The sequence below is a fragment of the Mycobacterium sp. D16R24 genome, assembly GCF_002013385.1.
In the GTDB taxonomy this organism is placed as follows: domain Bacteria; phylum Actinomycetota; class Actinomycetes; order Mycobacteriales; family Mycobacteriaceae; genus Mycobacterium.
This window is the reverse complement of record NZ_MAEV01000006.1, coordinates 115,344-166,918: the sequence shown is the minus strand read 5'-3', so window position 1 is coordinate 166,918 and position 51,575 is coordinate 115,344. Positions and strand designations below refer to the sequence as shown.

Genomic DNA, 51,575 nt, shown 5'->3' with positions numbered 1-51,575 from the left:
GTTTTGGCCGCATCGGAGTCGGTACTGAGCACTGTTACCAGCGCCTTGGCCTTGGGCATCATTGCGTTGTCGATATCGTTCTGGCTGTCGAGCGGGCCGTTGAAACCTGGGGTGGTCCCGAATACGTCGGGATCGCCTCCGCCAATCGTGGCGGTGTAGGGGGCCAGGCCGTGAGCCATACCCTGAGCTAGTCCGGGGCTGATTTCGCCCAGTGTGTGGGTACCTCCGGAGATGCTGTTGGATAGTTTGCTCAGTTCACCGCCGTGGTCAGCGACGTAGCTGGCGTAAGCGCGGGCAGTCTCACCTGACATTCGTGCATCTTCCAGGCTCACCCCCGGCCCGGCGTGCGCCGAGTCGCCGGTCCAACTCACCAGGCTGCCTGCGGCAAGACCCAAATCGGGGAATTGGTGGTGGGTCAAATCTTTGAGGAACTGGTCGTTTCGGTGACTATCGGTTGCGGTGATGATGTCGTGCGCTGCGATGTGGTCGCGGCCGGTCGCCGTGAATATGTTCTGCAGTTCCTTATCGACGGGAGCTAGAGCAGTGTGGCCGCTTTCATTCTCGTAGTGCAAGATGTCGGCGCCGCGCTGCAGCAGTTTGTGATCCAGTTCGGTGCCTCGCTGAAAGCCTTGATCGCCATCGATGAGCACTTCGGAGAGGCGGTTGAGGTTCCCCACTGAGGGGTCCACGTTGTAGGTTCCGGGCGGGTAGTTCGGGGTGTAGGGCGGCCGGGATTCGTTCAGCAGATTCTGAACCGAGGTGGGCAGCTTGTCATACCCTCCCGTCGTGAGTTCGGTGGTGGAACCCTGTGCGCCGGGGCGTAATTCGGTCTTTGCATAGCCGTACTGATTCGAGCCCATCATCTGCAGCGCGTTACCGATAATGCTCTTGTTGTTGCCCAAGCGTCGCTCGGCCCGGTGAATGTCCTCTACGGACATCCCATTCATCTGCGCCTGTAGCTGCCCCAATACCTGCTGCTGCGAACGCGTCAACTGCACCGGCCTACCCGCATCACGATCCGCGATCTGCTCGGGGCTCAGGATCGATGCCGCCTGGACGCGTGCCCTCTGCTCTTCCGTGGCGGTACCGGCGAGAACGTCGTGGACATCGCGTTCGGCTTGTTCGGGGCTCCCCTCGGCGATTTGTTTCTCGGCCATGGTGTGACCGCCGGTGCCCTCGTCGAGTACGCGAGCCAATGAGTCGTCCAACATTTCGCCGCGCGCAACGAGGCCCGTCACCCGCTGATGAAGTTCCTTCAGTTTGTCGATGACCTTCTGTAATTGGTCTTTGTTCAAACCAGTGATGTCCGGGGGTGTCACCGCGTTGGTCTTGGGATCGATGTCCACCTTCGGAGGAGCGTCAGCGTATGCCAAGAAGGAGCCGATGTCGTCAGCCAGCGCTTGCGACTCTCCATAGGCCTTGTTGGCATGCATCGCCACATACATCGCCTCAAACCCGGAGTTCTCGAAGCGTCCGGCCGAGCGCTTCATCGCGTCCCTCGCGGCGTCGCCGGCATCACCCTTCCAGGTCGACATATCGATGATGGCCTGTACCTTGTCCGCGGCCTGCTGACTGGCATCGCCCCGTTTAGATGCGGCATCCGCGAGTGCCTTTATCTGTGGTGGCCAGTGCTGCAATTCGTCGAGCGTCATCCTCATAGTTACTCCCCCTAGACCGTGCTGCCGGGTCCGGCTTGTTCGATACCCGCACGATTGAGCTCGTCCCGGTTCACGAATTTGACCGCCGACGCCTTGTGGTTCTCGCCGTGACTACTGAGCTCTGCGTGATGGTCTGCGGTTTCCTTCTCCCACTCGGAAATGCGGGTGCCCAACGCGTTGGCGGCGCGCCCCGATCCGAAACCGGCCTGCGCATCGGTCAATGCGCGATGGGCGGCATCGTGTGCGTCCTTCAGATCGGAGGCGTGCGTGTGGAGTTGGTCTCCATGAATCTGCAGTTCGGCCGGGTCCACATGTAAGTGATCACCCGATGAACCCGAAACGCTCGCCATGTCTGACTCTCCTCGCCCGTACGGCATGCATGCCCCTAATACAAAGATCCGACGGGGTGGGGCCGCGTTTGGTTCCATGTTTTTTTGAGTGATTCGCGGAGCACCTGCGTGCGGTATGCACTCGGCGCGCACATGTCAACCCTTGACCCGCCTAACTTATCGCTGATAACTTAACGCCGTTATCCTCTGGTGGAAGGCGTTGCGATGCTGGAACCTTTGGCTCGATCGGTTATCGCGGCACCTCGCCTCGTACTCGGTGCGGCACTGCTCATCGCCATCGCGGCCGCCATCTTCGGGGTACCGGTGACCAAGCATCTGGCCGCTGGCGGACAGCAAGACCCCAATTCCGAGTCCGCGTATGTGACGCGAGTTCTCACCGAGAAATTCGACATCAGCGACCAATCCCTGGTCTTCATGCTCACCAGTGATCAGGGAGTCAAGAGCCCGCAGATGCGCGCCGTCGCAGCCGATCTAGAGCGCCAGCTCAAAGACTCCGGTGAGGTGCTCAACCTGACCTCGGCGTGGACGGCTCCGCCGCAAGTCGCCGATGATCTCTTCGGCACCGACGGCAAGTCGGGCTTGATCGTCGCCGGGCTGACCGGGGGTGAGAACGACGCCCAGAAGCACGCGGCGATTCTCATCAAGTCGCTCGCCGTCGACCGCGACGGAGTCTCGGTCAAGGCCGGCGGCGTCGCCACGCTCTACAACCAGATCGTCACGCAGTCCGAGAAGGACCTGCTGGTTATGGAATCGATCGCGATTCCGATCAGTTTCGTGGTGCTGGTCTGGATCTTCGGCGGTCTCTACGCGGCCTTGCTGCCCCTGGTCGTCGGGGTGTTCTCGATCGTTGGGGCGATGTCCATCCTGCGCGGCCTGACATATGTCACCGACGTGTCGGTGTTCGCATTGAACCTGGCTGTCGCCATGGGATTGGCACTCGCCATCGACTACTCGCTGCTGATCATCAGTCGCTATCGCGAAGAGGTGAACGCCGGCAAGCCGCGCGACGAAGCGCTGGTACTGACCATGACCACGGCGGGCCGCACCGTGCTGTTCTCGGCGCTGACGGTCGCCCTGGCGCTGGTGGCACTGATCCTGTTCCCGATGTACTTCCTCAAGTCCTTCGGGTACGCGGGTGTCGCAGTGGTGTTCGTCGGCGCCATTGCGGCTCTCGTCATTGTGCCCGCGGTCGTCACGCTTCTTGGCGATCGGATCGATGCCCTGGACGTACGCCGCCTCATTCGTAAGATCCTGGGCAGGCCGGAACCCACGGCCAGGGAGATCACCGAGACCTTCTGGTACCGAAACACCAAACGGGTTATGGCCCGCGCGATTCCGATCTCCATCGTGATCGTCACGGCATTGGTGGTTCTGGGCCTGCCGTTCCTCAACGGAACCTTCGGGTTCCCGGATGACCGGGTGTTGCCGGCATCGGCCTCGGCGCATCAGGTCGGCAACGAGATGCGCCGAAACTTCAACAACAACAGCTCGACCAATCTGTCCGTCATCGCCGAGGGCATCGGCACGGTGCCACCGCGGGACATGGACGAGTACGCCACGGACCTCTCGAAGATCGAGGATGTCAAGGAAGTGGCCGCGCCCACCGGTGCGTTCATCCGGGGCATGAAAGTCGGTCCGCCCTCGAGCGCAACCGGGATCAAGGACGGGGCAGCACTTTTCACGGTCCAGACCGGGGCCAAGCCCTACACCGAAGCCGCCGAGCGTCAGCTTGACGCCATCCACGCCCTCCCCGGTCCGAGCGATACCACCGTCAAGATCGGTGGGGGAGCCCAACTGGACCGCGACGCCGTCGACGGCATTGTGCATAAGCTCCCCCTGGTACTGGCCATCATCGCGATCGTCACCTTCGCGCTGCTGTTCCTGCTGACCGGGTCGGTGATTCTGCCGCTGAAGGCGCTCGTCCTCAACGTGCTGTCGCTGACGGCGACCTTTGGCGCGCTGATCTGGATATTCCAAGAGGGACACCTGGGCGGATTCGGGACCGAGGTCACCGGCACGATTGTCGCCACCATGCCGATGCTGTTGTTCTGTATAGCGTTTGGGCTGTCGATGGACTACGAGGTGTTCCTCATCTCGCGGATCCGGGAGTACTGGATGGCGTCCGGACACACGCGCGCAGACAACGACGAGGCCGTGGCGCTCGGGGTGGCCCGCACCGGCCGGGTGGTCACCGCGGCGGCGATGATCATGACCATTGCCTTCGCCGCACTGATCGCCGCGCAGGTGGCGTTCATGCGGATGTTCGGCACCGGACTGACCATCGCGATCGTGGTCGACGCCACCATCATCCGGATGCTGCTGGTGCCCTCGTTCATGCGAATGCTCGGACGCTTCAACTGGTGGGCACCCAAGCCCTTGGTCAAACTCCATGAACGAATCGGATTCAGTGACTAAGCGTCAGCGTTCCTCGCGCGGGGAAGGAGACCAACTGCGCGACGAAATCATTGATGCGGCAATCGATCTTGTCCTGGAAGCCAAGGAGCTACGTGCCCCCTCCATTCGCGAGGTTGCGCGCAAGATCGGGGTGACCCCGCCGTCGATCTATCTGCACTTCGCGGACAAGGACGAGCTGATGGACGCGGTCTGCGGGCAGTACTACCAACGGCTGGACGACGAGATGCTGACCGCGGCGCTGGACCAGCCGACCGCGCTGGAGCGTTTGCACGCGCAGGGCATGGCCTACGTGCGCTTTGCCGTGGCAACCCCGCTGATGTACCGGCTGGCCACCTCGGCGCCGCCCCGTGATGACAGTGAACTGGACGAGACGATGGTCAGTGCGGCATTCGCGCACTTGCACAAGGGAGTCCAGGAACTCGTGGGAGAAGGTTTCTACCCCGACGGCGACACCGTGGTGATGGCGTTGCAACTGTGGACCGCGGCGCACGGGGTGGCCTCGATGCTCGTCACCAAACCGTATCTGCCCTGGGGTGATGCGGAAGACTTCGCCGACAACGCGTTACGCGTCGCCTGTCTGGGGCAGGCGGTCAGCGACGTCGACCTGACCGGCGTACTGCCGCGTCAGAAGTAGAGCCGCACCGAAGCCAGCGTGCCCGGTGCCGCCGAGTTGTCGGAGAACTCGAAGAGCCCGACCCCGCGCCGATCGCCCAGGCGCACGGTGGCCGATACCGAAGATCCCGCGGCCAACAGCTTGTCGACGGCCAAAGAACCTGTTGCCGAAGCGAACTCGGTCAGCGAGGCCTCGGCCACACCGTCGAGCGAGAGGGTGGCTTCCGGGGAGAGCAGTGTGGTGACCGTCTGGATGTCCCGGGCCGTCAGCGCGGCCGCCAGTTCCTCGACGCGCTGCTTGCCGGTCGCGTGTACGCCCTTGAGTCCACGCATGAATCCCAGCACGCCATTGAGGCCCTGGTTCTTCAGCAGTTGTGGCCCCAGCTTGGCGCTCGCGAGCAGTCCGTCGCCACCGGCACCCAAGAGCTGGCCGATCATGGCGCGCAGTTCCCAATACGCGAACAACCGATCGATCTTGAGTGAGGAGGCGGGCCCGTCCTCGACGAGGTCATAGCGCAGATGCATCGGGATGTGCATGGTGACGCCGGTGGACATGGTCGTATGAATCGTCAGATCGCGTAGTACCGACATCCCGGCGACCACATCGTTTTCGACCTCGAACACGATCGTGTTGGGCGCGATGAAGGTGTCGTAGAACTTGCTGATCGCGGCCTCACCGATATGCGGCCGTGAGCCCACCGGATCATTCACCTGGCCGTAGGTGGCGAACAGGCCGACCCAGGTGTCCTTGTCGTGTGCACCGACAGCAGCTGGCGACGCCTGAACGGTCGCCAGCAGCTCGTCGGCAAAGGGTGCGCTGGACACTGGGCTTTTAGGACAGTGCCCCGAGCACCGCGTCGTAGTCGGGTTCCTGAGCGATCTCGGGCACCAGCTCGGTGTAGGCGACATTGCCGTCGGCACCGATGACGACGATCGCGCGGCCCAGCAGCCCGGTCATCGGGCCGTCGGTGATGACGACACCGAAGTCCTCGCCGAACGTGCTGCGGAAGGCCGACGCGGTGCCCACGTTCTCGATGCCCTCCGCGCCACAGAAGCGCTTCTGGGCAAACGGCAAGTCCTTCGACACACACAGCACCGGCGCGCCCGCCTCGGCGGCGCGCTGGTTGAAGGTCCGCACGCTGGCCTGGCAGACGGGGGTGTCGATCGAGGGAAAGATGTTGAGGATCACCGGCTTATCCCGGTACTGGTCGCTGGTGACGGGGCCGAGATCGGCGCCTACCAGCTCAAATGCCGGGGCAGGAGAGCCGACAGCGGGAAGCTCGCCGACCGTGTTGATGGGGTTTCCGCGCAACGTGATCTGTGCCATGGCCCCAGTGTTCCAGAGTTGGGTTATCGCTGGGGTGGTGGGGTGGGAGCTAGTTTGGGTGGTTGGTGGGGGCTAGTCGACGGGGCTAGGTTGGATGCCATGGCGACGCCTGTCAGCTTCGACAACAGATTCTTCTCGGCAGTGTGGTCTGCCATCGCACGCCGGGAACCACCCGGGATCAAGGAGCTGCGTGCCGAGAATCTGCGGGGGCTGACGGGACACGTCCTGGAGGTAGGCGCGGGTATCGGCTCGAACTTCCCGCTGTATCCGGACACCGTGACCTCGGTGACGGCGCTCGAACCCGAATCCAGGCTGCGTCCGCAAGCCGAGGATGCTGCCGCGGCGGCGTCGATTCCGGTGACGGTGACCGCCGGTGTGTTCGAGGACCTCGCCGTCACAGGTGAGGATCGATTCGACGCGGTGGTGTGCTCGCTGGTGTTGTGTTCGGTGGGTGACCCCGACCGTGCCGCCGCGCAGGCGTTCGAGGTACTCAAGCCCGGTGGCGAGGTGCGCTTCTTCGAGCACGTCGCACATGGGGGTGCGCTCGGATTGGTGCAGCGCGCGGTGGACGTGACTTTCTGGCCCCGATTGTTCGGCAACTGCCATACGCACCGGGACACGCTGGCCGCGATCGAACGGGCGGGATTCGAGATCGAGGGGCAGCGCGACGACTGGCTGAAGGTATTCGGTGTCCCCATGCCGTCCTCATCGATCGTGATCGGACGCGCGGTCAAACCCGCCTAGAGCATCTGCGGGTCAACCGAATTCGACGACGGTCATTGCCGGCCTTATCCGGTCGGACAAGGGCAGGTCGTAGAACAGCGGTGTGGCCAGCTTCAGGAAGTTTCCGCGTCCGGCAGGCATCCGCACCTCACGCACCGTGCGCACACCGTCCAGTGCCCGCAGCTGCCCGTACTGGTGGGCGGTGAAGGAGAACGGCATCGGCGGCACCGTGTAGTGCTCGCTCAGCTTCCAGCCGCGCCGCTGCGAGTACACGCTCATCAACCAGGGGATGGTGTCGAAGACCATCCACCCGCCGGGAAATCGCTTAGCGCAGGCGGCGATGAGGTCGAACACCAGGTCGCGTTCCAGGTACATCAACAGCCCCTCGGCGGTGATCAGGACGCCGTTGGAGTCGTCGACCTGGTCCATCCAGGAGTGGTCGAGTGCGGACTGTGCGATGTATCGGAGCCGATCCGAGGGCGGAAGCAGCTGCTGGCGCAACCGCACAATGGGTTCCAGGTCGACGGACAACCAGGTCAGCTCGCCGTTGTCGATACGCCAGAAACTGGTCTGCAGTCCCTCGGCGAGCGCCACCACGGTGGCCCGCGGATGATCGGCCAGATATTCGTTGGAGACGTTGTCGAATGTCAACGCCCGCAGGGCAATTCCCTGGTGCGTGCGACCGAAGTGGTGGTAGTCGTAATCCAGGCTGTCACGCAGGACGATGGCCATCGGATCTTCGAGCACACCGTCGGGCCGGCTCGCTTCGGTCGCTCGTTGATTCAAGGTGATGAGCGCGGTTTCGGACACCCCGTCGAGGTGGCGGGCATCGATGGCAGCCATGCACGCCACAGTACTAGCGAACGAGTTTGTGCAACGTTCTCAGGTTGCGGGTGGTCGTCGTCGACTTGTACCGCTTCTTACCCATCGTCTTGCCGATGGGGCTGGCCAGGGTCTGTGACTTGGGCACCTGCCAATACAGCACACCGTCGCCGGCGGCGATGCGTTCGCTGTCGTCGAGCTCGCCACCGAGGGCGGCCAGCTCGGAGAGCACCGCGGGGTCGCTGCAGAACATCACGTAGGAGTGCACGCCCTCGATCTCCGGCTCCCACGGGAACGCATCGATGATGCTGCTGATCGTGCCCACGTCGTACACCAGCACCCAGGCCTCGTATCCGAAGCGATCGCAGAGTACCCGCTGCAGCCGTTCCTTGACCGCGGAGGCGGATTCGGCTGAGTCCAGCAGCACGTTTCCGCTGGCGAGAATTGTTGTGACACCGGTAAATCCGTCGGCCTCGAGAGCATCTCGGACATCGGCCATCTTCATCGTGATGCCACCGACGTTGACTCCGCGCAGCAGGGCGGCATATCTGGTCATGGCTATCCGAACTGTAGGAGCGTCATGGACGGGCGAGTCCGGCGCAGAAACCCGCGATCAAGGCGCTTGGAGTTGACGAATTTCCAGATTCCGCGCCCGGGATGCAGCGGTATGTCGATGGCGGCCGTCACTCCCGGAACGGAGATGAGCGTCTCGCCTTCATCGGGTGTCAGCGCGAACGGCATGGGTGGGGCCACGTAGCGGTCCGACAACGTGAACCCCTGCAGGGTCCGCCTGCTGAACCAGTGCGGGATGTTGTCGAACATCATCTGTCCGCCGGGAAAACGCTTGGCGCAGGCCTCGATTAGCCCAAGCGATTCCTCCGGTTGCAGATACATGAGTAGCCCCTCGGCCGTGATGAACACGCCGTCTGAGCCGTCGACCCGATCCATCCAGCTCAGGTCCAGGGCGGACTGGGCCAGCTCGACAATCCGTTCATTCTTGGGCAACAGCTTGCTGCGTAACTCCATCACCGGTGGCAGATCGACGGAGTACCAAGTGAATTGGGCTGTGGATTCCGCGCCGCCCAACCGCCAGAAGCTGGTTTGCATGCCTTCTGCGAGTGCGACAACCGCCGCCCGGGGATGCGTCGCGAGGTACACGCGGGCCTGTGAGTCGAAGGCCCGGGCCCGCAGGGCGTGGCTCTGCGACGGGCGGCCGAACTTGCGATAGTCGTACTCGATGGCGTCGAAGAGCTCTGCGGCCAGCGGATCCTGAATCACACCGTCCGGGCGTTTCGCCTCGGTGCCGCGGTTGTGCAGTGTCCACAGGGTGGTCGCCGAGACGCCCTCCAGGCTGTCTCCGCTGATCCGCGATGAACCACCCGGGCGAAGAGGGGCAGACTCGGTCATGAAGCTGATGCTAGTGAAATGGTGCGACGATCGGTCTGTCCCATGGTTAGGCTGACGGGTATGACCGATTCGAAGGCGAGCGGCGACTCGGCCGCGGACGATGCCAAGCGCAGGTTCCGCGAGGCACTTGACCGTAAAAACAACAAGGCCAACGCCGCCGCCGACAACAAGGACACCGCCAGCAAGCCGACCCATGCACATGGCCGGGCCGGCTCGCATCGCGAATTCCGTCGTAAGAGCGGCTAAGCGTCTCGCCTCTGGTTGGCCAGCCCCCGGGCGATGATCAGCCCGGCCAGGGCAACCACCCAGCACGTAAGGCCAAAGCCCTTGAGTCCCCAGACGACTGAGGCCAGGGTGAACCCGCCGGCGGTCATCAGAGCTATCCCGACGACGGCACTGCGCGTACCGGGCTGCGCGACGTAGCCACCGTCCCAGCCGGGCAGAGGGTTGTTTTCCAGCGGTCGCAGGGCCAGGAAGAGCCCGGTCACCAGGACGGCCATCGTCGCCACCTGAAGCACCGACAGCACGATGAAATCCGGTGCCGCGGTGTTGTATCGGGGGAATCCGAGGAAATCGAACACCAGGTGCATGCCCAGCAGCGCGGGCATGTGCCAGAGGTACAGCGTCATCGCGCCCGAGTTGCCGATGGCCACGGCCCACCACACCCGAGGGCGCTGAGCCCATCGATTGATGGCCGGCATCGCCGCGATGGCGAGTGCGGACAAGACGATTGCGTGCCCGGCCAGTACCAGCGAGGGCGGAATCATGTTCGGCACCTTCTGCCCGGCCACGCCGACCAGACTGATCGTGTACGGCCCGGACGTCACCAGCGCGATGTTGACTGCGAATACGGCTGCGGCCAGCATCAATGCGGCTTTCTGGGTGATCAGCTGCCGGCGGTACCCCACGCCCAAAACCGCCGGCAGCAGCCACACCACGAAGTTCACGTATCCGATGCCCTTGGGCGCGTCCAGGCCCAGCCGCAGCACGTCGATGGCGGCGATGCCCAGATAGATTCCCGCCAGCGCGGTGAACATGCTCCGTGTCGTCGTGATGCGGGCCAGCAGCGGAACCGCCGCCAGTACCAGTACATAGGCGCCGAGGAACCACAGCAGCTGGGTGCTCACACCGGCGACCGGCTCATAGACGTGTAGCGGCAGGATCTGCCGAAGTATCAGCAGGGCCACCGCCCAGAAGCCCAGGTAGTAGAACACCGGGCGGTACAGCCGGGTGCAGCGATGCATGAGCCAGGACCCCCAGCTGGTGCCCGGCTTCCAGGAGCCCACGCTGGCCGCGACACCTGCGAAGAAGAACAGCGGCATGATCTGGAAAACCCAGGTCAACGCCTGGAAAACGGGGCGGCCGTTGAGCAGGTTGCCCCACAGCAGCACACCGTTGTCGATGGCGCTCACCGCCATGATGGTGTGCCCAAGGACCACACCGACCAGTGACACGATTCGGATCACATCAAGCGCGCGGTCGCGCGTTGCCGGAGTAGCGGCACCCACCTCGTTGGCGGTGGGCAGGCCCAGAGTCATCGTCATGCACCTAGCGTCGTCGAGCGCCGATCACCAACACAGCGCGTCGCTACGCGACCTCGCTAGGTAGTTTCCCCTGGGCCTCGCGAGTAGGACTAGGTGTGATGTCCAGGGAGGTTGGTCAGTCTGGTGATGGGTGGCTGGCCTCCGATTGCGGAGTGGGCTCGGTGGTGATTGTAGAAGTGCAGCCGGTCCGGCAGGGTGATGTTGCGCTGTTGGGTTGACTCGTAGAACCGTGCGTAGGTCCAGCCGTCGGCCAGGGTGCGGTGGAATCGTTCGATTTTGCCGTTGGTTTGCGGTCGGTAGGGGCGTGTTCGCTTCGGGGTGATGTGCAGTTCGGCGCAGGCCTGGCGCCAGGCGTAGGACCGGTAGGCCGCTCCGTTATCGGAGAGGACGCGCTCGATAATGACACCGCGCCCGGCGAACCAGGCCACTGCGCGGTGCAGCACACCGACTGCGGTGGCGGCTTTCTCATCGGTGCAGATCTCGGCATAGGCGAGTCTGGAGTTATCGTCGATCACGGTGTGTACGAATGCTTTTCCAATTCTGGGGCGGTAGTTGTTCGCGGGGTCGCCGCGCTCACCGGTGTGGTGGCCCGTGGCGATGGCATTGCGTTTGCTTTGTTGGCGGCTGAGGAACTTGTGGCCACCGCCGTCGGGGATGTTGGCGAATTTGGTGACGTCGACGTGGATCAGCGATCCGGGATGGGGATGTTCGTAGCGGCGCAGCGGTTCCCCGGTGACCCGGTCGATATGTGAAAGTCGGTTGATCCGGCACCGTGTCAACACCGCGTGCACGGTGGAGGCCGCCATCCCGAGGCGCCCGCCGATCTGCATCGGCCCGAGCCGCCCTCGCCACCGCAGGTTCACGATCCGGCGCACCGTCTGTGGCGCTGTTTTGGTGGGGCTAACGCGCGGTCGTGAACTGCGGTCAACCATCCCGGCCTGGCCCTCGGAGCGGAACCGATCGGCCCACTTCCTGGCAGTTCGCGGGGCGACCATGAACATCTTGGCCGCCGCCGCATAGGTCCAGCCGGACTCAACAACGAGCCGGGCCAACCTCAATCGAGCGCGCGGGGTTAAAGCAGCGTTAGCGTGGGACATGAAGGCCTCCTGGTTGGTGAAGCGGTTCCTAGACAGCTCCACTTCACAACCAGAGGCCTTCACCTATCACACAGGCTCACCAAAAACGACCGGAACAACCTCCCTGGACATCACAACTAGCCGCCGAGAGCGGCGATGAGGTCCTTGATCTTGGCGGCTTCGTCCTCGGTGACGGATTCCTCGGACTCGACTGCCGTCAGGAATCCGACCTTCAGGCCGGCGCCATTGGCGGTTTCCTGCGCGGTGAGCCGTGCCCGCCGGCGCGCGGTGTAGAGACGTTGGCCCAATGTCGCGCTGGGGCTGTTGGCCGCGTCTTTCATGAGATCGTCGTATCGGTGGCGCACGCCGCTCAGCGCGACGATGACTGAGGGCGTGACGCGGCTGCGGCCGGCCGCCTTTGAGATCGCGCCTTCGAGCTTTCGCAACCCGCTCAGGACGACGCCAACGCGTTCGCCGTACTCGGGGTCGGTGGGTTCGGGCAGGGTGTCGATGGCGGAGGCGTACATGTGCACCGCCGCATCGACGAGGCTGACAATGACTGGGGCTTCTCCGTCATCCGGCACGACTTCAGGCACGACCCATCGACTCCTTCTGAAAAGACCGGTAACGACCCCGGAGTAGGCAGGGGCCGCCGACAACTTAGCGCCGATCCACGGCCCGGACAACCCTTATCGGATGAACGGTTTCTGGCCCGAGCGTCTAGGTAGGGCGTGCGAACTGTGCTGTGCTACCTATTTTTTCGGCACCGCAGCTGTGGTCATGGGGTGTAGCGGCAACAGATCTTGATTAGCCGGTGGTCGCCGGCGCCGCGGTTTCTTCTCGGCGTGGGCGTTCTTGCCAGATGACCGCGATCAGGCAGAGCGCCGCCAGGGCGGCCACCGCGAGCGCGAACGTGATCCCCGCGGTGCGTAGTCCCCACGCATGCGCGGCCAGGCCCTCGCCGATGACCGGCAGGGCGATTCCGATATAGGCGACGACGAAGTAGCTGGAGGTCACCTCCGCGCGATGGTCCTCCGGCGTGCGGTCGGCGATGGAGGCCAGTCCGCGGCTGAAACTGATGCCCTGCCCGATGCCCACCACCACCGCGCTGGTCAGGTACCAGGGCAATGACGACGTGTGCAGGGCCACCACCACGAGCAGCATCCCGGTCAGCAGGATTGCGCAGCCAAGGATCAGTGCCTTGGCCGCAGGCACCTGCCGGATGAGAATCTGTGCCACACAAGAGGATCCGAATGTGAGGAAGACGCTTGCACCGGCGACCGCGTGGTTGTCGATGCCGAGCACCCCGGACAGGAATCCGGGGGCCACAGCCGTGAAGGAGCCGAGGGCCGCGAATCCGGCGAAACCCGCTGTCGCTGCGGCCGCGAATGTCGCACGTACCTGGGGAGGTAGCGAAAGACGTTGCACACCAAGCGTTCCGTGTTGCGGCGCGGTCTCCGGTGCCATGAGCAGAGCCACTACGGCGATGGACACGAGTCCGATATGGACGATGAACGCCAGATGGGTGGGCCAGGGCGCGTACTGAACGAGGATGCCGGCCACCAACGGTCCGAGCCCAAGGCCACCGGTGTTGGCGATGGTGGCCACGGCGGCCGCTCGTCCCCGCCATTGTTCGGGTGCCGCCTCGATGACGGCGACGGTAGCCGCGCCGGTGAAGAACCCCGCGGACAGCCCCGAGACGATGCGGGCGATCAGCAGCAGCGGAACCGAGTCGACGAACAGGAAGATGACCGAGCTGAGGATGGCGAATCCGGCGCCGGTCAGCAATAGGGGGCGACGGCCCAGAACGTCGGACCAACCGCCGAACAGCAGCAGCGCGAACAGCACGCCGGCCGCGTAGGTGGCATACACAACGGTGGTGGTGAGCACGGAAAAGTGCATCTGCTGCGAGTACAGCGCATACATCGGCGTCGGCATGGTGGTGCCGATCATGACCGCCGAGAAGCTAAACGCCAGCAGGATGAACGCGGCCGAACGGCGCAGACGGGCAATCACAACCCAATGTAAGTCACGGGCGGGCCCGTCTCATTCCGCCCGGATCATTGGGCGATCGCCTTTTCCGCGCCGATGCCCGTCAGGGAGCGCACCTCCATCTCCGCGTTCAGCCCCGGGTTGCCCTTGTCGTTGGAGGTCAGTGTCCCGACAATGCCGAGCACGAAGGCCAGGGGAATCGACACGATGCCGGGATTGGCGAGCGGGAACCAGGCGAAGTCGGCGCCCGGGATCATCGCCGTCTTTGCGCCGGAGACAGCGGGGGAGAAGACGATGAGCACGATGGTGGAGATCAATCCGCCGTACATGCTCCACAGCGCGCCGCGGGTGTTGAACCGTGCCCAGTACAGCGAGAAAACGATGGTCGGCAGATTGGCCGCTGCCGCGACCGCGAAGGCCAGTGCCACCAGGAACGCGACATTCTGACCGTTGGCCAAGATGCCGAGCCCGATCGCGATGACACCCAATACCACTGCTGTGATCCGTGACACCCGGACCTGTTCCCCTTCAGAGACGTTGTGGTCCTTGATGACTGAGGCGTAGATGTCATGTGCGAATGATGCCGATGCGGTGATCGTTAGTCCGGCCACCACCGCGAGAATGGTCGCGAACGCCACCGCCGAGATGACCGCAAGCAGGATCACCCCGCCTAGCTCGAAGGCCAGCAGCGGTGCAGCCGAGTTCTGGCCACCGGCCGCCGCCAGGATGCGATCGGGTCCGACGAGTGCTGCGGCGCCGTAGCCCAGCGCCAGGGTGAACAGGTAGAAGGCGCCGATCAGTCCGATCGCCCACACCACCGATCGGCGAGCCTCCTTGGCGGTGGGCACGGTGTAGAAGCGCATCAGGACGTGGGGGAGTCCCGCGGTGCCCAGCACCAGCGCGAGCCCGAGCGACAGGAAGTTGATCTTCGATGTCAACGAACCGCCGTACTGCGCACCCGGGGCTAGAACATCGCGTGACGCAACACCTTTGGTGTGGCTGTGAGAAACGGCGTGCTGTGCGGCGCCGAGAATGTCGGAGACGTTGAAGCCGAACTTGGCCAGCACCGCGCCCGTCATGAGTGCGGCGCCGGTGATCAACAACACCGCCTTGATGATTTGGACCCAGGTGGTGCCCTTCATGCCGCCCACCAGGACGTAGACGATCATGAGCACGCCAACCACACCGATGACGATCGACTGGCCCAGTCTGCTGTGGATATTGAGAAGGAGCGCCACCAGACCTCCGGCACCTGCCATCTGCGCCAGGAGGTAGAACAGCGACACCGTCAACGTGGAAGTCGCCGCTGCCAGTCGCACCGGGCGCTGCTTGAGCCGGAAGCTCAGCACATCGGCCATGGTGAATTTTCCTGTGTTGCGTAGCAATTCGGCCACCAGAAGCAGAGCCACCAGCCAGGCCACTAGGAATCCAATGGAGTACAGAAAGCCGTCATATCCGTATACCGCGATGGCCCCGGCGATTCCGAGGAAGCTGGCGGCGGACAGGTAGTCCCCGGCGATGGCGATGCCGTTCTGAGGGCCGGAGAAGGCGCGGCCGCCGGTGAAGAATCCCTCTGCGGTCTTGTTACTGCCGCTGGCGCGGATGACGAGGTAGAGGGTGACGGCGACGAAGACGGTGAAGATCGCGATGTTGGTGGCCGGATTGCCGACGGTCTCGGCCGCCAGCGTCGATGGGGTGGTCATGCCTGTTCCACCTCGGCGCGGATGGCTGCGGCCCGGGGATCCAACTCGCGGTTGGCGAATCTGACGTAGAGGCCGGTGATGACGAACGTGGTGACGAACTGGCCAAGGCCCAGTACGAGTCCGACGTTGACGTTGCCGAGGAGCTTGATCGCCATGAAGTCGTGCGCGAAGGCTCCCAGCACCACATAGAGGCCATACCACACGAGGAAGACCGCGCTCATGGGAAAGACGAAGCGGCGCAATGTTTTCCGGAGTTCCTGAAATTCCGCGCTGCTCTGGATTTCCAGGGCTCGTTCGGCGGGCAGCTCGGCAGGATCGATGGCGGTCAACGCTGGCTCCTTATGGGTACCTGTCAGGGTGCTGGGAGAGCCTAATGAGAGCCGAGTCACGGCCGTGGGGTTTCTCGCGCTGGTTTGTTAGGTGTTCACCCGACCGGGCTGGGGTCCAGGGGCCCGGGGCTCACACGCTTCTGCGCGCCGACTCATCCCCGTACTGCTGGTTGACCGCGCGAAGGAACTTCTCCGCATCGGTGGGCTCGACCGGAGGCAAGTGGATGGTCTCGCTGACGATGCCATCCGGAAGACGCGGCTCGGAGCCGATGTCGGGAATGAAGTTCTTCAGGGCGCCGTCGGTGAAGGGCACGCCGGATTTGACCTGATTGTTGGCTACCAGATCGAACGCCCGCGTCATCGCTTCGCGCGATTCCTCGGGTAGTCCGGCTTTGATGGCGGCGATCTCGGTGGCGGATTTGCCATCGAAGGACTGTGCGAATTCGTACAGATACTGCAGCTGGTTGGACGGGATGGTGACGCTCTTACCCGCGGCGAGGTCCTTGAGCTGCCGATCGTCCAACAGCGATGCCGCGTTGACGCGGCTCAACACACTTTGATCGCGCTGGCTGTCCGCCTGGAAGTGCTCGCCGTCCCGATTTCCCTGTGTGGAGGTCAGCCCGCTGAACGGATTGAACGAGGCCGCCAGCTCATCGCAAATGGCGTCGATCTGGTGCTGGGCCTCCAGTTCGGCTGCCCACCACTTGTCGTAAGCCTTCCGCATCATGCGTGTGAACTTCACGGCGTTCTGGTTCGCCTTCTCGATGACCTCCGCGCTGGTGTGGGGCTGCATGATCCAGCTGGCGGTGAGGTCCTCGGCCACCGTGTAGCCGTGGTCGGTGGCCTCGTTGTACAGGTCCACCGCCTCGCGGCGATATTCGATCGACTGAAACTCCAAGGTGACCAAGGCCTTCGGGGCGTCATCGAGTAGCACCTGGGTGGCCAGGTAGATCGTCTTCTCGTCGCTGGCGGCGGTGTCCTGGATCGCGCGGGCGGTTTCACCGTCCCAGGGCAGGCCGCCGGGTCTGTCTATCGAGTGCTTGTAGTCCTGCGCGCGGTGCTGCAGTTCGGTGGCGGCGAGCATCGCCTGGCGCAACGGCACGATCGACTGTTCGGGGTGGTTGGTCAGCAACCTTCTCGCCGAGTACTCCGACTTCATTGCGGCCTCGACAGCGATGCGGCGGAAAGAATGGTCTGTCGCACGTATTCTTCGGTGTCCCCGAACCGGGCCTGTGCTTGCTCGGACAGGTCGGCCATGTTCACGCAGCGTGCCGCAAACATGCGCTGCAATTCGGGAATGACTTCGGTGACGAGTCGTCTCACTGCGGTCAGCGATGGGGCATCCCCGGCTTCGACCCTGGTCGGGTTGGCGGCCCGGCTGCATAGCTTGTGGGCCTGTTCTCGTAATTCCGGCGATAGCTTGCGCAACGCCTCTAGATCAACGTCCAATTGGCCTGACAGCGGCAGCCTCCCCGAACACTGTGATCTTGGTCGCCCAAGTTGCCGTAGCCTAGCACCGCTCGGGTTGTCAAAGTTCAGAAGGAAGGAATGTCACATTGGCGAAATTGCAGCTAGCACAGGACCCGGCCGCCGATGAGTTGCTGGAGGAGAATCCACTAGCGCTTTTGATAGCGATGCTCCTCGATCAACAGATTCCTATGGAAGTGGCCTTCGCCGGGCCCAAGAAGATCGCGGACCGGATCGGCGGTATCGACGCGCACCAGATCGCCGAGTACGACCCTGATAAATTTGTGGCCTTATGTTCTGAACGGCCCGCGATCCATCGCTTCCCCGGCTCGATGGCTAAGCGTGTCCAGGTGCTCGCGCAGGAGATCGTCGATGAGTACGACGGCCGCGCCGAGAACATCTGGAAGACGGGCGATCCGAACGGGGCCGAGCTGCTTAAGCGGCTCAAGGCGCTGCCTGGTTTCGGTGAGCAGAAGGCCAAGATCTTTGTGGCGCTGCTAGGCAAGCAGTACGGCGTTCAGCCCAAGGATTGGCGCAAGGCCGCCGGAAACTACGGCGAGAAGGACACCCACCTGTCGGTTGCGGACGTCGTCGATGGCGAGTCGCTCGGGCTGGTGCGCGCCCATAAGAAGGAAATGAAGGCTGCGGCAAAAGCGAAGGCGGCCAAGGCATAACGCCCTGACCGCCTTGCTTGTGTCGTGAACTACGGCAGCGCTGCGAACATCGGTGCCGACGGGACCATGCCAACGCCGGGGGCGGTGGCAGCGGGCAGCCCGGCGACGGGAGCCGCCGCGGCGGCGGGGATTCCGTTGACCAGGGCCGGCGGAATCAGCGTCTGCTGCACACCTGCGGGCAGCAGCTTAGGCAGGTTGGTGGCCCACAGATCAACGGTCTGCGTGACACCGTCCGCGCCGGGGATCTGCCCAACGCCGGGCAGGTTGCTGGTGGCGGGAACCGACGCCGGGGACAGCGCCTGCGCGGCTGCGGGTGTCAGCGCCTGCGCTGCCGCGGGCGTAAGTGCCTGGGCGGCTGCCGGAGGCAGTGCGGCCGGAGCGGCCGGGGCAGCGGGCGCCACACCGGGAGCCGGTGCGACGGCAGGAGCGGCAGGCGTGATCGCCGGTAGGGCAGGTGCCGGGGCGGCGATCGCGGCGGGTGCCGCGGGAGCCACTGGGGCGGCAGCGGGAGCGTTACCGAAGCCCGCGGCGGCCTGGCCCAGGAGCGCGGCCGGGTTGGTCGGGTTCGGAGTGGGGCCCGGAACGGGGTCAGCGCCAGCGGTCGACGCCATGCCCAGCGCCAGGCCGGCTGACGCGAAGGCCGCGATCGACGCGCCCACGAAGACGTTGGGGAACCGGGACATAAACCGTGACATATTGAACTCCAATGCTGTTTCGCTAGACCTGATTGCCGGTGTTAAAACCCAAGGTAATCCGTTACGCGTGTTACTCAAGTGACGCGTGTGGCGTAGATGGAACCGTTACCAAAACGAGTGAGTGAGGTTATCGAAACCCCGATGAGTACCGAGTCGACCAGGGCGGATGCCGAGCCGCTGGTGCCGACACGCGGCGTGGCGGCGTGGCGGCGTGTTCGGGAATGGGGTCCGTGGCTGCTCGTGCTGAGCGTCGCGGCACGAATCGCCTGGGCATACCTGACTCCGCATGGTGCCGACCTTGTGGATCTACATGTGTACGCCAGCGGTCCCGCCACCCTGGGGCACGGCAATCTCTACGAGTTCACGTATCCCGACAAGACCCCCGACTTCCCGCTTCCTTTCACTTATCCGCCGTTCGCGGCCGTGGTGTTCTGGCCGCTGCACCTGCTGCCGTTCCCCCTGCTCGGCGTGTGCTGGATTCTGGGCACCATCGCCGCGCTGTACGCGGTGGTTCGGCTCAGTCAGCGGTTGCTCGGATTCAACGACGCCCGTGGGGCCGCCGTGTGGACAGCGGTCACGATGTGGACCGAACCCGTGCGCTCGACGCTGGACTATGGGCAGATCAACGTGCTGCTGATGCTGCTGACCCTGTTGGCGGTGACCTCGTCACGCTGGTGGATCTCGGGAACGCTGGTGGGTCTCGCCGGCGGAGTGAAGCTGACCCCGTTGGTTTCCGGGCTCTACTTCCTGGGAGCGCGCCGATGGGTGACCGCCCTCTGGGCGGGCGTGGTTTTTGTCTTGACGGTGTTGGTCGGCGTCGCCGTGGTCGGGGCGCAGGGGCGGTACTACTTCACCGACCTGTTGGGTAGACCGGACCGGATCGGGCCGATCGCCACCGTGTTCAACCAGTCCTGGCGGGGAGGTATCTCCAGGGTTCTCGGACACGATGCGGGGTCTGGAGCGCTGGTATTGGCGGCCTACCTGGTCACCGCGGTACTGGCCTTCCTCGCCTGGCGGGCCGTGGACGACAGGTTGGGGCAGATCTGTGTGGTGCAGATGTTCGGTCTGCTCATCTCGCCCATCTCGTGGACACACCATTGGGTGTGGATGGTTCCGTTCATGGTGTGGCTACTGCACGGACCGTGGCGAGAAAAATTGGGCGCCAAGATCTTTGGATACGGGTGGTTGGCGCTGTTGTTGGTCGGGGTGCCCTGGTTGCTCAGCTTCGCTCAACCCGACATCTGGCGCATCGACCGGCCGTGGCCGCTGGCCTGGGCCGGGTTGGTGGACATTGTGGCGGCCATGGCGACGCTCAGCTGGATGGCGGTGACGGGCTGGCGAACTCGTCGCCCCGCCAACCACTGATCAGCACGTTGCGGCGCGCGGTGGGCGGTCGGCTAGCGTGGCGCCATGTCTGAACATTGGACCGTCCTGGTCACCGGTGCTTCCAGCGGGATCGGCGCAAGCGCGGCCCGGATCTTCGCCGAGCGCGGGCACCGCGTCTTCGGCACCAGTCGCAATCCGGACACCGTCGCCCACCGCATCGCCGGGGTGCAATATCTGCGGCTCGATCAAACCGACAAGGCGAGCGTCGCCGAATGTGTCGCGCAGGCGGGCGAGGTGGACATTCTGGTCAACAACGCCGGAGAGAGTCAGATCGGTGCGCTGGAAGATGTCTCCATCGATGATTTCGAGAAGCTGTACAACACCAATGTTTTTGGACCCGTTGCCCTGACCAAGGCAGTGCTGCCGGGAATGAGGGAACGGCGCCGCGGCGCCATCGTGATGGTGGGATCGATGGCGGGCACCCTGCATGTCCCGTTCCGATCGACCTATAGCTCGGCGAAGTCGGCGCTGCACACCGTTGCCGACTGCCTGCGTCACGAGGTGGCGCCGTTCGGGATCACCGTGAGCACCGTGGAACCCGGCGTCATCGCGACCGGAATCGAAACGCGGCGCAACCGCATCGTGCCCGGGGGATCCGTATACCGCGATGCGTTCCAGACTGTCGATGCGGCGATGGCCGCGAGGGAGCAGCACGGTATGGCTTCCGACGATTTGGCTCGCCTGGTTGTTGACGTGGCACTGAATCCGAATCCAAAGCCCTTGTATGCCAAGGGCAATAACGCTCCACTCATCATGGCCGCACAGCGCCTGCTGCCCGCCGGGCTGTTCCTCAAGTTTCTGGCGCGCATGCACGGGCTGAAGGTGCGATAAGCATGTTTCCCCAAGGTATGCACCCCACCGGATCGTCAGACGCCTTCCATTCCAAGGACATCGGCAGACTGCTGCTGCAATGCCCGGATCGGATCGGCGTGGTGGCCGCTGTCAGCGCCTTCCTGGCCGATGCCGGCGCGAGCATCATCTCGCTGGCGCAGTACTCGACGGAACCTCAGGGCGGCTGGTTCATGCAGCGCACTGTGTTCCACCGTTCGGGGCTCGCCGCCGCGCGGGAGGATCTGGAGAGCAAGTTCGCCTCCATCGCTGAGGAATTCGACATTCAGTACCGATTCAGCGAGGCCGCCAAACCCAAGCGAGTGGCGATCATGGTCTCGCAAACGGATCACTGTCTGCTGGATCTGCTGTGGCGCAACCGTCGCGGTGAGCTCGACATGTCGATCGCGATGGTGATCTCGAACCATCCCGACCTTGCCGAGCAGGTGCGCTCGTTCGGGTTGCCGTTCGTGCACATCCCCGCGACTCGGGAGAACCGTGCCGAAGCCGAACGCAAGCAGCTCGAACTGCTGCAGGGAAACGTCGACCTGGTGGTCCTGGCCCGCTACATGCAGATTCTGTCGCCGGAGTTTCTCAACGAGATCGACTGTCCGCTGATCAACATCCACCATTCGTTCCTGCCTGCGTTCACCGGCGCGATGCCGTACCGCCGTGCGCGGGAACGTGGCGTCAAAATGATCGGTGCCACAGCGCATTACGTGACAGCGGAGCTGGACGAGGGGCCGATCATCGAACAGGATGTGATCCGCGTCGATCACACGCACACGGTCGAGGATCTGGTGCGGCTCGGATCCGATGTGGAACGTCTGGTGTTATCGCGTGCCGTGGCCTGGCACTGTGAGGACAGGGTGATGCGGCACGGGAACGTCACCGCGATCCTGTGACGCCTGATCGCGTTGCGGTTGCCCGGAAACCATGGTGCTGTTGCCCGCCGCTATGCGACGACGTGGGCAGTGCGCGGGGACTACAGCACATTTGTCGCCATAGAGGCGGGCGGGGCCTGCATGTGGTGTTGAGACCGTCGCGCTGCTCTCGAACCTCCCTAGATGCCCGCCTGTGAGTTGATCGCCTGCGCCAGTGCGACGTCCTTTTCGGTGATGCCGCCCTCGGAGTGGGTGGATAGCACGAAGGTCACTGTGCGCCATCGGATATCGATATCGGGATGATGGTCGACGGATTCTGCGTGCTCGGCGATGCGACGCACGGCGTCGATTCCGTCCAGGAAGGTGTTGAACTTGACGGCACGGCGCAGGGAATCACCCTCGCGTGTCCACCCGCGAAGCCCCGAGAGCGCCGCGTTGATCTGGTCGTCGGTGAGCAGGGCCATGAACTCAACGTATAGCGTCGACCACCATGGCGATAGTGGTCGCGGGCGCGGTGATCGACGGGGACAAGCTGCTCATCGCGCAGCGCGCTAAGCCCGCCGAGCTCGCCGGACAGTGGGAGCTTCCGGGTGGCAAGGTCGCCGAGGGCGAATCAGAGCCGCAGGCGCTTGCACGGGAGCTACGCGAGGAACTCGGGATCGATGTCGAGGTTGATACCCGCATCGGTGAGGACGTCGTCGTCGGGAATCTGGTGCTACGCGCCTACCGCGCGCGGCTGGACCCGCATCTCCCAGGCACCCCTCATCCGCACGAGCATCTGGCATTGCGCTGGGTCACCGCCGACGAACTCGACACGGTGGAATGGGTCCCCGCGGACGGGGGATGGGTCCCCGCGTTGCGGGCGGCGCTAGTGGGCGCGCGCCCGGTGTAGCAGCTTCTTCAGCTCCTTCTCGGAGAGTCCGTGCTGCTCGGCCTTTTGCATCTTGTGCACGACAAGCGGGCACTTCATGCAGCGTGGTTTGCTCTTACAGCACTTCTTCTTGGGCTTGAGCCGGGCGACCTTGCTGGCCTTCACTGGGGTCCTACTTCTGGGTCTTGAATGTCTCTGGGGCTGTGTTTGGGCTATGTCGGGCGTCACACGGGATAACGCCAGTTTCGTGAACTGGGGGTTTCACTGCCAGAATTGGCAGACGTGACCCACAGTTTCCGGAACGTAGCCATTGTTGCGCACGTCGACCACGGCAAGACAACCCTGGTCGACGCGATGCTCAAGCAATCGGGTGCGCTCACGCACCGAGGTGATGACGCCGTCGAGCGCCTGATGGACTCCGGTGATCTGGAGAAGGAAAAGGGCATCACCATCCTGGCCAAGAACACCGCGGTGCACCGGCACCACGCGGACGGCACGATGACGGTCATCAACGTCATCGACACCCCCGGCCACGCGGACTTCGGTGGCGAGGTCGAGCGCGGACTGTCGATGGTCGACGGAGTGCTGCTGCTGGTTGACGCCTCCGAGGGGCCCCTGCCGCAGACCCGTTTCGTGCTGCGCAAGGCTCTCGGCGCGCACCTGCCGGTGATCCTGGTGGTCAACAAGACCGACCGGCCCGATGCCCGCATCGCCGAGGTGGTCTCCGACAGCCACGACTTGTTGCTCGACGTCGCCTCGGACCTGGACGAGGAGGCACAGAAGGCCGCCGAGGACGCGCTCGGGCTACCGACGCTGTACGCCTCGGGTCGCGCCGGTGTGGCCAGCACTGTCGAGCCCGCCAACGGCGAGATTCCCGAGGGCGACAACCTCGACCCGCTCTTCGATGTCCTCCTTGAGCACATCCCGCCGCCCAAGGGCGACGCTGAGGCCCCCTTACAGGCGTTGGTCACCAACCTCGACGCCTCGGCATTCCTGGGCCGGCTCGCGCTGATCCGCATCTACAACGGACGGATCCGCAAGGGGCAGCAGATCGCGTGGATGCGCGAAGTCGACGGCCACCCCGTTATCACCAGCTCGAAGATCACCGAGCTGCTCGCCACCGAGGGTGTCGATCGCAGCCCCACGGAGGAGGCAGTCGCCGGCGACATCGTCGCCGTCGCCGGGATGTCCGAGATCATGATCGGCGACACGCTGGCAGATCCCGAGCACGCCCACGCGCTGCCACGGATCACCGTTGATGAGCCCGCGATCTCGGTGACCATCGGCACCAACAGCTCGCCGCTGGCGGGCAAGGTGTCGGGACACAAGCTGACCGCACGCATGGTCAAGTCGCGGCTGGACTCCGAGCTCGTCGGCAACGTATCGATCAAGGTCGTCGATATCGGCCGTCCCGACGCCTGGGAGGTGCAGGGCCGAGGTGAGCTGGCGCTGGCCATCCTCGTCGAGCAGATGCGCCGTGAGGGTTTCGAACTGACCGTCGGAAAGCCACAGGTGGTCACCCGGCAGATCGACGGCAAGCTGCATGAGCCGTTCGAGGCCATGACCATCGACTGTCCCGAGGAATTCGTCGGAGCCATCACCCAGCTGATGGCCGCCCGCAAGGGACGCATGGAGGAGATGGCCAACCACGCCGCGGGATGGGTCCGTATGGACTTCATCGTGCCTTCGCGTGGCCTCATCGGATTCCGCACCGACTTCCTGACGCTGACCCGCGGCACCGGCATCGCGAACGCGGTCTTCGAGGGTTACCGCCCATGGGCGGGCGAGATCCGCGCACGGCATACCGGATCACTCGTGTCCGACCGGACCGGCAGCATCACCCCGTTCGCCATGATCCAGCTCGCCGACCGTGGACAGTTCTTCGTAGAGCCGGGCGAGGACACCTATGAGGGCCAGGTCGTCGGGATCAACCCGCGTGCCGAGGACCTCGATGTCAACGTCACCCGTGAGAAGAAACTGACCAACATGCGTTCGTCGACCGCCGATGTCATGGAGACCCTGGCACGGCCGATCGAGCTCGACCTCGAGCAGGCCATGGAGTTCTGTGCGGCCGACGAATGTGTCGAGGTGACACCGGAAATCGTCCGCGTGCGCAAGGTCGACCTGGATGCCAACACTCGTGCGCGCAATCGCTCACGCGCGAAGGCAGCTGCCAACAACAGCTAGGTTCTGCCTGCCCAAGGCGCGCCTCGACCCGCTCTGACGCTCGCTTGCGTGAAGGTGGCGGATATCGACGGCTCACCTCGCATCACGGGCGAAATCGGAGCACACTGCGTGGCGTGGCTGATTTCAACTCCATCAAGCGGCTGGTGGTGCACAACGTGCAGCGGTACCTCGTCAACCCGGTGGGGCGACGGCTGCCGGTCGTGCAGCTGGAAACTACGGGTCGCACGTCGGGACAGCCGCGGCGCACCGCGATAGGCGGACGCCTCGTCGGCAACCAGTTCTGGCTGGTGTCCGAGCACGGCGAGCACTCCGACTACGTGCGCAACATCAAAGCAAACCCCGCGGTACGCCTGCGCATCCGCGACCAGTGGCGCACCGGCACCGCACACCTGCTGCCCGATGACGACGCCCGGGCCAGGTTGCAGCAGCTGCCGACGGCCAACAGTGCGGTGGTCCGTGCGGTGGGCACCGAACTGTTGACCATTCGGGTGGACCTGGACTGATTTTGGTGACAGCGGTTGCCTCGGATGAACTCGTTTGAGGGATAACGGCTTTCGCGTTCCCTTGGCCGGGCCCGTGGGTACTATCGCGATATGGAGCAAACCCAGCCCACCTCGCGCATCATCGAACAGAACGCGGCTGCCGTGCCGGAACTCCCGTTCGCCAATACGGAGGATCAGGACGACGCCGACCGGGGGTTCATCGCTGCGCTAGAGCCCGGTGTGGTGACAGACGCCTCCGGGAAGGTTGTGTGGGACAACGACTCCTATGGATTCCTGCGGGGATCCTGCCCGGCCTCGGTGCACCCGAGTCTGTGGCGGCAGTGCGGGCTGAACATCAGACAGGGGCTGTACTACGTCACCGAGGGCATCTACCAAGTCCGGGGCCTCGACATCTCCAATATGACGCTCGTCGAGGGGGAACGCGGGGTCATCGTGATCGACCCGCTGGTATCCGCCGAGACCGCCGCGGCCGCGTTGGCGCTCTACCGGAGTCATCGCGGCGACCGCCCGGTGACCGGGCTGATCTACACCCATTCCCACGCCGACCATTTCGGGGGTGCGCTGGGAGTCGTGAGCGAGGAGGACGTCGCGGCGGGTCATTGCCCGGTCCTGGCCCCGGCGGGATTTCTGGAACACGCGGTGGCGGAGAACGTTTACGCGGGAACCGCGATGGCGCGCCGCGCCGTGTACATGTACGGCGCCGTCTTGCCGAGGGGGCCGCTCGGGCAGGTGGGAGCTGGTCTTGGCCAAACCAACTCCATCGGCACCGTCACGCTGATCCCGCCGACTCTCGATATCACCCACACCGGGCAGGAAGAGACCGTCGACGGGGTGCGCATGGTCTTCCAACTGACGCCGGGTACCGAGGCGCCCGCGGAGATGAACTTTCACTTCCCAGAGCGCCGCGCGCTCTGCATGGCCGAGAACGCCACCCACACCCTGCACAATCTGCTGACATTGCGCGGCGCGCTGGTCCGCGACCCGCACGTCTGGGCGCGGTACATCACCGAGGCCATCAACCTGTACGCCCGCGACTCCGATGTGGTGTTCGCCTCGCACCACTGGCCCACCTGGGGGACCGAGCGTTTGGTGGAATACCTTGCCCTGCAGCGTGATTTATATGCCTACCTGCATGATCAGACGCTTCGCCGGCTCAACCAGGGCCTGGTGGGCTCCGAGATCGCCGAAACGCTGCAGCTGCCCCCGGCGATCGCCGGGGCCTGGCACGCGCGCGGTTACTACGGCTCGGTCAGCCACAACGTCAAGGCGATCTATCAGCGCTACATGGGCTGGTTCGACGGCAATCCGGCGCACCTGTGGGAACATCCACCCGTCGCGAACGCGCAACGGCACGTGGAGTTCATGGGTGGCGCCGAGGAGGTACTACGCAAGGCGCGCATCGCCTTTGAGCAAGGGGACTATCGGTGGGTGGCCCAAGTGGTCAACTACGTGATCTTCGCCGATCCGGCCAATGAAGCCGCGAAGACGTTGCAGGCCAGCTGTTTCGAACAACTTGGGTATGGAGCGGAGAACGCCACCTGGCGCAACTTCTATTTGATGGGTGCGTACGAACTGTCGCATGGCAACGTCGGGACCCCGATGGCCGTCGGCTCGCCCACCATGATGGCGGCGCTGACGGTGGATCAGGTGTTTGATGCGCTCTCGTTGCGCATCAACGGACCCAAGGCGTGGAACGAGCGTTTCGTCGGCGATTGGGCGTTCACCGACGAGGATCGCGTGCACCGCGTGGAGCTGCGCAACGGCGTGCTGGTGCACTATGACCGGCCCGCGGGGATCAGTCGGCCCGATGTGACTTTCACCCTTACTCGGCCAACCCTCATCAAGGTCCTGTTGGACGGCAAGGACCCGGCACAGCTGGTCGCCTCGGGAGAGATCACCGTGGAGGGCGACATAACCGGATTCGCGCGGTTGGTGGCGGTGCTCGATCAGCCGGACCCGGACTTCGCGATCGTGACGCCGTAGAACTGGCAGCGTGCGTGTTTGCCGCTAAGGTCGAATGATCATGTCTTTCGGAGAGTGTCCCGTTGGGTGAGCTTCAAGTGACGTTTGTCAGCGAGCCCATCGCGGAGCCGACGGAGTGGTATTTCGACGAACCCCATCACGTGGTTGCCGTGTACCAGGGTGGGCAAATTCGCACTAAGGAACTGGATTTCGGCGGAGGACTTTCCCGGCGCTATCTACCGAAGATCGGTGATGTCCTGGTCGTTCCTGCTGGGCGGCGGGTCGCCATCACCACGCAGGGGGAACGTGCCTCGTTCTGCCGGTTCGATGTTCCCCTGAGGTTGCTCGATCAGCGAGATGTGCAACCTCGGGTCGCCTATTCGGACCCGCTGATATTTCAGGTGGCGTCGAGAATCCTCAGCATCGCCGACCGGGATGATGTGATGGCCCGATTACTGCGGGAATCCTTGATCAATGTCGTGCAGCTGCACCTCGGTGATCATTACGCGCAGCTTCGTCAACACAGGGAATCGCGCAGGGTGCTGGATTCGGCGACGCAAGTCCGGCTGATCGAATACATCGAGGACAGCCTGGACGTCGACATCAGCTTGTCGACATTGGCTGAGCGCACCGAGATGCCGGCGAGCCAGTTCCGAAGGGCGTTCGTGGAGGTATTCCGCCAGACTCCCTACCAGTTCGTGTTGAGTCGCCGCATGGATCGCGCCAAGAAGCTGCTTTCTGCTACCTCATTGTCGATCACCGATATCAGTGTTGCCGTTGGCTTTTCGAATCCCAGCCATTTCGCAACGACCTTCAAGGCTCGAATCGGAGTGACGCCGACCGTGTATCGCAGCGGTCTATAACCATTTTCCGCAAGGCGCGACGAATTTCGAAGGCGCTGTGATCTTGGTCCGGCCTACAGTGTCTGGACGTGGTCACGGGGGACGTGATTGCGGGGGTCGGGCGGGCTCTGGTCTCGGCACGTCGAGTACCAGAGCTTGCCCGGCACTGTTTGGGAGGTGCAGCGAGCCCCGAGGGTTCGCCCGACAGTTCCTCATCGGACGGTTGGTCGACACACAGCACCCCAGCGATAAGGTTGGTCCTCATGCCTACCGGGATCCCGCGCCTTCGTCTGTGCGCAGTGCTTGGTGTGGTGCTCCTGGCCGGGTGCTCCGTCAGCGCGCCCCCGGCCGTACAGGGCAGCGAGACGACCAGCTCGACGACGCCGCCACCGCCCAAGAAAGAGCAGATCGTGGTCGGTATCGACTCGATCGGTGCGGGGTTCAACCCGCACTTGCTATCTGATCAGTCGCCGGTGAACTCCGCGATCAGCTCGTTGGTGCTGCCCAGCGCGTTCCGCCCGGTACCCGACTCGGCGACCACCACCGGCTCACGCTGGGAGCTGGACCCGACCCTGCTGGTCTCCGCCGAGGAGACCAGTCAGGCACCCTTCACCGTCACCTACACGATCCGTCCCGAGGCGCAGTGGACCGATAACGCGCCCATCGGTGCCGATGACTTCTCGTACCTGTGGCAACAGATGCTCATTCAGCCCGGGACCGTTGACCCGGCGGGCTACGGAAGCATCACCGATGTGCAGTCGCGGGATGGCGGTAAGCGCGTGGTCGTCACGTTCGACCACAAGTACCCGGCGTGGCGCGAGCTGTTCACCGACCTGCTGCCCGCGCACATCGTGAAGGACATCCCGGGCGGATTCGCCTCGGGGCTGATCAAGTCGATGCCCGCCTCCGGGGGACGTTTCCGGGTCGACGCGATTGACCCCCAGCGTGACGAGATCCTGCTGGCTCGCAATGACCGGTACTGGGCGACACCCGCGGTTCCCGACGAGATCCTGTTCCGTCGTGCGGGCGCCCCCACGGTGCTGGCGGACTCCATTCGTAATGGGGACACCCAAGTGGCCCAGGTGCACGGCAGCGCGGTGACCTTCGCCCAGCTGTCCAACATCCCCGGCGTGCGTACCGCGCGCATCGTCGCACCGCGCACCTTGCAGCTGACGCTGCGCGCCGGGCAGCCGGCGCTCACCGATTCCACGGTGCGCCGAGGGCTGCTCGGGCTGCTCGATGTCGGTCTGCTGGCGGCGGTGGCCGCGGGCAACGACAACGCCGTCACCCTGGCGGCGGCGCAGGTGCGTTCGCCCTCGGATCCCGGATACAAGCCCACCGCGCCCACCGCCCTCACCCGAGACGCGTCCTTGGCGTTACTCAAGGAGGCCGGGTATGAGGCCGTCGAGGTGACGCCGTCGCCCGGTGCCCCGGCGGGTCCACCGCAGATCACCCGGGACGGCGAGCCGCTGAGCCTGGTCATCGGCGCTGCCTCCAACGATCCGACGTCGGTCGCCGTCGCCAACACCGCCGCCGACCAACTGCGCAACGCGGGGGTGCGGGCCACCGTCGCCGCGCTCGATGCGCCCACGCTGTATGGCCAGGCGATTCCGGACGGTCGCGTGGACGCCATCGTCGGCTGGCATCAGTCCGGCGGTGACCTGGCCACCGTGTTGGCCTCCCGATACGGCTGCCCGGCACTGCAATCGGGCAGGGTGCCCGATACCCGCACTACCACGCCCCCTCCGCCGCCGGCGAGCAATACGCCGTCGCCGCCGTCGAGGGAAGAATCTGTCCGCGCCCCAAGCAATCTCACCGGGTTATGCGATGAGGGACTGCAGGCCAGCATCGACGCCGCGCTGACCGGACAGGCCGATGTGGGCAAGGTCGTCGATCAGGCCGAGCCCCAATTGTGGAAGATGGCAACGGTTTTGCCGATCATGCAGGACACCACCATCGCCGCGGCCGGACCCAGCGTGCGAAACGTCGAGCTGGCCGGCGCGGTGCCGGTGGGCATCGTCGCCACGGCAGGAGAGTGGAAGAAGACACGCCCATGACCCGACGACTCATGCTGGTCCACGCACACCCCGACGATGAATCTCTCACGACCGGAGGAACCATCGCGCGGTATGCCGCCGAAGGTGCCGACGTCCGGGTTGTCACCTGCACACTCGGGGAGGAAGGCGAGGTGATCGGCGACCGCTGGGAGCAGCTCGCCGTCGATCACGCCGATCAGCTCGGCGGATACCGGATCGCCGAATTATCCAGCGCGCTCAGTCACCTCGGCGTCGATCGGCCCACCTTCCTCGGCGGTGCGGGGCACTGGCGTGACTCCGGCATGGCGGACACCGGGCCGCTGCACCCGCGGGCGTTCGCGGGCGCCGATGTGGACGACGCGGCGGCGGTGCTGGCGGGATTGATCGAGGAACACCGCCCGCATGTCGTCGTCACCTACGACCCCTTCGGGGGATACGGGCACCCCGATCACATCCAGGCACACACGGTGACCACCGCTGCTTTGGAGAGGGCCTCCTGGAAGGTGGCCAAGCTGTACTGGACCGTCATCGCGACCAGTGCGTTGGACGCGGGGCTTGCCGCCATGAAGCAGCTGCCTCCGGGGTGTGAACCGGCACCCGTCGATCTCATACCCACCTATGCCGATGAGCAGATCAGCGCGGCCATCGATGTGTCGGCCTACCGCGACGCCAAGGCCGCGGCGCTGCGCGCGCACGCCACCCAGCTCACGGTGTCCGAGGATGGGACCTCGCTGGCGCTGTCGAACATGATCGCGTTGCCCATCGCGGACACCGAGCATTTCGTCCTGGTGCGAGGTGTGCCCGGCGTCGACACCGGATGGGAATCCGATCTGTTCGCTGGGGTGGAGTTGTAAGCTCGATTCATGCCACCCGATCAAGACCAGGATCCGAACCAGCAGCACTGGCAAGACCGGCTGGACAACTTCCAATGGGTCGTCGGCTCACTCGTGGCCCAGCTCGACTCTGTCCCCATCTAGACGCCTGAACGTTTTCATGCGGGCGTTCGTGCTGTCCGCGCTCATCGTCGACGGCGTCATTAGTGCCGTCCTCGGCGCCGCCCTGCTCAACACACGCTTCGCTGGGGTTCTCGTTCCACTCGGGCTCATCATCAGCGCGGTCCTCAACGCGGTGCTGGTGTGGTGCGCTATGCAGTGGGCGCCGTCATCGCGATGGGCGGGCGCGCCGTTGTGGGCATTCGTGGCGACCACGACGCTGCTCTTGTTCGGCGGGCCCGGCGGCGACGTGGTCTTCGCCGGGTTCTGGCCCGTACTCCTGATGGTGCTCGGCGTGCTGCCCGCGGCCTATGTCTTGCGCCGGGCGAACGACTAACCCAAGTACTCCGATTCGAGAACCAGGTCCTTCACCAAAGTCTGGTATTCGACGTGCGTCTCGTGCTCGACGGTCTGCCAGAGCTTGCCCTGTTGCTCCTTCATGTACGCGCGGTACTTGGGGGAGCCGGGGAATCCGACGTTATCGGCGACGACAATCGTGCCTGGATGCAACCAGCCCCGTTCCAGCAGCCGCTGCAGGTCGTCGAGGTACACGTCCTTCCAGTGGTCGATGAACACGAAGTCCAGGCATCCGTCGGTGAATCCGTAGTCCTTGGCCAGTGTGTCCAGGGTGGTGCCGTCGTCAGCCGTGCCGGTGAGGCAGGTGGTGCGGTCCGACAGCCCGGCATGCGCCCACACCCGGCGCGCCACCGAGGCGTTGGCTCCCGACTTCTCGATGGAGAAGAACTTGGCGCCGGGAGCCGCACGCGCGATCCGTAGACCGCTGTACCCGCAATACGCACCGAGCTCCAGGGCGATCTTGGGGTTGGCGCGTTTGACCGCCGCGTCGAGCAGCTGGCCCTTTTCGTCGCCGACATTCATCAGAATCGATTGGTCGTACGCGAAATTGTCGATGGCATCGATCGCGGCGTCGACATCCCCGGCCGGGGCGGTCGCGATGACGTACTCAGCGGTGGCCTCTTCGCGACCATCGCCCATCTGACCGGTGCGCATGACGTTCAGACCGCCGAACACCGCACGCAGAAACGAATACCGCAGAAACGGAAGTTTCTGCTTGAGGGTTCTCGTAAGACTCACGAAGATCAGCCTAGCGATCCCGGGCGTTTCCGCAGCGTGACCCCGTTGATGAACCCCCGAGTGGTCGGGTTTTTGGAACGGGCGGATGATCTGAGGGTGACCGACGGTTGTACAAACGTGCCCGACGACGTAACGCCGCTGCCGAATCCCGCTTTTCCCGCACCGAAAGCAGCCTCGCCCGTGTCGGATGCCCGTCGAGCGGGCGGCTCATCGCCGGCGCTGCGGCGGGTGCTGCGTCGTGCGCGCGACGGGGTGACGCTGAACGTCGATGAGGCCTCGCTGGCGCTGACCGCACGGGGGGACGATCTGGCCGATTTGATGGCCAGTGCCGCGCGGGTGCGTGATGCCGGGCTGGAATCCGCCGGGCGCCTAGGCGCGACCGGGCGTCTGCCGATCTCCTATTCGCGCAAGGTATTCATCCCGGTCACCCATCTGTGCCGCGACAAGTGCCATTACTGCACGTTTGTGATGGTGCCCGGGAAGCTGCGGGCACAGGGGCAGGGCATGTATCTGGAGCCCGACGAGATCCTGGACATCGCGCGCCGGGGTGCCGAATTGGGTTGCAAAGAGGCCCTGTTCACGCTGGGGGACCGGCCCGAGGACCGCTGGCCGGAGGCCAAGCAGTGGCTCGATGAGCGTGGCTACGACACCACGCTGGACTATGTGCGTGCCATGGCGATCCGGGTTTTGGAGGAGACAGGTCTGCTTCCGCATCTGAATCCGGGAGTGATGAGCTGGTCGGAGCTGGCGCGGCTCAAGCCGGTGGCACCGTCGATGGGCATGATGCTGGAAACCACGTCGCGGCGATTGTTCGAGGATCGCGGTGAGGCGCACTACGGCAGCCCGGACAAAGACCCCACTGTGCGGTTGCGGACCCTGACTGACGCGGGCCGGCTGTCGATCCCGTTCACCACGGGTCTGTTGGTGGGGATCGGCGAGAATCTCACCGAGCGCGCGGAGACTATTCACGAGATCCGCAAGGTGCACAAGGAATTCGGGCATGTTCAGGAAGTAATCGTGCAGAACTTCCGTGCCAAATCAGACACCGCGATGAAGGCGGCGCCGGATGCTGAAATCGACGACTTCCTGGCGACGATCGCGGTAACCCGGCTGGTATTGGGCCCCAAGATGCGGGTGCAGGCGCCGCCGAATCTGGTGTCCCGCAGTGAGTGCTTGGCACTGATCGGCGCCGGTGTGGACGACTGGGGTGGGGTGTCGCCGCTGACCCCAGATCATGTGAACCCCGAACGGCCGTGGCCCAATCTGGACGATCTGGCGTCGGTGACGGCCGAGGCCGGATACGACCTGGTGCAGCGCCTTACGGCGCAACCGCAGTACGTGCAGGCCGGGTCGGCGTGGATCGATCCACGGGTGCGCGGGCATGTGGAGGCGCTGGCAGACCCGGAAACCGGTTTCGCCCTGGATGTTTCGCCGACCGGATCGCCCTGGCAGGAGCCCGATGAGACCTGGGAGTCGACAGGCCGGGTAGATCTGCACGCGGCGATTGATTCGGAGGGCCGCAACACCGATACCCGTAGCGATCTGGCGAGCGCCTTCGGGGACTGGGAGTCCATCCGCGAACATGTTCGTGAACTGAACGCGCGGGCCCCGGAGAAGGTGGGCGCCGATGTGTTGGCGGCTCTGCGCTCCGCCGAGCGAGATCCGGCGGGATGCAGCGATGACGAGTACTTGGCGCTGGCGACCGCCGAGGGGCCAGCGATGGAGGCCCTTGCCGCACTGGCTGATTCGATCCGTGCGGACGTGGTTGGCGATGACGTCACCTATGTCGTGAATCGGAACATCAACTTCACCAACATCTGCTACACGGGCTGCCGTTTCTGCGCCTTCGCGCAGCGCAAGGGCGATGCCGATGCCTTCTCGCTGTCGGCCGAGGAGGTGGGTGACCGGGCCTGGGAGGCATATGTCGCCGGTGCCACCGAGGTCTGCATGCAGGGCGGTATCGACCCGGAGCTGCCCGCAACCGGGTATGCGGATCTGGTGCGCGCGGTCAAGAAGCGGGTGCCCAGCATGCACGTGCACGCCTTCAGTCCCATGGAAATCGTCAATGGCGCCTCCAAGGGCGGACAGGGCGTCCGCGAATGGCTGACCGAGCTGCGTGCCGCGGGCCTGGACACCATCCCGGGTACCGCCGCCGAGATCCTCGACGACGAGATTCGGTGGGTGCTCACCAAGGGCAAGTTGCCGGCCTCCGAATGGATCGATGTCATCAGCACCGCACATGAGGTAGGGCTGCGTTCCAGCTCGACCATGATGTACGGGCACGTCGATACTCCCAAGCATTGGATCGCACATCTGCGGGTTCTCACGGGAATTCAGGACCGCACAGGCGGATTCACCGAGTTTGTACCGCTGCCGTTTGTGCACCAAAGCGCCCCGCTGTACCTGGCGGGTGCCGCGCGCCCCGGGCCCACCAACCGGGACAACCGTGCGGTGCACGCGCTGGCGCGCATCATGCTGCACGGGCGTATTCACAACATCCAGACGAGCTGGGTCAAGCTCGGTATCGACGGGACGCGGGCGATGCTCCAAGGCGGCGCCAATGATCTCGGCGGCACCCTGATGGAGGAGACCATCTCCCGGATGGCCGGTTCCGAACACGGATCCGCTAAGACCATTGCCGAACTGGAGGAGATCGCCGAAGGCATCGGACGGCCCGCGGTGGAACGCACCACGACGTACTCGCGACGGCCGTCCGCCGCGTGACACCGAGAGTGAAGCCATGGCGGGATTTTCCGAGAATCTCCGCCACAGCTTCACTCTCGGCGAGATAGATTTAGCTGCGCGGTCGATCGAGATTTCGGCTGTGGTCTGCCGACGCGTCCCGAGGAGGGGCGGCCGTGCCACGAGCCGCACCCGCGCCGCGACTGCGAGGGATATCGCTAAGTTGACGGTCTCTGTCCGCACCTGACTGATTGGATCGCGCTGGGTTAACTCCGGTGTTCAGTTTGGGCATCGTGATGTGCGTGATCGCCCGACTCGTAGCGACAAGTTTGATCGTTGTCATGCTTGGGCTCCTGGCAGTCGTCCCGGCTACCGCAGAGCCGAGAGAAATGGCGCCGCAGTCGTATTCGCGGACAACTCGGGATGGCTGGCAGCTGCAGATTCGGCTCGAGAATGAACGCGTTAACGCGGTGCCCAATCTGGCGTCGGCAACTAACTCGCGCGAGGCATTCATCACTCTCTCGGGCACTGCGACCGCGACCGGCGGCACCAACCCCATCACCGACAGCCTCTTCGTCATCGGATATCAGCTCGGTTGCCAGTCTGATGTGTCCTCGGGATTGCAGCTGGGCGGGTCGGCAGGTATCGCGCCCTCGGTAAACCTTGGAGTGGCACCAACCCCGTCGATAGGGATCGGTGGCAGTGCAGGGGTCAGCGGATTTGTGCAGACAGTGGTGCAGCCGGGCGTCATCGTCAACCTTCCGATGGCCAATATGGTGCTCTCCCATGGCGGTACGGGTGCCCTGGACCTGGATAACGTGCATGTGAAGGCCGACGCCTGCGGTGGCGATGTGACGATCCGGTCGTTCGCTTCGTTGCGTGCATCAACCGAGACCGGCCACACCGAGTTCGCGATCTACGGCGACCCGATCAAGATCTGATGATGAAATTCGTCTGTGCCGCAACGATCTTGATGTGGGCGCTGCGCTGGGCGCCGCTGGCCGTGGCGGATCCGCCGCCGGTCAACCCGATGCCTGCCGTACCCGTGGCAGTACCCGGCGGCACGCCCAACTATGCGGCCACTGCCTCCCAGCCGCCCTTCGGTTTGTCCCCGGCGTCGCCGCGTGGAGCTCGGATCTCCGCCGGGGTTGATTCCGGGTACACCGCCCGAATCGGCGCCGGGATAACCGCCGGGCAGTTGGAGGACCCTCGCGGCATGACCGAAGGAGCAATACCGTGATGAGAACAGTTTGTGTGGCAACGATTGTCGTCGGACTTGCCGTCGGTCTCGCCGTGCCCGTCGCGGCGGCGCCACCACCGCCGAGCCCGGCGCCCTACAACCCGGTCTTCGTGCCCGGTCAGCTGCCCGCGCTGCGGCCCTCGCGCGGTACGCAACTGCCGGTGCTGATGTCGGGCCCGTCGCGCGGTCCCAGGATTTCGGCCGGTGTGGATGGGGTCCCGGTGCCGGGCGGAGTGAAACCGGGTGTAGGGGTTGGAGACGGGAAGCTGGAAAGCCCGACCGGCGCGCCGACGCGGTAGCTCCGGGAGCCTTGTCAGTTCCGTTGACATGAGCAGTGAGTGGGCGCACGCTGGGGACATGAGTGAGCCGATCGTTTTCATCAACGTTTTCGAAGTCGACCCCGAGAGGGTCGATGCCTTCCTCGCTGGGTGGAGGAAACGCGCCGAGTTCATGACTGAGCAGCCGGGCTTCCAGTCCTTCCGGATGCACCGGGCGGTGGTCCGAGGCGCACGCTTTCAACTCGTCAATATCGCGACCTGGGACAGCATCGACGCGTTGACGGCGGCGACGAGTAGCGACCGCTTTCAAGCCATGGTCCGCGAGGCCGCCGCCGAATTCGATGCAATCGCTTACCCGGCGGTATACGAGGTCGCGCTGGAGATGTAGGCGGGGCTTGACCGGTCGCGTCAGGTCAGGTCATTGGGGGCGAGGTGGTGGACCGCGAATGATTGGAACGTGCAGTTCGGACCGTGGTCGTCTCCAGGGGTGAATTCCGCACGGAACGAAAGCTCTGGATCTTTGAACGGATGCATGTCGCAGACAACGGAGTCAGCGTCGCCCACTATTGGCTGTGCACCCCAAACCCCCGGCACTCCGGGGTTGTCGAAGCGGGCGCTGCCACCGCAGTGTTGCTCGATGCGCGAACCATCCGGCCCAGGTACTCCAATATCGATGCAATCCGTACCCGTCCAGGTCACCACGGTGAACCCGGCAGACGGAGGGGTTGGCGGTCCGTCTTCACGAAGGCCACCGGGTACCCGGATTCTGCCGCGCTGTAGCCCGTCGTCAACACCATCGGTCTGCGCGTCGCATTCCACCCCGTTGACGGCCGGGTCGGGACATTGTGCGGACGCAACGGGCGCCGCCGCGATACCAACAAGTGGGATGGCCACAACCACGACCGCGCCGGCTACCCGCATCGAATCCCCTCCGAACGTATATCTAGCGGGATGCTACTCGGAAGATCCGTTGGTATGAGCGCGTTCGGAAGCAATCACGAGCAGCCCCATATTGCACCAGAACGCCAGGTGGCGTGTGCAATAGGTGCCTGCTCGGGGGAGACAGTTACAGCTTGGCGGCCAGCTCCGTGCCCTGCCTGATGGCGCGCTTGGCGTCGAGCTCACCGGCCAACGCGGCACCACCGATCACATGGGCACTGATGCCCGCTTCCTTGAGCACGTCATCGAGATCGCGCACCGACTCCTGGCCGGCACAGATCACCACGTTGTCGACCTCGAGCACTCGCGGGTCCTTGCGCTCCTCGCCGAAGGTGATGTGCAGCCCGGCGTCATCGATCTTTTCGTAGTTGACGCCCGCCAGCTCGGTGACCTTTTTGGCCTTCAACGATGCGCGATGAACCCAGCCCGTGGTCTTGCCCAGCCCCTTTCCGAGCGAGCCCTTCTTGCGCTGGCACAAGTAAACCTCCCGAACCGGCGGAGCGGGAATGGGTTTGGTGAGCGAACCCCGGGACTCGTGATCCTCAGAGATGCCCCACTCGGCGCGCCATTCCTTGAGGTTGAGTGTCGGTGACTCGTCGATGGTCAAGAACTCCGACACGTCGAAGCCGATACCTCCGGCGCCCACGACGGCCACACGCTTGCCGACGGGCTTACCGCCCTTGATGACATCTGGATAGGACAGCACCATCGGGTGGTCGATGCCAGGGATGGCGGGCACCCGGGGCTTGACGCCGGTCGCCAGGATGACGTGGTCGAACTTGCCGGCGACGAGTTCCTGCGCATCTACCTTCTTATTCAAAAGCACTGTGACACTGTGTTTCTTGAGCATCGTGGTGTAGTACCGAATTGTCTCGTTGAACTCTTCCTTGCCGGGGATCCTGCGGGCCATGTCGAACTGCCCGCCGATCTCGGCGTTGGCCTCGAACAGCACCACCTTGTGTCCGCGCTGTGCCGCGGTGACGGCCGCCGACAGTCCGGCCGGTCCGGCGCCGACGACGGCGATCTTCTTGGTATGCCGGGTCGGGAGCAGCTGCAGCGTTGTCTCGTGCCCGGCCCGAGGGTTGAGCAGGCAGCTGGCCTTCTTGTTCACGAACGAGTGGTCCAGGCATGCCTGGTTGCATGCGATGCAGGTGTTGATCTCGTCGGCGTGGTCTGCCGAGGCCTTGTTCACCCAGTCGGGGTCGGCGAGCAGCGGACGGGCCATCGAAATCAGCTGGACCTGGCCGTCGTTGAGGATCTGTTCGCCCGATTGCGGCATGTTGATCCGGTTGGACGCCATCACCGGGATGGTGACCTCTTGGGCGATCTTGTTGGACAGATCGACGAACGCGTTCTGCGGCACCGAGGTGACGATGGTGGGCACGCGCGCCTCATGCCAGCCGATTCCGGTATTGATGATCGTCGCGCCGGCTGCCTCGATTTCCTTAGCCAGGGCCACGATCTCGTCCCAGGTTTGGCCCTCGGGCACGTAGTCGGCCATGGAGAGCCGGTAGCAGATGATGAACTCCGGACCCACCGCCTTGCGGACCGCCTTGACCACCTCGACAGGTAATCGGCGTCGGTTCTCCGGGCTGCCGCCGAATTCGTCGGACCGGTTGTTGGTGTAGGGCGCGAGGAACTGGTTGATGAAATAGCCTTCGCTGCCCATGATTTCGACGCCGTCGTAGCCCGCCTTCTTGGCCATCTTGGCGCTGTGGGCCCAGTCGTCGATGGTTTGCCACACACCCTTGGTGCTGAGCTTGCGCGGCTTGAAGGGGGTGATGGGGGACTTCTTGGCTGAGGCACTCACCGAAAACGGGTGGTACCCATAGCGTCCCGCATGCAACAGCTGCACGATGATCTTGCCGCCATTTTTGTGCACGGCGTTCGTGACGATGCGATGCCGGTACGCCTCAAGGGATGTGGTCAGCTTTCCGGCGAGCGGCTTGAGCCAGGCGGCGCGGTTGATGGCGTATCCACCGGTAATGATCATGCCCACCCCGCCCTTGGCGCGCTCGGCGAAGTAGGCGGCCAATGCCGGGGTGTCCCAGGGAAAGTCCTCCAGGCCGGCATGCATGGATCCCATGACGACTCGGTTCTTGAGCGTGGTGAAGCCAAGGTCCAAGGGGGACAGCAGGGTTGGATATGGATTACTCATGATTCTCGCTTTCAGTCCGGGCTGGGGACAAGGAAGTGATCATTTCGTCGCACCAATCGGTGAATCCCTCCTCCATGCGGACACCTCCGCGTAGGACGAGATATTGGTGCAGGGCCGCGCCGGTGAGTTGATCCGGAGCGGGAAACTGGCGCTTTTCCATTTCGCGGTAGTTGTCGAGCATGACGGCGTGTGCGTCGCGTTGGACGCGGATGTGTTCGACCACCATGTCGACGTCGCCGTAGGTGCCCGCGCGGATCTTGAGGGCCAGATCGCGCATATCGGTGCCCTCGGCGCTGTTGACCCATCGGGATAACTCGCGATAGCCGAGCTCGGCAACGGTGTAGACCTTCTTGGCCGGTCGCCCTTCTTGGTCGACGACCTGGCAGTGCAGCCAGCTGTCGTCCTCCATGCGGCGCAGAGTCCGGTAGATCTGCTGGTGGGTGGCGCTGTAGAAGTACCCGATCGAGCGATCGAATCGGCTGGTGAGCTCGTAACCTGACCCGTTCTGCTCGGCCAGGGACAACAGGATCGCGTGGGTGAGTGCCACGGCAGCATGCTGACACGAAACGGGACCCCTATGCAACTTGTTGCAGTGCAACAGTCTGCATATAGCTCTCAGTTATATATTACCGTTGGTAACGGTAACTGTTAGAAACGTGTAATTGGCCGGAGCGTGCCTGGAGGTTTCCCGCGACGTATGTGATCGCCGAACCGTGCGTGGACGTGATGAACGAGGCCTGCGTGGAGGAGTATTCGGTCGATTGCATCTGCGAGGGTGTCCGGACCATGTCCATCCACCCGGATGAGTGCATGGATTGCGATGCGTGCGAACCGGTTTGCCCCCGAGGCGATCTACTACGAAGAAGACGTACCCGGTGAGTGGGGCGGTTACGTGCGGGCCAGCGCGGACTTCTGCATCGACCTCGATTCGCCGAACGGCGCGCGCCGGATGGGCAAGATCGGCCGGGATGTACCGCTTGTCGCACAACTCCCGATCAAGGGCTGAGTGCGTCCGCTGGACGGCAAGCCAAGTTAAACGTTAAGCTAAGTACCTGTAACCGGCAGATACGTCTAGATCGCCTCGGCGAGTTAGGACAGCCTGTGTCGAGAGACGCATCTGGGGACCGGAATACTGGCCGCAACGCATGAACTGGACATCAGCGCAGGAATGAGGAAACCTTCGTGACCTACACGATCGCGGAACCGTGCGTCGACGTTATGGACAAGGCATGTATCGAAGAATGCCCCGTCGACTGCATCTATGAGGGTGGGCGCATGCTCTACATCCACCCCGACGAATGTGTGGACTGCGGTGCTTGCGAACCGGTATGCCCGGTGGAGGCCATCTTCTATGAGGACGATGTGCCGGATCAGTGGACGGGCTACATCCAGGGCAACGCTGACTTCTTCGTAGACCTGGGCTCACCCGGCGGTGCCGCGAAGGTCGGCAAGACCGAGTACGACCCGCCGTCGGTCAAGGAGCTTCCGCCCATGGGTGAAGGACACTGAGCTCGCGGTCTGAGTCCCGACCGCGGGTGTCGGCTGTGTCGTCCCGGCTGCCGGAGTTTCCGTGGGACACCATCGCCGATGCGAAGGCGACTGCTGCGGCGCACCCCGAAGGGATCGTTGACCTTTCGGTCGGTACCCCCGTGGATAGCGTGGCACCGCTGATCCGTGATGCGCTGGCCGCGGCCAGCGACCTTCCCGGATACCCGGCGACGGCCGGAACGCCCGCATTGCGGCAGGCAATCCGCGACGCGGTGTCCCGGCGCTACGGCATCGTTGCGCTTGCGGACGATGCCGTGCTGCCGGTCATCGGCACCAAGGAGCTCATCGCGTGGTTGCCGACCCTGCTTGGGCTGGGCGCCGATGATCTGATCGTCATCCCCGAATTGGCATACCCCACCTATGAAGTGGGCGCACGGCTGGCCGGTGTACCGACGGTCCGGGCGGACTCGCTGACACAGTTGGGACCGCAGCGCCCCTCGTTGATCTATCTCAACTCGCCCAGTAATCCGACCGGGGCGGTACTCCCGGTCGAGCACCTACGCAAGGTCGTCGAGTGGGCGCGCGAGCGCGGCGCCCTCGTGGTTTCCGATGAGTGCTACCTGGGCCTGGGGTGGGACGCCGAGCCGGTGTCGGTGCTTGATCCTCGGGTCTGCGACGGCGACACCGCCGGGTTGTTGGCTGTGCACTCGTTGTCCAAGACGTCGTCACTGGCGGGGTATCGGGCCGGGTTCGTGCTGGGAGATGCGTCCGTGGTCAGTGAGCTGCTCGCGGTGCGCAAGCACGCCGGCATGATGGTTCCGGGGCCGATACAGGCGGCGATGACGGCAGCGCTGAGCGAGGATGACCATCAGCGCGACCAGCGCGCACTCTATGAGAGTCGCCGCGGCAGGCTCTCGAAGGCTTTGACCGGCAATGGATTCCGCATCGACCACTCCGAGGCGGGCCTGTACCTCTGGGCCACTCGCGGCGACTCGTGTGATGACGCGCTGGCATATCTGGCGCAACGCGGGATCTTGGTGGCGCCCGGACGGTTCTACGGACCGCGTGGCAAGGAACATATACGGGTGGCCCTCACGGCTTCCGATGAGCGCATCGACGCCGCTGTCGCGCGGCTCATCGACTAGTTCCGCTGACCGTCGAAGACTCGGCCTACCACACGTAACGTCCCGCCGGATTTCGGCGTTACCTGAGGTTTCGTTGCGCAATCTCCAGATTCCTCGACACCTGCGGGTGATCAGGGCGATGCTGGATACATGGACGCCATCACCAACGTGCCGGCTCCCATCAACGAGCCGGTGCTCACCTACGCTCCGAACACCCCCGAACGCGACCGGTTGACCACGGCACTGTCTGACCTCGCCGCGACGCCCATTGATCTGCCGCATGTTATTGGCGGTGCTCGCCGGATGAGTGACGGTGAACGCATTGATGTTGTGCAGCCGCACAACCACCGCGCCGTGCTGGGGACCGTCACCAACGCGGGTCATGCCGAGGCCAGTGACGCGGTTGAGGCCGCTCTCGCTGCCAAAAATGATTGGGCAGCACTGTCTTTCGATGACAGAGCGGCCGTCTTCTTGCGTGCCGCCGATCTGTTGTCGGGGTCGTGGCGGTCCACCCTCAACGCCGCGACCATGCTCGGACAGTCGAAGACTGCCTACCAGGCCGAGATCGATTCGGCCTGCGAGCTGGCCGACTTCTGGCGGTTCAACGTGCAGTTCGCGCGGCACATCCTGGCCGAGCAGCCCAGCAGCGGCGGCGGCGCGTGGAATCGGATGGAGTACCGCCCGTTGGAGGGCTTCATCTACGCCATCACGCCCTTCAACTTCACTGCTATTGCGGGAAACCTCCCCTCGGCCCCAGCGCTTTTGGGAAACACCGTGGTGTGGAAGCCGTCCATCACCCAGTCCTTCGCCGCGCATTTCACCCTGGAGCTGCTGGAGGCCGCCGGATTGCCGCCCGGGGTCATCAACCTGCTCAACGGAGACGGGATCGCGGTATCCGATGTGGCGCTCGCCGATCCGCGCTTGGCGGGTATTCATTTCACCGGCTCCACCCGGACGTTTCAGCATCTATGGCGCGAAGTCGGTGCCAACATCGACAGCTACAACACCTACCCTCGGCTTGTCGGCGAGACCGGAGGCAAGGACTTCGTCGTCGCGCACACCTCCGCGCGTCCGGACGTGTTGCGTACGGCGCTTATTCGCGGAGCCTTCGACTACCAGGGACAGAAGTGTTCCGCGGCCTCCCGCGCCTTTGTGGCCCGGTCGGTGTGGGATCAGATGGGCGATGAGTTCCTTGATGCGGCATCCGGGCTGGCCTACGGGGACGTCACAGACCTCTCGAACTTCGGTGGTGCCGTCATTGACGAGAAGTCATTCAAGCGCAACGCGGCCGCGATCGATCGTGCCAAGAGCGCCGGGGTGGCGATCGCGGCGGGAGGCGAATACGACGATAGCGAAGGATATTTTGTCCGCCCCACCGTGCTGCTCTCGAATGACCCGACCGACGAGGCGTTCTCCACTGAGTACTTCGGCCCGATCCTGGCGGTGCACGTTTATCCCGACGGCGACTATGAGCGCATTCTCGACGTCGTTGACACCGGCTCCCGCTACGCGCTTACCGGTGCCGTGATCGCCGACGACCGTCAGGCTGTTCAGGCGGCCAGTGACCGGCTTCGATTCGCGGCCGGAAACTTCTACATCAATGACAAGCCCACTGGTGCCGTCGTCGGCCAACAGCCCTTCGGTGGTGGCCGGGCGTCGGGCACCAACGACAAGGCTGGATCGCCGCTCAATCTGCAGCGCTGGCTGCTGCCGCGATCCATCAAGGAAACATTCGACGCTCCGACGGATTATCAATACCCGCACATGGATGAGCCGCCTGCGCGAAGACCAGCAGCCGGGGAGCCTGAGGATGGCTGAGTGGTTCGGCAAAACAGCCAGGCCCGCCATCTTGGCGGCCAGTAGGTCGGCGCGGCTGCGACACGCTGCCGAACGGATGCCGTTGACGCGACAGGTGGTGCGTCGTTTCGTGCCCGGTGAATCTCAGGACGATGTACTCGCCGCCAGTACCGCGCTGCTCGATTCCGGGCGGTTCATCTCGATTGACTACCTCGGTGAGGACACCACCGATATCGGGCAGGCCACCCGTACCGTGTCGGCCTACCTGTCCCTGCTGGACGCGCTGGCGCGGCGCAGCGACACCGTGCACACCGGCGTGCGCCCGCTGGAAATCTCGCTGAAACTCTCCGCGTTGGGTCAGGCGCTGCCGCGCGACGGGGAACAGATAGCCCTGGAGAATGCACAGCTGTTGTGCGCCAAGGCCGATCAGGCCGGGGTGTGGGTTACCGTCGATGCCGAGGACCACACGACCACGGATTCGACCCTGAGCATCGTGCGCGAGTTGCGTGCCGACTTTCCGTGGCTGGGTACCGTGCTGCAGGCCTACCTGAAACGCACGTACGCCGACTGTGCAAACTTGTCCGGCAAAGGCTCACGCATTCGATTGTGCAAGGGGGCCTACGACGAGCCCGAGTCAGTCGCGCACCGAGATCCGGAGGACGTCGATGTCGCCTACTTGCGCTGTCTACGTGTCTTGATGGAGGGCGACGGGTACCCGATGGTGGCCTCACACGATCCCGCCATCATCGATGCCGCGAGTCTGATGGCGCGCGAGACGGGCCGGGGTCCGGGCGATTACGAGTACCAGATGCTCTATGGGATTCGTGACGCCGAACAGCGCCGTCTTTCCGGCGCGGGACACCATGTGCGCGTGTATGTGCCCTTTGGCGAGGAGTGGTACGGATACTTTGTGCGGCGCATCGCCGAGCGGCCCGCCAACATGACCTTCTTCCTGCGCGCGCTGGTCTCGGGAGGCTAGCTTTAGGCTGGCGTCATGCTGCTGACGTCCCTTCACCCCAAGTCGCCCGATCTCGCGGACGCGGTTCGTATCGGCGAGGACAGCTGGGGCCGCGGCGACCTGGTCGGCGCGGCGACGGCAGCGGCCGAACGCATTGGCGGTGCTTCGGGTCCCGTCGCGGTGCTCGCTCGCCCGAGTATCGATACGGTCCTGGCGGTGATCGCCGGGCTCATTGCAGGGGTCCCGATAGTGCCGGTACCGGCAGACGTCGGAGTGGCGGAACGACGCCACATACTCACGGACAGCGGGGCGATCGCGTGGCTGGGCGAATCGCCAGACGAGCCGGACGGATTACCGCATGTACCGGTGCGGCGGTATTCGCGGTCGTGGCATCAGTACTCCGAACCGCGACCGGAGTCGACGGCGTTCATTGTCTACACCTCGGGGACAACCGGTGCGCCGAAGGGGGTGCAGCTGAGCCGGCGCGCGGTGGCGGCCAGCCTCGACGGTCTGGTGGATGCGTGGGCGTGGACACCCGATGATGTTCTGGTGCATGGACTTCCACTGTTTCACGTGCACGGGCTGGTGCTCGGCCTGCTTGGATCACTGCGCGTGGGAAATCGGTTCGTGCACACCGTCAAACCGACACCCGAGACCTACGCGGCTACACCAGGCACGATGTACTTCGGTGTGCCGACGGTGTGGTCACGGGTGGTGGCCGACGAATCCTGCGCGCGTGCACTGTCTTCGGCGCGGCTACTGGTGTCGGGGAGCGCGCCACTGCCGGTGCCGGTTTTCGACGGGCTGCGCCGGCTTACCGGCCATGCCCCCATCGAACGCTACGGGGCCACCGAAACCGTCATCACGCTGTCCACGCGTGCCGATGGTGAGCGCCGCGCCGGATGGGTCGGTCACCCGTTGACCGGTGTGCGAACTCGGCTGCTGAACGAGGACGGCACCGCCACCCCACACGACGGGGAAGCCGTCGGCCAGCTGCAAGTTCAGGGACCGACATTGTTCAGTGGATACCTGAATCTGCCGGAGAAGACGGCCGACGTGCTCACCGAGGACGGCTGGTACCGCACCGGTGATGTCGCCGTCGTCGACAGCGACGGAATGCACCGCATCGTCGGACGCGAATCGGTCGACCTGATCAAATCGGGTGGTTACCGCATAGGTGCCGGTGAAATCGAAACCGTGCTGCTGGGGCACCCCGGGATTGCGGAAGCCGCGGTGGTGGGTGCTCCCGACGAAGACCTGGGGCAACGCATCGTCGCCTACGTTGTCGGTGACGTGGTGGAGAGTGACGTCATCGCGTATGTGGCGCAACAGCTGTCCGTTCACAAACGCCCGCGTGAGGTACGGCGAGTGGATGCGCTACCCCGAAACGCGATGGGGAAGGTCCTCAAGAAGGAGCTGATCACATGGACTGGACCGAGGAACTCGTAGACCAGATCGAATTGCACTGGACAACCCAGCTGCGCCCGCGGCTGGACGGCCCGAATGACGACGAGTATTTCTGGGAGCCGGTGCGCGACTGCTGGAGCCTGCGTCCCCGCAGCACCTCGAAGGCGCCTCTGGTAGGAGGTTCCGGCGATTTCGTCATCGAATTCGCCGCCCCGCCACCGGATCCGGCGCCGGTGACCACGATCGCCTGGCGGCTCGGCCACATCCTGGTGGGTGTGCTGGGCGCACGCGTCGCCAGCCATTTTGGGGGCCCGCCCGTCGATTACCTGACCTACGACTACCCGGTCACGGCTGCCGATGCCCTGGAGCGACTCGACGGTTTTTACGCAGCGTGGCGCGAGGGCATCATGAGCAAGGACGAGGCCGGACTCCTGGCCCCCTGCGGCCCGGCCGAGGGGCCATGGGGCCACCGGTCCTTCGCAACACTCGTCCTGCACATCAATCGCGAGCTGATTCATCACGGCGCGGAGATCGCGCTACTGCGCGATCTGTACGCCTGGCGCCAGAACTAGTTGGCGTGCAGGGCGGCGTTGAGCTCGAACGCGCTACCGTCGCGCGACACCACCTCGACCGCACCGGTCTGCGAATTGCGCCGGAACAGCAGATTGTTGGCGCCCGATAGCTCCAGCGCCTTGATGGTCTTGCCATCGGGCGTGGCGACCTTGGTGCCCGCCGTGACGTACAGCCCGGCCTCGACGATGCAGTCATCGCCCAGGCTGATGCCCACACCGGAGTTAGCGCCCAGCAGCGAGCGCTGGCCCACGGAGATCACCTGGCTGCCACCGCCGGACAGGGTGCCCATGATCGACGCGCCGCCACCGATGTCGGAGCCGTCGCCCACGACGACACCGGCCGAGATGCGGCCCTCGACCATCGAGGCGCCCAGGGTGCCGGCGTTGAAGTTCACAAAGCCCTCGTGCATGACGGTCGTACCGGGGGCCAGGTGCGCACCCAGACGCACTCGGTCGGCGTCGGCGATACGCACGCCAGTGGGCACCACGTAGTCGACCATGCGGGGGAACTTGTCGATGCCGAACACCGTCACCACTCCGCGTGCGCGCAGCTTGGCGCGCACCGTCTCGAATCCTTCGACGGCGCACGGGCCGTAGTTTGTCCACACCACATTGGTGAGCACGCCGAACAGTCCATCGGTGTTGGCGCCGTGTGGCTGGACCAGCCGGTGCGACAACAGGTGCAGGCGCAGGTAGGCGTCATAGGCGTCCGCGGGCTTGTCCGCGAGCGAGCCAATGGTGGTGCGCACCAATACCTTCTCCACACCACGCTCGGGGTCTGACCCGGCCAGTGCCGACAGCTCGGCAGGTGCGTCTGCCGCAGAGATCCGCTCGGTTCCCGGGGCGCCGGGTGCATCGGTCAACTCGGGCGCCGGGAACCAGGTATCCAGTACCGATCCGTCCGCCGCGATGGTCGCCAGGCCAAGTGCTACTGCTCCGCTCACGCCGTACACGCTAGCCTGAGTCGGTGGCGCTTGAACTCGCTGGTGACCCGGTGGCGCTGACGGCTGCCCTGGTGGACATACCCAGCGAGTCGCGGCATGAGGCGATTATCGCGGACGCTGTCGAGGTTGCCCTGCGGGAACAGACCAGGGGATTCGAGGTCATCCGCAACGGCAACGCGGTGCTGGCCCGCACCAATCACGGCCACAAGACCCGGGTGATGTTGGCCGGACATCTGGACACCGTGCCCGCCGCCGACAACGTGCCCAGCCATTGGGAACGGGGAGAGGGCGGCGACATTCTGTTTGGCTGCGGCACCGTGGACATGAAGTCCGGGGATGCCGTCTTCCTGCACCTGGCTGCCACCGTGATACCTCGCGTCGATCTGACACTGGTGTTCTACGACTGCGAGGAGATTGAGTCCTCGGCCAATGGGCTGGGCCGCATCGAGCGTGAACTGCCTCAATGGCTCGACGCCGATCTTGCCATCCTGGGTGAGCCCACCGCCGGTCTCATCGAGGCGGGCTGCCAGGGCACCTTGCGTGTCGTGATCCGTGCCGACGGTACCCGCGCGCATTCTGCGCGATCCTGGCTGGGGGACAACGCTATTCACAAGCTCAGTGCCGTCCTGGACAGACTCGCGGCCTACCGCGCACGCATCGTCGACATCGACGGGTGCGAATACCGGGAAGGGCTGTCCGCTGTGCGGATCGACGGGGGTGTTGCCGGGAACGTCATCCCGGACGCCGCAGCGGTCACCGTCAACTTCCGGTTCGCCCCCGACCGCAGCCCCGAGCAGGCGCTCGCGCATGTGCGCGAGGTGTTCGACGGGCTCGAGGTCGAGATCGAACTCACGGACTCCGCCGCTGGGGCGCTGCCGGGCCTTGACCGCCCCGCCGCCGCCGAGTTAGTCGGCGCGGCAGGGGGAGTGGTACGTGCCAAGTACGGATGGACCGATGTCTCCCGGTTCGCGGCGCGCGGGATCGCCGCGGTCAATTACGGGCCGGGTGACCCTAACCTCGCGCACACCCGCGGTGAACACGTTCCGGTACAGCAGATCACCGATGTCACCGAGGTGCTCCGGCGTTACCTCAGCGCGTGACGGGTGCGGCGTAGGTCCCCGGCGTCTGACCGAGGGTGCGCCGGTACACGTCGATGAACGCGCTCGGTGTGGCCCAACCACATTGATGCGCCACATAGGTGACGGGCCGATCCTCCGCGAGCAGCCGTAACGCGTGATGAAGCCGGATCTGGGTGCGCCACTGCGGATACGTCATACCCATGTCGGTGCGGAATAGCCTGGTCAGCGTGCGCTCGCTGGCACCCACGCGCCGGCCAAGCTCGGCCACTGTCCATACCTGCGTCAGGTCGTCCTCCACCAGCGCACACGCCTCGGCCAGACGTTGATCGCGCGGCGTGGGCAGCTTCAGTGCCTGCTCCGGGCTGCGCCGCAGTTGGTCGACGAGAACGACATTCAATCGCGTGACCTCATCGTCGGGTAGGTCGCCGGGAACTGAGCAGGTCATGATCAGCTCACGCAGCAGGGGGGATACCGCGATCACGGTCGGGGTTGTCAGCTCTACCACGTACTTCTGGGGGTCGAAGGCCACGGAATGAAACTCGGTGGGGCCGTAGAAGCGATGCTCGTGACCGGCGCCGGCCGGTATCCACAGTGCGCGGTTCGGGGGTGCGATCCAGGTGCCGTCGTCCGTCGTCACGGCGATCACGCCAGAGGCGGGATACACAATCTGATGCACCTCGTGCCAGTGGCGGTTGATGCGTTGCCCGCCGCTCACCGACATCACTCCGGTGAGATGGCGGCTAATCAACATAAGATGGCATTTTATCGGAAGCTCGCGTCTTGAGAAATCCATAATCTCGTCAGCCATGACCGACTTGGCGAATGACCGACAGCTGACCAGCGAGGCCGGGCCGAGGCCACCTTCATCGGCGTGGAATCGCATGCAGTACTGGGTAATCGCACATGCTGTCGACGACTTCTACCAGGGTCTGGTGCCCGCGGCGATCCCGTTCTTCGTGCTGGAACGGCACTACAGCTACGCGGCTGCCTCCGGCCTGGCGCTCGCCGCGACACTGGGGAGCGCGCTGCCTCAACCACTGCTCGGGCTCATCGCGGATCGGTGGAAGCTGCTGTGGATGGCACCTGCGGGTCTGGCCGCCGCCGGTATCGGCGCGGGTCTGGCCGGACTGGTGCCCGGCTACTGGCTCGTCTGGGCCATGCTGCTCATCTCGGGCCTCGGTGTGGCCGCCTTCCATCCCGCCGCCGGACGCGACGCCCGGCGCGACGCGGGGGACGGCGCCACGGCGATGAGTTTGTTCGCCGCCGGAGGGAGTGTCGGCTTCTTCCTGGCTCCCGCGCTGGTGACACCCGCACTGGTGTCCCGCGGGCTGGGTGCCACGGCGTGGTTCATCCCACCCGCCGTGATCATGGGATTCGTGCTGTGGCGCTATCAGCTGCGGCAGGGTTCCGCGACCAGCGCGCAGCGACAGCTGACGGGGTGCGATCGATGGGGCGCATTCTCCGTCCTCGTCGGCGTGGAGGTGGTGCGCTCGGCCAGCTACTTCGGCATGAACACCTTCATCGCGCTGTACCTGATCGATCACCTGGGTGCCTCCGCGGCGATCGGTGGCCTGGGGTTGGCGATGTTCCTGGGTGGCGGAGTGATCGGCACGCTGCTTGGCGGCCGGATCAGCGATCGCATCGGCATGATCGCCACCATTCGGATCGGCAGCATCGTCGCGATCCCGGCGTTCGTCGCGCTGCGAGTCTGCCCGCAATCCTGGCTGGCGCTGGCGCTGGCTGCTGTCGCCGGAATCGCCGTCAACATCCCGTTCGCGGTGTTGGTCAAACTCGGTCAGGACTATCTGCCGACGCGTCCGGGCACAGCCGCGGGGGTGACGCTGGGGCTGGCCGTCAGCATCGGTGGACTCTTCGTTCCGGTACTGGGAATTCTGGCTGACCACCACGGCCCCGAGGCGGTACTGACGACACTTTGCTTCGTGCCGATTCTGGCGATTGTACTGGCCTTCGCGCTGCCGCGACCCGAGCGGGAATAGCCGCCTGAACGCGCGAGGTTGGCCGACAGGTGAAGCTCGGAGTGGCGATCGGCCGACCTCTTAGTGTGCAGAGCGATACCAACCTGGTCGACGCCTTCATCGCGCACGGGCGCCGCGTCACCGACGCCGGGGTTGGCACGTTGTGGCTCGGGCAGATGTATCACTACGACGCGATCACGATGGCCGCAGTGGTGGGTCAAGCGATATCCCCGGAAAAACTCCGCACCCTGGGGGTTTCGGTCGTCCCCATCAATCCGCGCCATCCCATCGAGGTATCGGCGGCGGCGCAGACCGCGCAGGCCGCCACCCACGGGAGATTCCAGCTGGGGCTGGGGCTGGGTGCGCCGGTGATCGAGGGTCCGAGCTACGGCCTGCAGGTGGACAAACCGATACTCCGTCTGCGTGAGTACCTCACCGCGCTCCGGCAACTGCTGGACGGTGGCACCGCGGAGTTTCACGGTGAGACCCTCACGGTCGCACTGAAATTCACGACCTCGCAGCCCGGCGGCGAAAATATCCCCCTCGTGGTGGC

General features: G+C 64.5%; 53 protein-coding genes and 1 pseudogene (1 of these 54 only partly in view). 31 read left to right on the top strand and 23 right to left on the bottom strand.

From position 1 onward, the window contains the following. Together B4383_RS05380 and B4383_RS05375 are read right to left on the bottom strand one after the other, a co-directional pair. The coding region (locus tag B4383_RS05380) for a hypothetical protein (RefSeq protein ID WP_078289596.1) at positions 1-1,658 on the bottom strand (1,658 nt) is incomplete at its 3' end. Positions 1,659-1,669: 11 nt separating this feature from the next. Beyond that, positions 1,670-2,008 (bottom strand): WXG100 family type VII secretion target, encoded by a 339-nt coding sequence (locus B4383_RS05375; RefSeq protein ID WP_078289469.1) that lies wholly within the window; start codon positions 2,006-2,008, stop codon positions 1,670-1,672. Positions 2,009-2,212: 204 nt separating this feature from the next. Here B4383_RS05375 and B4383_RS05370 point away from each other — a divergent pair, with 204 nt between their 5' ends. Next, positions 2,213-4,423, top strand: a complete 2,211-nt coding sequence (locus B4383_RS05370; RefSeq protein ID WP_078289594.1) for an MMPL family transporter — start codon at positions 2,213-2,215, stop codon at positions 4,421-4,423. Then, entirely contained in the window at positions 4,416-5,057 is a 642-nt protein-coding gene (locus tag B4383_RS05365; protein WP_139360552.1) for a TetR/AcrR family transcriptional regulator, read from the top strand. Before B4383_RS05370 ends, B4383_RS05365 begins: the two co-directional genes overlap by 8 nt. On the opposite strand, the gene B4383_RS05360 is transcribed toward B4383_RS05365, so the two are convergent. Both B4383_RS05360 and tpx read right to left on the bottom strand, forming a co-directional pair. Next, positions 5,048-5,860, bottom strand: coding sequence for a nuclear transport factor 2 family protein (locus B4383_RS05360; protein WP_078289461.1), 813 nt, complete (start codon positions 5,858-5,860; stop codon positions 5,048-5,050). The genes B4383_RS05365 and B4383_RS05360 overlap by 10 nt on opposite strands. 7 nt (positions 5,861-5,867) lie before the next feature. Further along, on the bottom strand, positions 5,868-6,362 hold the full coding sequence (gene tpx, locus B4383_RS05355; RefSeq protein WP_078289459.1) for a thiol peroxidase: 495 nt from the start codon (positions 6,360-6,362) through the stop codon (positions 5,868-5,870). A gap of 99 nt (positions 6,363-6,461) precedes the next feature. Here tpx and B4383_RS05350 point away from each other — a divergent pair, with 99 nt between their 5' ends. Continuing rightward, on the top strand, positions 6,462-7,106 hold the full coding sequence (locus B4383_RS05350) for a class I SAM-dependent methyltransferase (protein ID WP_078289457.1): 645 nt from the start codon (positions 6,462-6,464) through the stop codon (positions 7,104-7,106). Between the two features lie 12 nt (positions 7,107-7,118). Here B4383_RS05350 and B4383_RS05345 read toward each other — a convergent pair whose 3' ends face one another. From B4383_RS05345 to B4383_RS05335, 3 genes are read right to left on the bottom strand one after another with little or no spacing between them, the layout of a single operon-like run. Continuing rightward, the gene (locus B4383_RS05345; protein WP_078289456.1) at positions 7,119-7,928 is read right to left on the bottom strand and encodes a class I SAM-dependent methyltransferase; all 810 of its coding nucleotides are present in this window, start codon (positions 7,926-7,928) and stop codon (positions 7,119-7,121) included. Positions 7,929-7,941: 13 nt separating this feature from the next. Then, entirely contained in the window at positions 7,942-8,463 is a 522-nt protein-coding gene (locus B4383_RS05340) for a DUF1697 domain-containing protein (protein WP_078289454.1), read from the bottom strand. Positions 8,464-8,465: 2 nt separating this feature from the next. Then, on the bottom strand, positions 8,466-9,314 hold the full coding sequence (locus B4383_RS05335) for a class I SAM-dependent methyltransferase (protein ID WP_078289451.1): 849 nt from the start codon (positions 9,312-9,314) through the stop codon (positions 8,466-8,468). Between the two features lie 60 nt (positions 9,315-9,374). On the opposite strand from B4383_RS05335, the gene B4383_RS05330 reads away from it, so the two are divergent. Continuing rightward, positions 9,375-9,560 (top strand): DUF5302 domain-containing protein, encoded by a 186-nt coding sequence (locus B4383_RS05330; RefSeq protein ID WP_078289448.1) that lies wholly within the window; start codon positions 9,375-9,377, stop codon positions 9,558-9,560. On the opposite strand, the gene B4383_RS05325 is transcribed toward B4383_RS05330, so the two are convergent. The 8 genes from B4383_RS05325 to B4383_RS05290 all read right to left on the bottom strand — a co-directional run bounded on the left by B4383_RS05325 (position 9,557) and on the right by B4383_RS05290 (position 17,407). After that, on the bottom strand, positions 9,557-10,858 hold the full coding sequence (locus B4383_RS05325; RefSeq protein WP_078289446.1) for an acyltransferase: 1,302 nt from the start codon (positions 10,856-10,858) through the stop codon (positions 9,557-9,559). The two genes, B4383_RS05330 and B4383_RS05325, sit on opposite strands and share 4 nt — an antisense overlap. Positions 10,859-10,947: 89 nt before the next feature. Further along, positions 10,948-11,955 (bottom strand): IS481 family transposase, encoded by a 1,008-nt coding sequence (locus tag B4383_RS05320; protein WP_139360544.1) that lies wholly within the window; start codon positions 11,953-11,955, stop codon positions 10,948-10,950. A 116-nt stretch (positions 11,956-12,071) separates the two neighbouring features. Beyond that, positions 12,072-12,461, bottom strand: coding sequence for a hypothetical protein (locus B4383_RS05315; RefSeq protein WP_078289592.1), 390 nt, complete (start codon positions 12,459-12,461; stop codon positions 12,072-12,074). Between the two features lie 280 nt (positions 12,462-12,741). Next, positions 12,742-13,950, bottom strand: coding sequence for an MFS transporter (locus tag B4383_RS05310; RefSeq protein WP_078289440.1), 1,209 nt, complete (start codon positions 13,948-13,950; stop codon positions 12,742-12,744). 44 nt (positions 13,951-13,994) lie between these two features. Beyond that, entirely contained in the window at positions 13,995-15,629 is a 1,635-nt protein-coding gene (locus tag B4383_RS05305) for a cation acetate symporter (RefSeq protein WP_078289437.1), read from the bottom strand. Further along, positions 15,626-15,958, bottom strand: a complete 333-nt coding sequence (locus tag B4383_RS05300) for a DUF485 domain-containing protein (RefSeq protein ID WP_139360542.1) — start codon at positions 15,956-15,958, stop codon at positions 15,626-15,628. Before B4383_RS05300 ends, B4383_RS05305 begins: the two co-directional genes overlap by 4 nt. Before the next feature lie 130 nt (positions 15,959-16,088). After that, positions 16,089-17,117, bottom strand: coding sequence for a hypothetical protein (locus tag B4383_RS05295; protein ID WP_078289435.1), 1,029 nt, complete (start codon positions 17,115-17,117; stop codon positions 16,089-16,091). Continuing rightward, positions 17,114-17,407, bottom strand: coding sequence for a hypothetical protein (locus B4383_RS05290; RefSeq protein WP_078289433.1), 294 nt, complete (start codon positions 17,405-17,407; stop codon positions 17,114-17,116). The genes B4383_RS05295 and B4383_RS05290 overlap by 4 nt, the downstream gene beginning before the upstream one ends. Before the next feature lie 116 nt (positions 17,408-17,523). Between B4383_RS05290 and B4383_RS05285 the strand changes: the two genes are divergently transcribed. After that, the gene (locus tag B4383_RS05285; protein WP_030094754.1) at positions 17,524-18,099 is read left to right on the top strand and encodes an HhH-GPD-type base excision DNA repair protein; all 576 of its coding nucleotides are present in this window, start codon (positions 17,524-17,526) and stop codon (positions 18,097-18,099) included. Positions 18,100-18,128: 29 nt separating this feature from the next. Here B4383_RS05285 and B4383_RS05280 read toward each other — a convergent pair whose 3' ends face one another. Then, positions 18,129-18,782, bottom strand: coding sequence for a hypothetical protein (locus B4383_RS05280; protein WP_078289431.1), 654 nt, complete (start codon positions 18,780-18,782; stop codon positions 18,129-18,131). Positions 18,783-18,935: 153 nt separating this feature from the next. Here B4383_RS05280 and B4383_RS05275 point away from each other — a divergent pair, with 153 nt between their 5' ends. From B4383_RS05275 to purU, 3 genes are read left to right on the top strand one after another with little or no spacing between them, the layout of a single operon-like run. Next, the gene (locus B4383_RS05275) at positions 18,936-20,159 is read left to right on the top strand and encodes a mannosyltransferase (protein ID WP_078289428.1); all 1,224 of its coding nucleotides are present in this window, start codon (positions 18,936-18,938) and stop codon (positions 20,157-20,159) included. A gap of 45 nt (positions 20,160-20,204) precedes the next feature. Beyond that, a complete protein-coding gene (locus tag B4383_RS05270) occupies positions 20,205-21,011 on the top strand; it encodes an SDR family oxidoreductase (protein WP_078289425.1) in 807 nt (268 codons plus the stop codon). A 2-nt stretch (positions 21,012-21,013) separates the two neighbouring features. Further along, positions 21,014-21,913, top strand: a complete 900-nt coding sequence (gene purU, locus B4383_RS05265; protein ID WP_078289422.1) for a formyltetrahydrofolate deformylase — start codon at positions 21,014-21,016, stop codon at positions 21,911-21,913. Between the two features lie 158 nt (positions 21,914-22,071). Here the strand turns inward: purU and B4383_RS05260 are convergent, their stop codons facing one another. Then, positions 22,072-22,356, bottom strand: coding sequence for a 4a-hydroxytetrahydrobiopterin dehydratase (locus B4383_RS05260; protein ID WP_078289419.1), 285 nt, complete (start codon positions 22,354-22,356; stop codon positions 22,072-22,074). Positions 22,357-22,382: 26 nt separating this feature from the next. Between B4383_RS05260 and B4383_RS05255 the strand changes: the two genes are divergently transcribed. The 8 genes from B4383_RS05255 to B4383_RS05220 all read left to right on the top strand — a co-directional run bounded on the left by B4383_RS05255 (position 22,383) and on the right by B4383_RS05220 (position 31,622). Continuing rightward, positions 22,383-22,784 (top strand): (deoxy)nucleoside triphosphate pyrophosphohydrolase, encoded by a 402-nt coding sequence (locus tag B4383_RS05255; protein ID WP_078289416.1) that lies wholly within the window; start codon positions 22,383-22,385, stop codon positions 22,782-22,784. 261 nt (positions 22,785-23,045) lie between these two features. Then, entirely contained in the window at positions 23,046-24,950 is a 1,905-nt protein-coding gene (gene typA / locus B4383_RS05250) for a translational GTPase TypA (protein ID WP_078289413.1), read from the top strand. 113 nt (positions 24,951-25,063) lie between these two features. Continuing rightward, positions 25,064-25,453 (top strand): nitroreductase/quinone reductase family protein, encoded by a 390-nt coding sequence (locus B4383_RS26995; protein ID WP_286143734.1) that lies wholly within the window; start codon positions 25,064-25,066, stop codon positions 25,451-25,453. Positions 25,454-25,543: 90 nt separating this feature from the next. Then, complete coding sequence (locus B4383_RS05240; protein ID WP_078289408.1) at positions 25,544-27,436, top strand: alkyl sulfatase dimerization domain-containing protein; 1,893 nt, start codon at positions 25,544-25,546, stop codon at positions 27,434-27,436. Positions 27,437-27,498: 62 nt separating this feature from the next. Beyond that, positions 27,499-28,278, top strand: coding sequence for an AraC family transcriptional regulator (locus B4383_RS05235; protein WP_078289405.1), 780 nt, complete (start codon positions 27,499-27,501; stop codon positions 28,276-28,278). Between the two features lie 242 nt (positions 28,279-28,520). Further along, positions 28,521-30,314, top strand: coding sequence for an ABC transporter family substrate-binding protein (locus B4383_RS05230; RefSeq protein WP_078289402.1), 1,794 nt, complete (start codon positions 28,521-28,523; stop codon positions 30,312-30,314). Positions 30,315-30,325: 11 nt separating this feature from the next. Next, a complete protein-coding gene (mshB, locus tag B4383_RS05225; RefSeq protein ID WP_078289578.1) occupies positions 30,326-31,147 on the top strand; it encodes an N-acetyl-1-D-myo-inositol-2-amino-2-deoxy-alpha-D-glucopyranoside deacetylase in 822 nt (273 codons plus the stop codon). 139 nt (positions 31,148-31,286) lie between these two features. Then, entirely contained in the window at positions 31,287-31,622 is a 336-nt protein-coding gene (locus tag B4383_RS05220) for a hypothetical protein (protein ID WP_078289399.1), read from the top strand. On the opposite strand, the gene B4383_RS05215 is transcribed toward B4383_RS05220, so the two are convergent. Next, positions 31,619-32,380 carry an O-methyltransferase gene (locus tag B4383_RS05215; protein WP_078289396.1) on the bottom strand — a complete coding sequence of 254 codons (762 nt, stop codon included), beginning with the start codon at positions 32,378-32,380 and terminating at the stop codon, positions 31,619-31,621. The genes B4383_RS05220 and B4383_RS05215 overlap by 4 nt on opposite strands. Before the next feature lie 117 nt (positions 32,381-32,497). On the opposite strand from B4383_RS05215, the gene B4383_RS05210 reads away from it, so the two are divergent. The 5 genes from B4383_RS05210 to B4383_RS05190 all read left to right on the top strand — a co-directional run bounded on the left by B4383_RS05210 (position 32,498) and on the right by B4383_RS05190 (position 36,968). After that, positions 32,498-35,104 carry a bifunctional FO biosynthesis protein CofGH gene (locus B4383_RS05210; protein WP_176126635.1) on the top strand — a complete coding sequence of 869 codons (2,607 nt, stop codon included), beginning with the start codon at positions 32,498-32,500 and terminating at the stop codon, positions 35,102-35,104. Between the two features lie 260 nt (positions 35,105-35,364). Beyond that, positions 35,365-36,003 carry an MspA family porin gene (locus B4383_RS05205; RefSeq protein ID WP_078289564.1) on the top strand — a complete coding sequence of 213 codons (639 nt, stop codon included), beginning with the start codon at positions 35,365-35,367 and terminating at the stop codon, positions 36,001-36,003. A gap of 2 nt (positions 36,004-36,005) precedes the next feature. Then, positions 36,006-36,302, top strand: a complete 297-nt coding sequence (locus B4383_RS05200; RefSeq protein WP_286143731.1) for a hypothetical protein — start codon at positions 36,006-36,008, stop codon at positions 36,300-36,302. Continuing rightward, on the top strand, positions 36,299-36,601 hold the full coding sequence (locus B4383_RS05195; RefSeq protein WP_078289390.1) for a hypothetical protein: 303 nt from the start codon (positions 36,299-36,301) through the stop codon (positions 36,599-36,601). The genes B4383_RS05200 and B4383_RS05195 overlap by 4 nt, the downstream gene beginning before the upstream one ends. Before the next feature lie 58 nt (positions 36,602-36,659). Then, positions 36,660-36,968 carry an antibiotic biosynthesis monooxygenase family protein gene (locus B4383_RS05190; protein WP_078289557.1) on the top strand — a complete coding sequence of 103 codons (309 nt, stop codon included), beginning with the start codon at positions 36,660-36,662 and terminating at the stop codon, positions 36,966-36,968. A 20-nt stretch (positions 36,969-36,988) separates the two neighbouring features. Here the strand turns inward: B4383_RS05190 and B4383_RS05185 are convergent, their stop codons facing one another. The 3 genes from B4383_RS05185 to B4383_RS05175 all read right to left on the bottom strand — a co-directional run bounded on the left by B4383_RS05185 (position 36,989) and on the right by B4383_RS05175 (position 40,224). After that, entirely contained in the window at positions 36,989-37,501 is a 513-nt protein-coding gene (locus B4383_RS05185; RefSeq protein WP_078289387.1) for a hypothetical protein, read from the bottom strand. Positions 37,502-37,646: 145 nt separating this feature from the next. Further along, complete coding sequence (locus B4383_RS05180; RefSeq protein WP_078289384.1) at positions 37,647-39,677, bottom strand: NADPH-dependent 2,4-dienoyl-CoA reductase; 2,031 nt, start codon at positions 39,675-39,677, stop codon at positions 37,647-37,649. Beyond that, the gene (locus B4383_RS05175; RefSeq protein WP_078289381.1) at positions 39,670-40,224 is read right to left on the bottom strand and encodes a PadR family transcriptional regulator; all 555 of its coding nucleotides are present in this window, start codon (positions 40,222-40,224) and stop codon (positions 39,670-39,672) included. Before B4383_RS05175 ends, B4383_RS05180 begins: the two co-directional genes overlap by 8 nt. A gap of 179 nt (positions 40,225-40,403) precedes the next feature. Here B4383_RS05175 and B4383_RS05170 point away from each other — a divergent pair. The 7 genes and pseudogenes from B4383_RS05170 (at position 40,404) to B4383_RS05140 (ending at position 47,023) form a co-directional block, all read left to right on the top strand. Further along, positions 40,404-40,683, top strand: a pseudogene (locus tag B4383_RS05170) (ferredoxin family protein). 176 nt (positions 40,684-40,859) lie between these two features. Continuing rightward, complete coding sequence (fdxA, locus tag B4383_RS05165) at positions 40,860-41,186, top strand: ferredoxin (RefSeq protein ID WP_078289378.1); 327 nt, start codon at positions 40,860-40,862, stop codon at positions 41,184-41,186. A 35-nt stretch (positions 41,187-41,221) separates the two neighbouring features. After that, positions 41,222-42,310 carry a succinyldiaminopimelate transaminase gene (gene dapC / locus B4383_RS05160; RefSeq protein ID WP_078289550.1) on the top strand — a complete coding sequence of 363 codons (1,089 nt, stop codon included), beginning with the start codon at positions 41,222-41,224 and terminating at the stop codon, positions 42,308-42,310. A 129-nt stretch (positions 42,311-42,439) separates the two neighbouring features. Further along, complete coding sequence (pruA, locus tag B4383_RS05155) at positions 42,440-44,107, top strand: L-glutamate gamma-semialdehyde dehydrogenase (RefSeq protein WP_078289375.1); 1,668 nt, start codon at positions 42,440-42,442, stop codon at positions 44,105-44,107. After that, positions 44,100-45,065 (top strand): proline dehydrogenase family protein, encoded by a 966-nt coding sequence (locus B4383_RS05150; protein WP_078289544.1) that lies wholly within the window; start codon positions 44,100-44,102, stop codon positions 45,063-45,065. The genes pruA and B4383_RS05150 overlap by 8 nt, the downstream gene beginning before the upstream one ends. A 15-nt stretch (positions 45,066-45,080) precedes the next feature. Beyond that, positions 45,081-46,493, top strand: coding sequence for an acyl-CoA synthetase (locus tag B4383_RS05145; protein WP_078289372.1), 1,413 nt, complete (start codon positions 45,081-45,083; stop codon positions 46,491-46,493). Continuing rightward, positions 46,469-47,023, top strand: a complete 555-nt coding sequence (locus B4383_RS05140) for a DinB family protein (RefSeq protein ID WP_078289369.1) — start codon at positions 46,469-46,471, stop codon at positions 47,021-47,023. Before B4383_RS05145 ends, B4383_RS05140 begins: the two co-directional genes overlap by 25 nt. Here B4383_RS05140 and dapD read toward each other — a convergent pair. After that, a complete protein-coding gene (gene dapD, locus B4383_RS05135) occupies positions 47,020-47,976 on the bottom strand; it encodes a 2,3,4,5-tetrahydropyridine-2,6-dicarboxylate N-succinyltransferase (protein WP_176126633.1) in 957 nt (318 codons plus the stop codon). The genes B4383_RS05140 and dapD overlap by 4 nt on opposite strands. A 14-nt stretch (positions 47,977-47,990) precedes the next feature. Here dapD and dapE point away from each other — a divergent pair, with 14 nt between their 5' ends. Next, positions 47,991-49,067, top strand: a complete 1,077-nt coding sequence (dapE, locus tag B4383_RS05130; RefSeq protein WP_078289368.1) for a succinyl-diaminopimelate desuccinylase — start codon at positions 47,991-47,993, stop codon at positions 49,065-49,067. Here the strand turns inward: dapE and B4383_RS05125 are convergent. Next, positions 49,057-49,797, bottom strand: coding sequence for a helix-turn-helix transcriptional regulator (locus B4383_RS05125; protein ID WP_078289367.1), 741 nt, complete (start codon positions 49,795-49,797; stop codon positions 49,057-49,059). The genes dapE and B4383_RS05125 overlap by 11 nt on opposite strands. Before the next feature lie 55 nt (positions 49,798-49,852). Here B4383_RS05125 and B4383_RS05120 point away from each other — a divergent pair, with 55 nt between their 5' ends. Both B4383_RS05120 and B4383_RS05115 read left to right on the top strand, forming a co-directional pair. After that, on the top strand, positions 49,853-51,043 hold the full coding sequence (locus B4383_RS05120; RefSeq protein ID WP_078289365.1) for an MFS transporter: 1,191 nt from the start codon (positions 49,853-49,855) through the stop codon (positions 51,041-51,043). 29 nt (positions 51,044-51,072) lie between these two features. Beyond that, positions 51,073-51,575 carry the 5' portion of a TIGR03564 family F420-dependent LLM class oxidoreductase gene (locus tag B4383_RS05115; protein ID WP_078289364.1) on the top strand. Its footprint extends 445 nt past the window's final position, so only the first 503 of its 948 coding nucleotides appear in the window; its start codon is at positions 51,073-51,075; its stop codon lies beyond the right edge, outside the window.

Coding starts and splice junctions, on each gene's coding strand:
- B4383_RS05240 (WP_078289408.1), top strand. CDS start 25,544: ATGGAGCAAACCCAGCCCACCTCGCGCATCATCGAACAGAACGCGGCT.
- B4383_RS05220 (WP_078289399.1), top strand. CDS start 31,287: ATGCGGGCGTTCGTGCTGTCCGCGCTCATCGTCGACGGCGTCATTAGT.
- B4383_RS05230 (WP_078289402.1), top strand. CDS start 28,521: ATGCCTACCGGGATCCCGCGCCTTCGTCTGTGCGCAGTGCTTGGTGTG.
- pruA (WP_078289375.1), top strand. CDS start 42,440: ATGGACGCCATCACCAACGTGCCGGCTCCCATCAACGAGCCGGTGCTC.
- mshB (WP_078289578.1), top strand. CDS start 30,326: ATGCTGGTCCACGCACACCCCGACGATGAATCTCTCACGACCGGAGGA.
- B4383_RS05275 (WP_078289428.1), top strand. CDS start 18,936: ATGAGTACCGAGTCGACCAGGGCGGATGCCGAGCCGCTGGTGCCGACA.
- B4383_RS05345 (WP_078289456.1), bottom strand. CDS start 7,928: ATGGCTGCCATCGATGCCCGCCACCTCGACGGGGTGTCCGAAACCGCG.
- tpx (WP_078289459.1), bottom strand. CDS start 6,362: ATGGCACAGATCACGTTGCGCGGAAACCCCATCAACACGGTCGGCGAG.
- B4383_RS05185 (WP_078289387.1), bottom strand. CDS start 37,501: ATGCGGGTAGCCGGCGCGGTCGTGGTTGTGGCCATCCCACTTGTTGGT.
- B4383_RS05200 (WP_286143731.1), top strand. CDS start 36,006: ATGAAATTCGTCTGTGCCGCAACGATCTTGATGTGGGCGCTGCGCTGG.
- B4383_RS05315 (WP_078289592.1), bottom strand. CDS start 12,461: ATGTACGCCTCCGCCATCGACACCCTGCCCGAACCCACCGACCCCGAG.
- B4383_RS05120 (WP_078289365.1), top strand. CDS start 49,853: ATGACCGACTTGGCGAATGACCGACAGCTGACCAGCGAGGCCGGGCCG.
- B4383_RS05140 (WP_078289369.1), top strand. CDS start 46,469: ATGGACTGGACCGAGGAACTCGTAGACCAGATCGAATTGCACTGGACA.
- B4383_RS05150 (WP_078289544.1), top strand. CDS start 44,100: ATGGCTGAGTGGTTCGGCAAAACAGCCAGGCCCGCCATCTTGGCGGCC.
- B4383_RS05340 (WP_078289454.1), bottom strand. CDS start 8,463: ATGACCAGATATGCCGCCCTGCTGCGCGGAGTCAACGTCGGTGGCATC.
- B4383_RS05325 (WP_078289446.1), bottom strand. CDS start 10,858: ATGACGATGACTCTGGGCCTGCCCACCGCCAACGAGGTGGGTGCCGCT.
- B4383_RS05255 (WP_078289416.1), top strand. CDS start 22,383: ATGGCGATAGTGGTCGCGGGCGCGGTGATCGACGGGGACAAGCTGCTC.
- B4383_RS05370 (WP_078289594.1), top strand. CDS start 2,213: ATGCTGGAACCTTTGGCTCGATCGGTTATCGCGGCACCTCGCCTCGTA.
- B4383_RS05260 (WP_078289419.1), bottom strand. CDS start 22,356: ATGGCCCTGCTCACCGACGACCAGATCAACGCGGCGCTCTCGGGGCTT.
- B4383_RS05375 (WP_078289469.1), bottom strand. CDS start 2,008: ATGGCGAGCGTTTCGGGTTCATCGGGTGATCACTTACATGTGGACCCG.
- B4383_RS05125 (WP_078289367.1), bottom strand. CDS start 49,797: ATGTTGATTAGCCGCCATCTCACCGGAGTGATGTCGGTGAGCGGCGGG.
- B4383_RS05295 (WP_078289435.1), bottom strand. CDS start 17,117: ATGAAGTCGGAGTACTCGGCGAGAAGGTTGCTGACCAACCACCCCGAA.
- B4383_RS05280 (WP_078289431.1), bottom strand. CDS start 18,782: ATGTCCCGGTTCCCCAACGTCTTCGTGGGCGCGTCGATCGCGGCCTTC.
- B4383_RS05320 (WP_139360544.1), bottom strand. CDS start 11,955: ATGTCCCACGCTAACGCTGCTTTAACCCCGCGCGCTCGATTGAGGTTG.
- B4383_RS05190 (WP_078289557.1), top strand. CDS start 36,660: ATGAGTGAGCCGATCGTTTTCATCAACGTTTTCGAAGTCGACCCCGAG.
- B4383_RS05180 (WP_078289384.1), bottom strand. CDS start 39,677: ATGAGTAATCCATATCCAACCCTGCTGTCCCCCTTGGACCTTGGCTTC.
- B4383_RS05335 (WP_078289451.1), bottom strand. CDS start 9,314: ATGACCGAGTCTGCCCCTCTTCGCCCGGGTGGTTCATCGCGGATCAGC.
- purU (WP_078289422.1), top strand. CDS start 21,014: ATGTTTCCCCAAGGTATGCACCCCACCGGATCGTCAGACGCCTTCCAT.
- B4383_RS05145 (WP_078289372.1), top strand. CDS start 45,081: ATGCTGCTGACGTCCCTTCACCCCAAGTCGCCCGATCTCGCGGACGCG.
- B4383_RS05330 (WP_078289448.1), top strand. CDS start 9,375: ATGACCGATTCGAAGGCGAGCGGCGACTCGGCCGCGGACGATGCCAAG.
- B4383_RS05270 (WP_078289425.1), top strand. CDS start 20,205: ATGTCTGAACATTGGACCGTCCTGGTCACCGGTGCTTCCAGCGGGATC.
- B4383_RS05350 (WP_078289457.1), top strand. CDS start 6,462: ATGGCGACGCCTGTCAGCTTCGACAACAGATTCTTCTCGGCAGTGTGG.
- B4383_RS05305 (WP_078289437.1), bottom strand. CDS start 15,629: ATGACCACCCCATCGACGCTGGCGGCCGAGACCGTCGGCAATCCGGCC.